The 57671-nt window shown below is 32.5% G+C and carries 45 protein-coding genes (2 of these 45 cut by a window edge); 34 read left to right on the top strand and 11 right to left on the bottom strand.

Features of this window, described 5'->3' with window-relative positions; translation table 11 throughout:
* Both ACQYZ7_RS13790 and cmk read right to left on the bottom strand, forming a co-directional pair.
* Positions 1 to 1031 carry the 5' portion of an NAD(P)H-hydrate dehydratase gene (locus tag ACQYZ7_RS13790; RefSeq protein ID WP_430730305.1) on the bottom strand. Its footprint begins 457 nt before the window's first position, so only the first 1031 of its 1488 coding nucleotides appear in the window; it begins with the start codon at positions 1029 to 1031; the stop codon falls past the left edge of the window.
* Between the two features lie 89 nt (positions 1032 to 1120).
* Positions 1121 to 1810, bottom strand: coding sequence for a (d)CMP kinase (gene cmk, locus ACQYZ7_RS13785; RefSeq protein WP_430730304.1), 690 nt, complete (start codon positions 1808 to 1810; stop codon positions 1121 to 1123).
* Positions 1811 to 2079: 269 nt separating this feature from the next.
* Here cmk and ACQYZ7_RS13780 point away from each other — a divergent pair, with 269 nt between their 5' ends.
* From ACQYZ7_RS13780 to ACQYZ7_RS13710, 15 genes are all read left to right on the top strand, one after another.
* The gene (locus ACQYZ7_RS13780; protein WP_430730303.1) at positions 2080 to 4329 is read left to right on the top strand and encodes a gliding motility-associated C-terminal domain-containing protein; all 2250 of its coding nucleotides are present in this window, start codon (positions 2080 to 2082) and stop codon (positions 4327 to 4329) included.
* Positions 4330 to 4336: 7 nt separating this feature from the next.
* The gene (locus tag ACQYZ7_RS13775; RefSeq protein ID WP_430730302.1) at positions 4337 to 6166 is read left to right on the top strand and encodes a PorP/SprF family type IX secretion system membrane protein; all 1830 of its coding nucleotides are present in this window, start codon (positions 4337 to 4339) and stop codon (positions 6164 to 6166) included.
* A 47-nt stretch (positions 6167 to 6213) separates the two neighbouring features.
* Entirely contained in the window at positions 6214 to 20220 is a 14007-nt protein-coding gene (locus ACQYZ7_RS13770; protein WP_430730301.1) for a T9SS type B sorting domain-containing protein, read from the top strand.
* Positions 20221 to 20228: 8 nt separating this feature from the next.
* Entirely contained in the window at positions 20229 to 21176 is a 948-nt protein-coding gene (locus ACQYZ7_RS13765) for a PorP/SprF family type IX secretion system membrane protein (RefSeq protein WP_430730300.1), read from the top strand.
* A 159-nt stretch (positions 21177 to 21335) separates the two neighbouring features.
* Positions 21336 to 22166: a 23S rRNA pseudouridine(2604) synthase RluF gene (rluF, locus tag ACQYZ7_RS13760; protein WP_430730299.1), complete on the top strand. Its 831-nt coding sequence runs from the start codon at positions 21336 to 21338 to the stop codon at positions 22164 to 22166.
* A gap of 69 nt (positions 22167 to 22235) precedes the next feature.
* Positions 22236 to 23366 (top strand): tRNA guanosine(34) transglycosylase Tgt, encoded by a 1131-nt coding sequence (gene tgt, locus ACQYZ7_RS13755; protein ID WP_430730298.1) that lies wholly within the window; start codon positions 22236 to 22238, stop codon positions 23364 to 23366.
* Between the two features lies 1 nt (position 23367).
* On the top strand, positions 23368 to 24453 hold the full coding sequence (locus ACQYZ7_RS13750; protein ID WP_430730297.1) for an LptF/LptG family permease: 1086 nt from the start codon (positions 23368 to 23370) through the stop codon (positions 24451 to 24453).
* Positions 24440 to 25339: a DMT family transporter gene (locus ACQYZ7_RS13745; RefSeq protein ID WP_430730296.1), complete on the top strand. Its 900-nt coding sequence runs from the start codon at positions 24440 to 24442 to the stop codon at positions 25337 to 25339. The genes ACQYZ7_RS13750 and ACQYZ7_RS13745 overlap by 14 nt, the downstream gene beginning before the upstream one ends.
* A 106-nt stretch (positions 25340 to 25445) precedes the next feature.
* Positions 25446 to 26399: an acetyl-CoA carboxylase carboxyltransferase subunit alpha gene (locus ACQYZ7_RS13740; protein ID WP_430730295.1), complete on the top strand. Its 954-nt coding sequence runs from the start codon at positions 25446 to 25448 to the stop codon at positions 26397 to 26399.
* A gap of 62 nt (positions 26400 to 26461) precedes the next feature.
* Positions 26462 to 27043, top strand: a complete 582-nt coding sequence (locus tag ACQYZ7_RS13735) for a hypothetical protein (RefSeq protein ID WP_115900794.1) — start codon at positions 26462 to 26464, stop codon at positions 27041 to 27043.
* A 115-nt stretch (positions 27044 to 27158) separates the two neighbouring features.
* The gene (locus ACQYZ7_RS13730; RefSeq protein ID WP_430730294.1) at positions 27159 to 27578 is read left to right on the top strand and encodes a hypothetical protein; all 420 of its coding nucleotides are present in this window, start codon (positions 27159 to 27161) and stop codon (positions 27576 to 27578) included.
* Positions 27579 to 27721: 143 nt separating this feature from the next.
* The gene (locus ACQYZ7_RS13725; protein WP_430730293.1) at positions 27722 to 28804 is read left to right on the top strand and encodes an efflux RND transporter periplasmic adaptor subunit; all 1083 of its coding nucleotides are present in this window, start codon (positions 27722 to 27724) and stop codon (positions 28802 to 28804) included.
* A 24-nt stretch (positions 28805 to 28828) separates the two neighbouring features.
* Entirely contained in the window at positions 28829 to 32077 is a 3249-nt protein-coding gene (locus ACQYZ7_RS13720) for an efflux RND transporter permease subunit (protein ID WP_430730292.1), read from the top strand.
* Complete coding sequence (locus ACQYZ7_RS13715) at positions 32067 to 33518, top strand: TolC family protein (RefSeq protein ID WP_430730291.1); 1452 nt, start codon at positions 32067 to 32069, stop codon at positions 33516 to 33518. The genes ACQYZ7_RS13720 and ACQYZ7_RS13715 overlap by 11 nt, the downstream gene beginning before the upstream one ends.
* 154 nt (positions 33519 to 33672) lie before the next feature.
* Entirely contained in the window at positions 33673 to 34545 is an 873-nt protein-coding gene (locus ACQYZ7_RS13710; protein WP_430730290.1) for a cation diffusion facilitator family transporter, read from the top strand.
* Between the two features lie 30 nt (positions 34546 to 34575).
* Here the strand turns inward: ACQYZ7_RS13710 and ACQYZ7_RS13705 are convergent, their stop codons facing one another.
* On the bottom strand, positions 34576 to 35208 hold the full coding sequence (locus ACQYZ7_RS13705; protein ID WP_430730289.1) for a 7-carboxy-7-deazaguanine synthase QueE: 633 nt from the start codon (positions 35206 to 35208) through the stop codon (positions 34576 to 34578).
* 86 nt (positions 35209 to 35294) lie between these two features.
* Here ACQYZ7_RS13705 and ACQYZ7_RS13700 point away from each other — a divergent pair, with 86 nt between their 5' ends.
* The 4 genes from ACQYZ7_RS13700 (at position 35295) to ACQYZ7_RS13685 (ending at position 38796) form a co-directional block, all read left to right on the top strand.
* On the top strand, positions 35295 to 36815 hold the full coding sequence (locus tag ACQYZ7_RS13700) for a helicase HerA-like domain-containing protein (RefSeq protein WP_430730288.1): 1521 nt from the start codon (positions 35295 to 35297) through the stop codon (positions 36813 to 36815).
* 41 nt (positions 36816 to 36856) lie between these two features.
* Positions 36857 to 37417, top strand: coding sequence for a hypothetical protein (locus ACQYZ7_RS13695; RefSeq protein ID WP_430730287.1), 561 nt, complete (start codon positions 36857 to 36859; stop codon positions 37415 to 37417).
* Positions 37418 to 37481: 64 nt separating this feature from the next.
* Entirely contained in the window at positions 37482 to 38024 is a 543-nt protein-coding gene (locus ACQYZ7_RS13690) for a hypothetical protein (RefSeq protein WP_430730286.1), read from the top strand.
* 403 nt (positions 38025 to 38427) lie between these two features.
* On the top strand, positions 38428 to 38796 hold the full coding sequence (locus tag ACQYZ7_RS13685; protein WP_121147479.1) for a cupin domain-containing protein: 369 nt from the start codon (positions 38428 to 38430) through the stop codon (positions 38794 to 38796).
* Here ACQYZ7_RS13685 and ACQYZ7_RS13680 read toward each other — a convergent pair.
* Together ACQYZ7_RS13680 and ACQYZ7_RS13675 are read right to left on the bottom strand one after the other, a co-directional pair.
* Entirely contained in the window at positions 38764 to 39453 is a 690-nt protein-coding gene (locus ACQYZ7_RS13680) for a ZIP family metal transporter (RefSeq protein ID WP_320244369.1), read from the bottom strand. The genes ACQYZ7_RS13685 and ACQYZ7_RS13680 overlap by 33 nt on opposite strands.
* The gene (locus ACQYZ7_RS13675) at positions 39450 to 40178 is read right to left on the bottom strand and encodes a class I SAM-dependent methyltransferase (RefSeq protein ID WP_430730285.1); all 729 of its coding nucleotides are present in this window, start codon (positions 40176 to 40178) and stop codon (positions 39450 to 39452) included. The genes ACQYZ7_RS13680 and ACQYZ7_RS13675 overlap by 4 nt, the downstream gene beginning before the upstream one ends.
* Positions 40179 to 40291: 113 nt before the next feature.
* Between ACQYZ7_RS13675 and ACQYZ7_RS13670 the strand changes: the two genes are divergently transcribed.
* Positions 40292 to 41473 carry a THUMP domain-containing class I SAM-dependent RNA methyltransferase gene (locus tag ACQYZ7_RS13670; RefSeq protein WP_430730284.1) on the top strand — a complete coding sequence of 394 codons (1182 nt, stop codon included), beginning with the start codon at positions 40292 to 40294 and terminating at the stop codon, positions 41471 to 41473.
* Between the two features lie 36 nt (positions 41474 to 41509).
* On the opposite strand, the gene ACQYZ7_RS13665 is transcribed toward ACQYZ7_RS13670, so the two are convergent.
* The 5 genes from ACQYZ7_RS13665 to ACQYZ7_RS13645 form a co-directional block, all read right to left on the bottom strand.
* Complete coding sequence (locus tag ACQYZ7_RS13665; RefSeq protein WP_430730283.1) at positions 41510 to 42946, bottom strand: serine hydrolase; 1437 nt, start codon at positions 42944 to 42946, stop codon at positions 41510 to 41512.
* Positions 42947 to 43036: 90 nt separating this feature from the next.
* Complete coding sequence (locus ACQYZ7_RS13660) at positions 43037 to 44338, bottom strand: serine hydrolase (protein ID WP_430730282.1); 1302 nt, start codon at positions 44336 to 44338, stop codon at positions 43037 to 43039.
* Positions 44339 to 44348: 10 nt separating this feature from the next.
* Complete coding sequence (locus tag ACQYZ7_RS13655; RefSeq protein WP_430730281.1) at positions 44349 to 45776, bottom strand: serine hydrolase; 1428 nt, start codon at positions 45774 to 45776, stop codon at positions 44349 to 44351.
* 1 nt (position 45777) lies between these two features.
* Complete coding sequence (locus ACQYZ7_RS13650) at positions 45778 to 46212, bottom strand: MarR family winged helix-turn-helix transcriptional regulator (protein ID WP_430730280.1); 435 nt, start codon at positions 46210 to 46212, stop codon at positions 45778 to 45780.
* Between the two features lie 233 nt (positions 46213 to 46445).
* Entirely contained in the window at positions 46446 to 46718 is a 273-nt protein-coding gene (locus ACQYZ7_RS13645; RefSeq protein WP_430730279.1) for a DUF4242 domain-containing protein, read from the bottom strand.
* A gap of 244 nt (positions 46719 to 46962) precedes the next feature.
* On the opposite strand from ACQYZ7_RS13645, the gene ACQYZ7_RS13640 reads away from it, so the two are divergent.
* Positions 46963 to 47352, top strand: a complete 390-nt coding sequence (locus ACQYZ7_RS13640) for a hypothetical protein (protein ID WP_430730278.1) — start codon at positions 46963 to 46965, stop codon at positions 47350 to 47352.
* A gap of 65 nt (positions 47353 to 47417) precedes the next feature.
* Here the strand turns inward: ACQYZ7_RS13640 and ACQYZ7_RS13635 are convergent, their stop codons facing one another.
* Complete coding sequence (locus ACQYZ7_RS13635; protein ID WP_430730277.1) at positions 47418 to 48164, bottom strand: hypothetical protein; 747 nt, start codon at positions 48162 to 48164, stop codon at positions 47418 to 47420.
* A gap of 373 nt (positions 48165 to 48537) precedes the next feature.
* Here ACQYZ7_RS13635 and ACQYZ7_RS13630 point away from each other — a divergent pair, with 373 nt between their 5' ends.
* From ACQYZ7_RS13630 to ACQYZ7_RS13570, 13 genes are all read left to right on the top strand, one after another.
* A complete protein-coding gene (locus ACQYZ7_RS13630) occupies positions 48538 to 48717 on the top strand; it encodes a hypothetical protein (RefSeq protein WP_430730276.1) in 180 nt (59 codons plus the stop codon).
* 75 nt (positions 48718 to 48792) lie between these two features.
* The gene (locus ACQYZ7_RS13625; protein ID WP_430730275.1) at positions 48793 to 49101 is read left to right on the top strand and encodes a hypothetical protein; all 309 of its coding nucleotides are present in this window, start codon (positions 48793 to 48795) and stop codon (positions 49099 to 49101) included.
* A 218-nt stretch (positions 49102 to 49319) separates the two neighbouring features.
* Positions 49320 to 50690: a sensor histidine kinase gene (locus ACQYZ7_RS13620; protein WP_430730274.1), complete on the top strand. Its 1371-nt coding sequence runs from the start codon at positions 49320 to 49322 to the stop codon at positions 50688 to 50690.
* Positions 50691 to 50692: 2 nt separating this feature from the next.
* Entirely contained in the window at positions 50693 to 51358 is a 666-nt protein-coding gene (locus ACQYZ7_RS13615; protein ID WP_430730273.1) for a response regulator, read from the top strand.
* Between the two features lie 1043 nt (positions 51359 to 52401).
* Complete coding sequence (locus ACQYZ7_RS13610; protein WP_430730272.1) at positions 52402 to 52608, top strand: hypothetical protein; 207 nt, start codon at positions 52402 to 52404, stop codon at positions 52606 to 52608.
* A 10-nt stretch (positions 52609 to 52618) separates the two neighbouring features.
* Positions 52619 to 52852 carry a hypothetical protein gene (locus ACQYZ7_RS13605; protein WP_099216602.1) on the top strand — a complete coding sequence of 78 codons (234 nt, stop codon included), beginning with the start codon at positions 52619 to 52621 and terminating at the stop codon, positions 52850 to 52852.
* Complete coding sequence (gene yidD, locus ACQYZ7_RS13600; RefSeq protein ID WP_430730271.1) at positions 52852 to 53133, top strand: membrane protein insertion efficiency factor YidD; 282 nt, start codon at positions 52852 to 52854, stop codon at positions 53131 to 53133. The genes ACQYZ7_RS13605 and yidD overlap by 1 nt, the downstream gene beginning before the upstream one ends.
* Before the next feature lie 80 nt (positions 53134 to 53213).
* Positions 53214 to 53771 (top strand): SH3 domain-containing protein, encoded by a 558-nt coding sequence (locus tag ACQYZ7_RS13595; protein WP_430730270.1) that lies wholly within the window; start codon positions 53214 to 53216, stop codon positions 53769 to 53771.
* 102 nt (positions 53772 to 53873) lie between these two features.
* Positions 53874 to 54164 (top strand): TM2 domain-containing protein, encoded by a 291-nt coding sequence (locus ACQYZ7_RS13590; RefSeq protein WP_430730269.1) that lies wholly within the window; start codon positions 53874 to 53876, stop codon positions 54162 to 54164.
* A gap of 11 nt (positions 54165 to 54175) precedes the next feature.
* Complete coding sequence (locus ACQYZ7_RS13585) at positions 54176 to 55252, top strand: type I restriction endonuclease (protein ID WP_430730268.1); 1077 nt, start codon at positions 54176 to 54178, stop codon at positions 55250 to 55252.
* Positions 55253 to 55294: 42 nt separating this feature from the next.
* Positions 55295 to 55765, top strand: a complete 471-nt coding sequence (locus ACQYZ7_RS13580) for a thermonuclease family protein (protein ID WP_430730267.1) — start codon at positions 55295 to 55297, stop codon at positions 55763 to 55765.
* Positions 55766 to 55773: 8 nt separating this feature from the next.
* Positions 55774 to 56010, top strand: coding sequence for a hypothetical protein (locus tag ACQYZ7_RS13575; RefSeq protein ID WP_115901044.1), 237 nt, complete (start codon positions 55774 to 55776; stop codon positions 56008 to 56010).
* A gap of 92 nt (positions 56011 to 56102) precedes the next feature.
* Positions 56103 to 57671, top strand: the 5' portion of a protein-coding gene (locus ACQYZ7_RS13570) for a DNA topoisomerase IV subunit B (RefSeq protein ID WP_430730266.1). It continues 288 nt past the right edge of the window; only the first 1569 of its 1857 coding nucleotides appear in the window; the start codon lies at positions 56103 to 56105; its stop codon lies off the right edge, out of view.

Raw genomic sequence — 57671 nt, 5'->3', positions numbered from 1 at the left:
AACGGACTATTACTTTCCGATACTAATTTTTTAACAAGTTGTGTCGTTTTTTCGTTAACACCTATTCCAGGACCTATCCCGAGAATGTTGTATTTGAAAATTTCTGGGAGTTGGGTCACGAATTCTTCATTCTCATCAGTTAGGCACATAGCCTCTGGAATGGAAGATTGCATAATTTGATATCCACATTTTGGTACATAACTAGTTAATAACCCTACACCACTTCGTAAGCAAGCTTTAGAAGATAATACGGCAGCTCCCATTTTTCCGTAAGAACCAGCAATTAATAATGCATGCCCGTAACTTCCTTTGTGTGATTGACGTGGTCTTGATATTAAAATATCAGTAATTTGTTCATTTAAAATGTAGTAGTTGCTTTCTTGTTGCTGAATAAATTCTTCATCTAAACCAATAGCAACCGTTATCCAGTTTTTTACATAATTTCCGTTTTCAGGAAAAAAGAACGAAAGTTTTGGTCGTTGAAAACTTACTGCTAGGTCTGCTTGTACAACAGTATCGGAATCAGGTAACTTATCGCAATACAATCCAGAAGGAACATCAACGGCATACACAGTTTTTTTAGCATTATTAATGCTTTCAATAACATGTTTTATAAAACCAGTAATAGGTTTGGAAAGGCCAAAACCAAAAATAGCATCAATAATTACATCATATTCAGAGAAGTCAGGAACTTTACTAGTTGATTTTATAATGATAGTATCATCAAGTTTTTGAAAATTAATATCACAATCTGAGCTAAGTGTATCTTTAAATTGAACTAAAAAAGGTTGTACGGTGTATTTTTTACTTTTTAAAATTCTAGCAATAGCAAATCCGTCACCTCCATTATTGCCTACTCCACTAACAATGGCAATTTTTAGAGAGCGATTTAATAAAGGCTCAATAGCTTTTACAAACGCTAAAGATGCTTGTCCCATCAAAGCAAAAGAGGTAATCCCTTTTTTAGTAATAGTATGCTCGTCAGCTTTTCGTATTTGGGTAACGTTGATTATTTTTTGAAGATTTTCCATGTAAGGAATTTACAACTTTACACAAAGTATTCAAAAAGAAACTACAAGAACTTTGTAGGTTTTAATATAACGATGGTTGAAGCTTATTCTTACTGGACTTTAAGATTAACCAGACTCATAATACGTTCAAATTGTTCTTTGAGTCCCATGTCTGAGTTATCAAACTCAATAGCGTCATCTGCCATCACTAAAGGAGAATCTTTTCGGGTAGAATCTATTCTGTCGCGTTCTTGTACATTTTGTAAGATTTCTTCATAGTTAACCTTGTCACCACGGTCAATTAATTCTTTATAACGGCGAGTAGCACGTTTGTCGGCAGAAGCAGTCATAAATAATTTTAGTTCAGCATTAGGAAAAACTACGGTTCCAATATCACGACCATCCATAACAATACCTTTGTTTTTACCCATTTCCTGCTGCTCACGAACTAACTTTTTTCTAACTTCAGAAATTTCAGCAACTTTACTTACCAATTTAGAAACTTCAATGGTTCTAATTTCTCTTTCAACATTGGTTCCGTTTAAAAGCATTTCAGCAAAACCAAGTTGTTCATTAAAAGCAAAAGACAAAGAAATGTTAGGTAAATCAGCAATTAAATCTTCAGAGTTAAAATGACTTTCAGAAATATAGTTTTGCTGCATAGCATACAAAGTAACAGCTCTATACATTGCTCCGGTATCAACATATATATAGGTCAATTCTTTGGCTAATTGCTTAGCAATAGTACTCTTTCCTGTAGATGAAAAACCGTCAATGGCTATAGTTATTTTTTTGCTCATAATATGAAGAATAGACAGCAAATATACGGTAGAATTTTAATATGTATGAAGGGTTTTATCGTCTGAAAAGAAAGCAGTAATAGAAGTGGTTTTAAGGTGTTGGTTACTATAGTTTTAAAGTAAAAAGGCAGCTTAGGTTAGGCAAGAGAGAAACTTTAGTTGCCTGTTAAAAATAGATTTTATATATTTCGGCGTTAAATTTTGTTAATTTTAGTACCGTTTTTGTTAAGAAAAACTATAAATTTGACACCCCTTAAAGGATCCCTTAGATGAAAAACTACACTAAAAGCATATTATTACTTTTAGCATCATTTCTACTGTGTATAAATTCAAGCGCTCAAGTGCTTGAAAGTGTCGTTGTTAACGATTTAGTAGGTGTGAGTAATAGAGCTCTTTGTGATCAAGTAGGAGGGACAGACTATTCTTTAGATATAAGTTTTACTGGTATTTTTGAAGATGCTAATACTTTTACAATAGAACTTTCCGATGAAAATGGATCTTTTTCAGATCCTGCTAAAGTAAAAACGTTAAGAACACTTATCAGTACGGCCGCAAACGACTATAACAAAGGTCAAGGTATGGATAATATCAGTTTTCAGTTACAAGAAGGGACTTATGGTAAGAACTACGTAATACGAGTAACTACAAGTCAGCTACCTGTTCAGACAGTGCAAACAGCTTCGTTTGAAGCGTATTATGATATGTTCGCAGAAGGAGAATTATCTATAAATGATGGTAATGCTTTTACATTATGTAATGGTGAATCAAGAGAAGTTTTTTTAGATACTGATGTAAATAGAGAGTATTTATGGTATAGAAGAGTTGATGGCACAGATGAGTTGGTAGCAACTACTCAAGAGCCTAAATATACAATAACAGAAACTGGGGTGTATTATGTTGTGATTGATTATGGTTTGTGTGGAGGTCCAAAGTCAAGGTTTTTAACCGTTGATGGTCTTAGCGGGGCAGATACGCAAATTAAAGGGGCATCAACTATTGAAATTTGTGGAGACCAATCTCATACATTTGAAGCGAATGTAACAAATACATCTTATACGTATAATTGGTATTTAGATGGTGAATTAAAACAATCTTCAAACAACCCAACATATACCACACCAACTGTAGGGCAATTTGGGACATATCGTTTAGAGATAGAAGCAGGAACATGTACAACAGTTTCAAATGATGTATTACTACAACAACAAACAGATGCAGGATATACGGTAACCAATGAAGGTGCTCTGAAAAGAATTATATTATTTGGAGAAACAAAACAGCTGTGTATAAGTCATGATGCTACACCTGTTGAAGATGTAACTGTTGATTGGTTTAGAAACGGGGGGACAATGGGAACAGCTGTGCGAAATCAATTATGTATTAGTGCAACAACAGCAGGGGCTTACTTTGCAAGAGTTACAAAAAGTACAGGTTCTGCTTGTGATGCTGTAGTTGATTCAGAAGAGTTCGTGCTATTAGCTGTAGATTCATTTAATGTAGTAATTAGAACTGCTACTGATTACGAAGAGTGTAATTCAGCTACTACAAAGTTAAGTATGGTAGGTGTAAAAGCGATAGCAGAAGATGGAAACGAATATGATTTAACCTCCGACCAAATAGCAATGTTGAACTTTGACTGGAAAAAAGATGGAGTTTCTATTGGAGCAACAAGTGATGAGTATACTGTCAATTCATATGCTGATAATGGCTCATATACATTAACAGTAAGTACAAATACTGGAAAGACTGGTGATTCTAATGCTATTGATGTAAAGCTAGTAGAGGTTCCTCAGGTGTCTTCTACATCAACTTCAAATTCTTTATGTGCAGGTTCTTCTATTATTTACACAATAGATAACTTCAATACGAGTTATACTTATCAATGGATAAAAGATGGTGATGAAGATGTAACGCCTACAGACCCTCAAACATTGGTGGTGATTGAAGTAGGAAATTATGTGTTGCGATATTCAGGTTTTGGGTGTAATGATAAAGAGTTAGCCCCTATTACAGTAGTACCTTTTGATGATTCGGCAATAACTGTTACACCGTCTGAAATTGTTGTAATGGAAGAAGGAGGTTCTGCTACAGTTGTGGCAGCAGGAGGAGAAACTTATGAATGGTATCAAGGAGAAGATGTATCAGGAACATTGTTGTCAACAACAGAGCAGTTAGAGGTAACTGAATTAGGTTTTTATACTGTGCAAGTAAAAGTAGGTAGCTGTACGTTATACAAAACAATAGAAGTAGTAGAGCCTGATGGACAAATCATAGTACCTAATATTGTGTCACCCAACCAAGATGGAATTAACGATACTTGGAAGTTGTCAAATTCATATGCATACCAACCAAGTGTGGAGGTAATATTATATAATTCAGGTGGAAGAGAAATTTTAAAAACAACCGATTACAAAAATGATTGGCCTATAGAAAGTTTAGGCAATCAAAAAATATTTTATTATAAGATTATTAGAGAAGGTAGGCTAATTAAAGCAGGAACGATATCCGTAATAGATTAAATTTTAGATGATTAGAAAAATTACTTTACTTATTATTATAGTATTAAATGTGTTTGTGGTACAAGCGCAATTTTCTGGTGGTGAACAACAGTATAATAGCTTTAGTTCGCGTAACTTCATGAAGTTTAATCGTTTTTTAACCGTACCTACTTTTTCTGCCTTAAGAGAGAATAAAACTTCACTTTCTGCTATAGTTAGGAATAGTAATGTTGAGTTTGAAGATAACCCCAGATTATATTTGGCTACATATTCAGGGAAAATGCGGGAAAATGTAGGGGCTGGTTTAGCAATTTATCAACAAGAAGTTGGAGTTTTTAAAGATTTCGGTGCCTTAGCTAACTATGCGCACCGTTTGCAGTTAAATGAAACAATGGACTTGACCTTTGGATTTAACTTTTTATATAGTCGAAGAAGTGCAGATGGATTAAAAGTAAATTCAACAGAACCAGATCCTCAAATTTCAAATTACCAAGATCTTCCTATTGTAAATTTTCAGCCAGCTATAACATTATCTATAGGGAAGTTTGATGTGGGGGTGTTCTTAGAAAATTTAGTAGATTTTAACCTGAAAAAGAGTGAGATGGCTACTTCTTTCGGAGAAAAAACATTTTCAGGTCATTTAATGTATTCACACGAATTTACCTATGCAAAAGGACTTTTTGAAGGAGCTGATATACGAATGTTAGCAATGGCAAGAAAACCAGGGGATGGAGAAATTGGTTATGGAGCAAATGCCATTGTAGATTTGCCTAAAGCAGGTTGGGTAAAAGCAGGTTATGATAAAACTTATGGTATTTCAGCAGGTGTAGGAGTTAACTTATCAGATAAGTTAGCAATTGGCTTTACTTACGAAAAGAGCAGTTTTGCAGCAACTAATGAAATAGGATTGATTTATAATTTTGGTAAGAGATCATTCACAAGAGAGCGTCCTAAAAGAAGAACAGGTAACGTAAAAGTTAGTCTTCCAGAACGAGCTCCAAAGAAAGAAATTGAATATAAAAATCCAGAACACAACGATTTATCTGATGAAATTCAACAAGCGCAAGACTCTATTGATATCTTAAATAAAAAGGTTGATGAAGTGTTACGATTATTAAAAAATCAACCAGCGCCGAAAACAACTACAAATACAGTAATAATAAGAGATACGGTTCAGTCAAAAGATACTTCATTAAAAAGAAGGTCAAATAAACCATGGCGTAAGAGTACAATAACACGTTCAGGCGGTGGCGGTACTATGTATTATGTAGTTTCTGATCAGTTTAGAAGTAAAGAAAATGCAGAAGCATTAATAGATAAATGGTCTCGATTAGATATTGAAGCAAAATACGTATTCGAACCTAAGAAAAAACTATATTATGTATACCTTGATAGGTTTGCAAAAGAGAACGATGCTGAAGAAAAGGTAGATGACTTTAACGATAAAACTCGTTTGTTTGAAAAAAATGATGAGAAAAAAGACAATTCAACAATAAAGGTTAAAAAAACTACGAAAGACCCAGTATATGTGGTTAAAATTACTTTAGGAGGAGCAATAAGTAGTTATGAAGAGCCTAAAACACAACCACCTGCTAGAGTTTACCCTATGGATGCTGAAGGAGTAACCCCAGGATATTATTTAAGAGTATATGTTAACTCACAAAAAGCATTAGCTGATCGAAATGTTGATGAATTACGAGATGATGATATAGATGCAGATTATTTTGTGGATCCCAAAACAGGGTTCATGCATGTTTACATTTTTAAAACAACAGATAGAGAAGAAGCAATAAAGATGTATAATACAAATTTAAATGGAGCCTTTTACGATCGCAAAGCAATCGTACAGATTAAATAAAATATATAACAGAAGAACTTGATTAATTAATTCCCCCAATTGAAATTATGAAAAGAATAATTACTTTACTATTACTTGTATTACAAACCTTTTTTAGTTTTTCGCAGGAAAAACCAGAGCCATCATCAAAACCATCACAAGTAGTTTTAGATGAAACTGTAGGGTATGAAAAATTAATAGAAAAACTTTCTCAAGAGAAGGCGCTAAAACCCCCTTCAACACCTTACTTTGATCAGAGAACCGTTAAACCCGATGGAACTTCTGGAGGTATTAATATTAAAGGAGATATAACGTTTATTGCTAATAACGTTTTAAGTATTGACCAATCGGGGTATGATCCTGAAGATGCTTATGATGGTTCTAGTTCGAATGGTAGTGTTAACATGCAATATATTGATATTGATAATGATGCTTCAACATTCTCATCAAGTTCTGATGTATTAAATTTACCAACATGTTCTCGTGTTGTATATGCTGGATTATATTGGGCTGGAGTATACCCGTATGATACTTGGGGAGGTAGTGCACGATCTAATGACTTTAATAAAATAAAGTTTAAGTTACCCGGAGGTGCTTATCAAGATATTGAAGCCGATGCAAGTGACGTTACAAAAAGAGAGTTGATTTATGATAATGGAGTAGCTTATATTTGTTATAAAGACATAACAGCAGATATTCAAGGATTAGCAAGTGTGGATCCAGAAGGACATAATGGTACCTATGTAGCAGCAAATATTCGAGCAACAAGAGGTAATGACCCAGGAGGACTAGGAGGTGCTGGAGGTTGGACGATGGTAGTAATTTATGAAAACCAAACAGAGTCAAGTAAGAATATAGCTGTTTTTGATGGTTTTGCAGATGTACGTAGAGGTAATAATGTAGATTTATCTTATTCAGGTTTTATAACGGTTCCAGTTGGTCCTAATCCAACAAATCCTGCCCCAGTAAGAGCAAAGTTGTTGGCAGCAGCTTTGGAAGGAGATAGAAGTATAAACTGGGATAGTTTTCAAATTAATGATAGAGAGGATGGAACAGGAAATTATATAGATCAATATACTCCAAATGTAAATCCTAGAGCTTGGGATAATGGTGCTTGGGATTGGAGATACAATTTTTTTAATGGTTCTATAAGTAGATATGATGCATATGTAACAACACGTACTCCAAATAGTGAAAATACGTTAGGTTTTGATGTTGATTTATATCAATTAAGTAACCCTAATAATAGTGTTATAACAAATAATCAAACATCAGCACATGTAAGATTCACTTCAAATCAAGATACTTATTGGCCGTTTTTAAATGCTTTATCAGTAGAAATTATTGAGCCAGAGTTGCAAATGGTGAAATCTGTTTTAGATGCCGCAGGAAATGATATTCAGGGAACACCCGTAGGCTTAGGAAGTGAATTGTTTTACAATATAAGTTTTCAAAACGTAGGGACTGATGATGCTAAAAATACTGTAATTACTGATAGACTACCCAAGAATGTTGATTTATTAGAAACTTCTACAGGAGGAACTGTATATAATGGTATACGTTTTGATATCGATTTACCAGCAGGAGTAACAATAGTAGGTTATGAAGCACCTTCTGCAGCTAATGGTTTTAGAGCGCAGGTAGAGTTTGGTGTACCAGATAGTATGGTACTAGAGAATGGAGCAGAGTACAATATTCGTTTACATGTACAAGTAGTTTCCGACTGTAATGAGTTACGAGATGTATGTTCAAATGTAGTAGAAAACCAAGCTTTTGCAAGATATGAAGGAGTTAAAGGAGGAGTTGTAGTAGATAACGAGCCTAGTTATTCTGGTTTCGATAGTTGTGATTTTGGAATTGTAGGTTCTTCAAATTTCTTAGTTAACTTAGATGATTGTGATTTCAGAAGAGAAGAAGTACTTTGTGGTGGAAGTATTGAGTTAACTGCAGGTGATGGTTTTGATACGTATAGTTGGGTAGATGAAAACGGAAATCCTCTTGGTAACACACAGAGTATTACTGTTACCAGTGCTGGAGTATATACCGTTACAAAAACCACAACATTAGGTTGTATTACAAAACCAGAAATTATTGAAGTAATAAGTTTTGCAAATGTATCTAATCCATTAGCACCACCTTTTGCAGATAGATTCAATACTTCTTGTACTAGTAATACTACAGAGTTAGCTGAAATTTACCTATGTGGAAACACAACAGAAACTAGAGACATTACTTTACCTTTTGCAGGTTCAAATACAACTGTAGAATGGTTTAAATTAAATGGAGATGGAGGTTGTGGTTATAACTTTGAAACAGAAGATTGTGCACCTACATCTACTGGTTGCTCTTGGGGATCGTTAGGTACAGATTTAACTCAATCTTTCGGCGAAACAGGAGCTTATAAATTAGAAGTTTTATACGATGGTACATGCCCGCAAACATATTATTTTAATGTCTTCAGAAACTCATTAACTCCTACTGTAGTACCAACAGATATTTTATGTGGTACAGATGGAAGTATTGTAGTTAATGGAGTACCTGATGGATATGAGTATAGTTTATCTGGCAATGGTACAACGACTGGTTTTCAAACAAGTAATACTTTTTCTATAACTAACCCAGGAGATTATACGGTAACAATTCGTCAAGTTGGTTCTAACGGATCTTGTAATTATGTTACAGATAGTGTAAATATACAAAGCTTAGATATTGATTTAAATGTACTAACAAATATAGATACCTGTGGAGGTGAATCAGAGCTTACAGTACAAATAGGAAATGTGCCAGGTAAATATTCTTATGAAATAAGAAAGGATAATGTATACATGGCGGGCTCTAATGGTTTTATTGATAGTAATGACCAAAGATATACTATAACAGAGAGTGGTACGTATCAGATTTTTGTAACTACAGAAGGTGGCTGTTCGGATAATGAAACAAGAGTAATAACACTACCTGAGCCAATTACACTGTCAGCAATTACTACCAAAAACATTACTTGTGAAAATGGAAGTTCTCCAGGAATTATAACATTAACGCCAAGTGAGGGAACTTCACCATACGAATATGCTGTAATTTCTGTAAATGGAACTCCAGTAGCAGATGCTGATAAAGTGTTTTTTACTGACACAACCTACGAAGTTCCAATGGGAAGTGAAGGTACATATGTGTTTGAAGTAAGAGATGATAACAATTGTAGCGCAACAGCAGAGGCTACTGTTATAGTAGAGCCAGCATTACAGTTTACTGCAACACCAACACATATTGTGTGTAATGGAGATAATGATGGTACAATTGAAGTAAACTTAACAGGAGGAGATGCTACAGGGTATACTTTAGAGTATAGTAGAGATGGTTTTTCTACAACGAATAATACAGGTGTATTCTCAGGTTTATCAGCTGGTGCCTATACTATTGATATAAGAGCATCAAAAAATACGTACCAATGTACTTACCAAGTAAGTACTACAATTACAGAACCAGAAGCACTTAGTGCAGAAGTAATAAAAGAAAGAGACTACAACTGTGGAGCAGGAGGTAAAGTAAGATTTTTTAATGAGCAAGGAGGTACTGGAGCATACGAGTATGGTGTAGGTACTGTAGATGGTAGTGGAAATGTAACAAATATTGATTATTATTCTTTTGATGATAATGGATCAGCTGAAGCAGTATTTAATAGTTTACTTCCAGGAACTTACCGTTTTTATATACGAGATGAAAATGGTTGTGTATACGAAATACCAGGAGACATTATAATTGAAGACTCTCCTCAAGCACCACAATTAGTACCTAATATAACTTATAATTGTGACGGTACAGGAAATGTAGTATTAGGGCCACCTTCAGAAATAAAAAATAATTTTGATTATTCTCTAGATGGAGGATCAACGACTAATATTAATAATTTTCCAAACTTAACACCAGGTCCTCATGAGATCTTGGTATACTATAAAGGACAAGACTGTAGTACGTTAGTAGAGTTTGAAATAGAGCAGGGGCAGGAGTTTACTGCAAAGGTAGATTCTTGGGAAAATATAACATGTAACGGTGGAAGTGATGGAACAATCACTATTAGTGCAGAAAATTACGGAACTTCTTACCAATATTCGTTAAATGGAGGAACATGGAGTACAGCATTAACAACAAGTCCTCATACAATAATAGGTTTAACAAATGGAACATACTCTATCAGTGTACGCTCAAATGTAAACTCTATAGGAGATTGTCAAGTAGATATACCTGATAATGTAGTTTTAACTCAACCAGATGTAGTTACAGTAGCTGCTCAGGTAACAAAAGAAATAACTTGTGTACCAAATACAGGAGCTACTATTACAGTTACTGATACAGATGGAGGAAATGGAGCACCGTATACACATGAATTATTAGACAGCTCAGGAAATCCTGTTGCATTCACAAATGTTCCAGAAGGTTCTTATAACGTGGTTGCAACAGACAAAGATGGTTGTACATCTGCACCTTTTCCTATTACAGTTAATTCAAAAGAAGATTTAGACTTTACCGTTACACCAGTACAATGTTTTGATGGAAGTAACGGAACATTAACTGTAAATATAGGTACAGGAAATGGGGGGTATTCATATATGATTGATGGAGTAACTGGTTGGCAAAACTCTAATGTGTTTAACAATTTAACAGATGGGACATACAATGTTATTGTAAGAGATGGAAAAGGTTGTCAAGTAACAGAATCTGCAACAATTCTTCCACAAGTTACAGCAACGATAGTACCAGTGAGTGCAACTTGTGATCCAGGTCAAATACAGATAACTCCAAACGGAGGAGATGGAAATTATCAATTTGTTGTTGAAGATGCAGGAGGGAGTCAGAATACATATACATCAAGTCTAATCGATGTACCAGCAGGAACCTATACAGTATATGTAAGAGATAAAGATGGAGGAGCTAATTACTGTGAGTTTACAGACACAGTAACAGTAAATCAAATAGTGAATCCTACACATACAACAACACTTGTACGACCTGATTGTAATGGAGGAACAGGAACAATTAATGTCGTAGTTGAAAATGGTACAGCACCGTATACAGTAACTGTAACTAGTGGTCCTACATCTGTGCCAGCTCAAACAGGAAGTGGATTAAATTATTCTTTTTCTGGTCTAACAGCAGGAAGTTATGAAATTCAAGTTATAGATGGTAATAATTGTCCAACTGCATTAGAAACAAGAACAATACAAGCTCCAGATGCATTAGTTAGCGGAGGACCTACAACAGCAACTGATTTAATGTGTAGTCCTTCAGGAACAATTTTAGGAACAATTACGTTTCAAGTACCAACAGGAGGTACAACAGATTATTTGTATTTCTATAAATTAACAACAGATACCGATTATACACAAGCAGGTAGTACTACAGTAACTAATTTAGACGCAGGTGAGTATAATACAAAAGTACTAGATGCGAAAGGTTGTGAGTTGTTATTAAATAATGTAACGATTGCTCCTTTACCAGAGGTAACACTTACAGTTTCTCCAGTAACATATAATTGTGATGGAACAGGTAATTTTACAGTAACACCAAACCCAGCAGGTAGTTATACCTACACTTTAGGTGCAATATCAAATAACGATGGTGTATTTACAAATATTCCAGAAGGATCTCATATAGTTTCTGTAGCTATAGGAAGTAACTGTACTGTAGAAACAGACCAAATAATTGTTGCGCCAAACCAAGAGTTTACGGCAACTATTACAGATAGTTCAAAAACATGTATAGGAAGTAACGATGGTACCATTACTATTGAAGCTTATTTCCCAGCAGGTACGCCAACAGCTACGTTTGATTACTCTACAGATGGTGGAACTACTTGGACTAATGGAGTAGCGAACCCACATACCATTACAGGTTTACCTGTAGGATTAAATACGATTGAAGTTCGCCCTAACAATGCGTCACCAGCAGCCTGTGTAGTTACTTTACAAGAAACGTTGGTAGACCCAGAACCAATGGTATTAACATTGCCAATAACAAAAGAAGTTACTTGTAGTACACCTACAGGAGCTACCATTACACCTAATGTAACAGGAGGTTATGGAGGTGTAACATATAGTTATGAGTTATTTATAGCGCCAATGACACCAACGGGAACTACCACAACTACAGAATTTACAGATGTTGCACTAGGTGATTATGTTGTAGTAGCTACAGACCAAACTAATGGTTGTACTATATCTAACACAGTTACTGTAGCACCAGCAGAATCCGTAGCTTTTGATGCAGCAGCATTATGTTTTGATGGAACTAACGGACAGATAGAAATCAGTAATATTACCGGTAATGGTGACTATTCGTATAGTTTAAATGGAAGTAGCAACTTTATTCCTATAACTTCAGATCCGTTTACAATTTCAGGTTTATCTTCAGAAAGTTATACTGTTACAGTGAAAGATGGAAAAGGATGTTCTGAAGATGCAACGGTTGTAATCAACAATCTACTTTACGCAACAGCAACACCTACCAATGCTAGTTGTACACCACCAACAAACCCTACAGGAGAAATTTCAGTAACTGCAACAGGAGGTGATGGGGCGCATGAATTTGCTGTTATTGCAAACGGATCACCAGCACCAGCAGCAGGAGATTATAGTGGAACAAACCCTATTACAGGGTTAGCTCCAGGTACTTATGATGTATATGTGCGAGATGGTTCTAGCTGTTCTTATATTGTTGAAAACGTGGTAATAGGAACAACAACACCAGTAGATATAACAGTTGTAGATAATCAACCAACTTGTAATGGAGATACAGGTAGTGTTGATGGACAAATAGTGGCTAATACAGGACAAGCACCTTATACAATAGTAATTACTAATAGTTCAAGTACTGAAGTAGGTAGAATAGATAATTTTACAGGAACTAACTTTAGTTTTAATAGTTTAGTAGCTGATGCCTATGAAATTACAATTACTGATGCTTTAAATTGTACTGACACTGAAACAATAACTTTAGTAGATCCTCCTGCATTAATAGCAACAATAGTACATGAAAAGCCAGCTTGTGGTACTGAGTTTGTTGGAAATGAACATTTGTTTGGTTACGATTTTACAGGGTATCCTTCAGTAGCAGCAGGACAAAAATTACAATTTAGTGTTGATAATGGAGTTACATGGCAAGATAGTCCAATATTTAGAGGGACAGCAGGAAATAATGACTTTAACTTAGGGACAACGTCTTATCCAGTAATAAGGATTGTTGACGATTCAGCACCTTCACCAACAACAGATACAACTATAACAGTATACTGTTTAACAGATTTGGGTTCTTATACAATGCCTTTTGAAGTAAGCCCTTTAGTTGTAAATGTAACTACAGACTCAGCTGATTGTACAACAGGAGCAACTGCCTTAGTTGAGGTTGACTCTTCAACAGGGGTAGGACCATTTGAGTATACATATAATACAATACCAGTTCCTCCTGGACCAACAGGATGGGAACCAGTAGGAGGTACACCTAGTCGAAACTATACATTTACTGGTTTAATTCCAGGACGAACGTATTACTTTTTTGTAAGAGATTTAGGGGATGATAATTGTACACGATTAGATGATACTTATGTAGTAAATATTGATGTAGAAATAACACCAACAGTGTTAAATCAAACTTGTGATTCGGGGCTTGGTGGAGCTATACAGTTTGATATAGATGATTCTAAAGCAAATTTATTGAATGGAGGTACACCTCCGATAGACTGGGAGCTTTTCTCAATAGATGTAAATACAGGAGTTACAACATCAATTGAAACAGGAACTCAGAGTGACTTGAACCCTATTTTACCTACATCGAACGGTACTTTAGCATCAGGTACATATTATTTAATATTAAATAATGGTACATGTACTTTTGCCAGCCCTAATATTGAAGTTGTTCAAGGCACACCAATACAAGGTGATTTAACTAAGGTTAATGACATTACTTGTAGTACTGAAGGTTTAGTAAGAATCGAAAATGTAACAGGAGGTTTTCCTGGTTATACTTATAATGTAATAACAGCAGATAACACTAACTTAACGTTACCAATAACATTAACTAGTAATACTTTTGAGATAGAGCATACAAATGTATCAGATATTACACAACCTGTTGACATAGTTATTGAAGTTGTTGATACAAATGGTTGTACATTAACTTTAACAGAAACTTTAACAGTAAGTCAACCGCCTACACTTACTTTAGATAGTACAGCAAATTGTGATCCTTTAAAATCTATTACAGTTACAGGTTCAGGTGGTTTAGCTCCTTATCAATATAGTATTGATGGAGGTGCTTTTACAGCGCAAACTTCAGGTTCTCATACGTTTACTGGTTTAGCATCAGGAGATCATACAATAGTGGTAAGAGACGCTAATGGTTGTGAAGATACTTTGACAGGACCAACAGCTGTTTCTACTTATCCAGTATTAGATTTTAATTTAACAACAGTTCAAAATTTAAATTGTGCACCAGGACAAGCCGTTATAGGTATAGAAATTACTTCAGGAGCTGATTTAGGTTCTTCAGGAGATTTTACATATACAGTAACACCTGCCGCTACGGCAACACCAAATAATGGTACAATAACAGGAGTACAAACATCTCAAAATGTTACGGTAACAACAGCTGAAACGTATACAGTAACGGTAAATGACCTAACATCTGGATGTTCGGAAACAAAACAAATCCCTGTAGCACCTGCTGTTCATCCTGATTTCTCATATGAAGTAGAAAATAGTGTGTGTGCTGGCGATAACTCAGGAATCATTAGGTTAACTGCGGTTGATAATGGAATTTTACCATTAACGTATGAGATAAATCATGACTCAAGTACATCAACTCCAGCATATAATGCTACATTACCAGCAGGAGACTCAGTATTTACAGGGTTGGCCCCAGGTTTTTATTTAGTAACAGGTACTTCAGGAAATGGATGCGAGACAACAACTTCTTCTATAGAGATTAAAGAGTTTGAAGCTATAATATTAACACCGCCAACAGTTGATGGATTTAAGTGTAACGCAGGTACAAATACTGTAAATGTAGCTACGGTTACCGTACCAAATGGAGCAGGAGATATTTCAGGAGGTTCAGGAAACTATACGAGTGTATCATTTACCTATACGCCTAATACAGGAATACAAGAATCAAAAATAGGAAGCAGTTTTGAGTTTACAACAACAAACACTTCTGGTGGTACTGTAGATATTATAGTATATGATGATAAAGGATGTTTTGCTACTGTTGATGATGTAGTTATCCCTCCTTTTGAAGCAATGATAGGGGTAAGTGCAAATCAGGTTGTAGGAGGAGCTATTACTTGTACTACCTTAGAGAGTATTACTGTAGAAGCGAATCCAAATGTTGTAGGAATTGAATATAGAGTAGTAGGTCCAGGATATAATCAAGCAATAACAGGAACAGGAAGTCCTGTTACCTTTACAGGCTTAGATACAGGAGACTATACAGTTACCGCTACTCACCCAACAACAGGTTGTGTGGTAGAAACCTTCTATAAAGTTGGACCAGAACCTGTATATGATATTGTAGTATCTGATGTTCAAAATGAATCATGTAGAGATGCAAACGATGGAAGTGTACTTATAGATTTCAGACCAACAGGAGATTATGGAGATCAATACGACTTTGAATTATTTGATGCCAATACAGGAGCGTCTATAGATTTAAGTTCTAATCCAGGAGGTCTTAATATTCCACACCAAGGAGTAAATGCGCCTACACCTGTTCATAATTTACCAGCAGGTAATTATTACATAACAATTACAATGACTGCTAGTCCTAACTGTAAGGCTACTACTGAAATATTTACTATTTATGAGCCAACTCTGTTGGAGGTTAGGGCTAATGTAGATCCTGTAGTAAGCTGTACAAATGGTTCGGATGCAACAATAACAGCAACACCTAGTGGAGGTTGGGGTAATTACATATATCAATTAGAAGATACAAATACAGGTGCTATTATTGGAGGATATGATTTTGCTTCTAATGGAGGTAATAATATATTTACAAACTTAGCATCAGGTGAGTACAGAGTTCGAGTAAGAGATGGTAACGGTTGTACTATGTCAGATACAGTCACTATTGTAAATCCAGATCCAATAACATTCTCAGTAGTAGAAAATGATAATGCATGTAATACATCTGTTGGGGGTAGTATTACTGTTAATGCTGCAGGAGGTACAGATACTTATGTATATAGTATTTCAGGTACATTAGGATATACTGCTACCCAAACGTTAAATGCTGGTTCATATACATTTAGTAACTTACCAGCAGATACGTACACAGTAAATGTAGTAGACTCTAAAGGTTGTCCAGCAATGACAGCTCCAATAGACGTAACAATTAATCCAGATGTTAACTTCTCGTTAGTAGAAACCAAGAAGATTGATTGTTCACCAACACCAAACGGAGTTGTAACAGTTGATTTAGTAAATTGGACATCAGGAGTAAGTAATTACGAGTATGAAGTAGTAGGTTCTTCGAGTGGTCCATTAGTAAATGGATCAGTAACTAGCGATCCTTTTACAATATCAATTCCTAATGGAAACCCAACACCACAAGCGTATACGGTTACGGTACGTGATATGGATTCTCAGCCAAAACCAGAATGTGAGGTTTCGAGAGAAATTATAATCAACCCTAGAATAGACCCTGTGTTTAGAGCACAAGCTACGGTTGATAATATCTGTTCTGGAAGTTCAACAGGAGAAATAACAGTTTCGGAAACTGATAATGGTATTTCACCGTTAACATATAGAATTAATCCTCAGCCAACTGGATGGTCGTTTAATAACAACGTATTCTCTGGTTTACCAGCAGGTACATATACAATTACAGCTGAAGGAACAAACGATTGTATTACTTCAACTGATGTAACAATTAATGAAAATTTGGCAATTGATATTTCCAATGCAGTTACATTTACTCAGTTTAATTGTACAGTGGGTAATGAAACAAACAGTGCAACTATAGTGGTAGATAAATCAGCTATTACAGGAGGTACAGAAAATTACGTACGTGTAGAGTTTATAGATACGGCTACAGGAGCTGTTTTATACAACGGAAATAATTTCACTTATACTTCTACAGATGAAGCAGGAGGAACATATACGGTTAACGTATATGACGAAAACGAAGGTTGTTTTGCTACAGAAGATGTAACTATCAATCCGTTTGTGAAAATAACTGGTCTAACAGTTGATCCTCAAAGAAAAATTGATTGTAATGAAGGTGAAGATATTATTGCTACTTATACAACAAGTACAGGAAATCCGTTAGCTAATTTTGAGTTTAGGTTGTATGACAATGCAGCAGGACCAACAGCTTCACCTATAGAAACAAGAACAAATACGGATGGTGACTTTTCACAATTCTTAGCACCAGGTACCTATAGAATAGAGTTAGAAAACTTAAATACCTACTGTATTGAAACAGAATACTATGTAGTAGGACCGGTACCATCGTATGATGTGTTCTTAACAAATATTCAAAGAGCATGTTTCAATGGTACAGGAAGTGTAGATTTCTATTTTAGTCCTTCTACACCATATACAGATGCTTTTGATTACGAAGTAATTCCTGTAGGAGGTAGTACAGCTGTAGTTTCAGGAAATGTAGCGGCAGGAGCACCATCGCCTACTACGATTTCAGGTATAGCTCCAGGAGAGTATTATGTGCAAATTAGAATGACAGACTCTCCATTCTGTACACCTAGGTCAGTTGATTTTGAAATTTCTCAACCAGATAGCAATTTAACCTTAGCAAGTGATTTAACATACTTAAAGTGTACACCACCAAACTCAGGAGGTGTTAAGTTAAGTGCCAGCGGAGGTTGGGGAGCTTACCAGTATGAATTGGTAAACAACACTTCAGGTTCAACAATTCAATCATTTGATAACAATGCAATAATTACTGGTTTAACCGCAGGAGATTATACAGCAACTGTTAGAGATGTTAATGGATGTACTGAGACAACAACCTTTACATTAACACCTGGAACAACGATTACAGGAGACTTAAACGTTACTCCAAACCTTTGTGAAGGAGAATATACAGCAACTATTGAAGTAACTAATATAGCAGGAGGTCAAACACAAGATCCTAATTTAACATACAGTTATACATTAGTATACCCAGACGGAACAGAGAGTGCAAGTCAGTCATCACCAATCTTTACGAATTTACCAGCAGGCGTTGGATATTCAGTAAAAGTAGCAGATGGATATTCTTGTGATGGTCTTTTAGGTCCAGTAGATATCATTGATCCTATTGAAGTAGTTGCTTCAGCAGAAATTACAGTAGATATTACATGTAATACTCCTCAAGCAACAGTAGAAGTTACAGGAGCAGGAGGTACAGGTCCTTATATGTATAGTATGGACGGAGTTACTTTCGGAAACACAAATGTATTTAATGTAGATGCTGGAGTACATCAATTCTATGTTAGAGATAGTGAGTTATGTGTTTCTGAACCTGCAACAATAACAGTAGGAGCTTACGTAGATCTTAACGCTACTTTAAATATAGATTCAGCGTTTATTACCTGTAATGGAGATAGCAATGCAGTGTTGTCAGCTGACGTAGAAGGAGGTTTCGCAAACCATGAATACCAATTATTAGATGGAAACAATGCACCTTTAGGTAACTGGCAACCATCAAATATCTTTAGTGGTTTAGATGTTGGTACTTATAAAATTAACGTAAGAAGTACGAATAGATTTGGCGTTGAATGTTTTGCTATAACAGGTGAACACACAATATCTGAACCAGATGTGTTAGAAGCTGAAGCAACACCAACACCAGTTACATGTTTTGGAGGTAACGATGGTACAATTACGGTTAATCCACAAGGAGGTAATAATGATTACGAGTTTAATATCGCATCAGATCCAAGTAGTCCTGACTTCCCTGAAACTAAGTTTGTAAAAAACAATGTATTTGAAAATTTAAGCGCAGGTGTTTATTGGATTACTGTAAAAGACGTTGTAGGTTGTTATTTAGACCCTATAAGAGTTGAAGTAACACAACCAGAACAGTTTACAGTAGAGCTAGGACCAAATGGTGTAACTGAACAAGTATGTATTGATGATTCTACGCCAACAATCGAGTTAGATGTACAAGGTGGTACACAACCTTATTATGTAAGTATTAATAATACTCCACTTGGAACTCCATACACAACAAATACAATTGTATTAGGTGCAGCTGAAAACATACAAGGGGGCACATCGTACTTTATCACAGTTAGAGATGAAGCAGGTTGTAATGTAGCTGACCCAATAAGAGTAACTACTGGAGAACCGGTAGACTTACAATTAACAGTAGACTTTGAATATACTTGTCCAACAGGTAATATTGTCTTAGCAATAGTAGATGAAGCCTACAGAAATAGCATGTCGTATACATTATATGACGGAGTAAATACACAAGTAGCTACAAATACTACAGGAGAGTTTATTGATGTACCAGCAGGATCTGGATATTATGTTACAGCGACGCACACAATAAGTTCTTGTTCTCAAAGTTCTACTAGTAGTCCAATTGATATAGTGGATTATCAACCATTAACCTTAGAAATTGATGATTCAGTTAAGAATACATTAATTGCAAATGCTGACTTTGGTTTAGAACCATATGAATACAGTGTAGATGGAGGTGATTTTGGTCCAGATAATGAGTTCTTAGTTTTACAAACAAAAGATTATACCATCACGGTAAGAGATGCTAGAGGTTGTGAGGTTACACTAACTGTTAGAGGAGAGTATATTTCTATTTTTGTTCCAAACTTATTTACTCCAGATGGAGATGGAATAAATGATTACTGGTATCCTCGTGAAGTAGAAGATTATCATGACATCAAAGTGTTTATCTATGATAGATATGCACGAAATATTGCAGACTTTAAAGGTACTGTAGAAGGATGGGATGGTACTTACGAAGGTACACCACTACCATCAGGAGATTATTGGTATACAATCTACTTTAAAGAGCTATCTGGTCAAGAGAAGAAAATAATGGGACACTTTACACTATATAGATAAAAAGAGAAATGAGAAAAATATTAATAATTTTAAGTGTAGTATTTAGTAGTGTAAATCTTACTGCACAAGAAGTAGAATTACCACAATATGTGAGTCATTTAGCCGATAACCCGTTTTTAATATCTCCAACTTATGCAGGTATTGGTACTGGGTTACAGGTTAGATTAAATGGAGTAAGCCAGTGGATTGGAGTTAAAGATGCACCAGATACGCAATCGTTAACAGTTGAAGCTCGTATAGCAGACACTTTTGGTGGTGGTATTACGTTGTTTAATGATAAAAATGGAAATACAACTCATAAAGGAGCAAAATTATCGTTTGCAAGTCACTTAACATTAAGTGACTTTCACGATAGCTTTTTATCATTTGCATTAAGCTATAGTTTTATTCAGTTTGGTATTGATACTTCAGAAAATAATTCAGGACAAATAGTGCCAAACAAAACATTAAACAATTCAAATTTTGATGTTGGATTACTGTATCGTTACGAACGATTTAGTATAAGTCTTAACGCAATGAATATTCTAAATAAGGAAATTGAAAATTTTCAAACAGGCGAGCCAGAAGTATTGAGAAAGTATACTGTTTTTACTTCGTATACCTTTACAAGATTGAGCAGAAACTTTGAATTGGAACCTTCAATGTTAGTAGAGTATAGAGAAGCAGATAAACGATCTAGAACAGACATGAACGTTAAAGCCAGAAAAGGAATTAGAGACGGATATGTTTGGGCTGGTTTAAGTTATACGTTCTTAAATGATCAGTTTTTCCAACCAAATGCTATTGCACCATTGTTTGGTCTAAAAAAGAATAACTTATACATGTCGTATGGGTTTAGTATAAACATGAATAAAACACAAGAGTATAACTATGGTACGCACATGATTACACTTGGGTTTGATTATGAAAGAAGACCAAGTTTAGCACGTTGTACACAAAAAATGATCATGTTTTAATAAGAAAAACATATAAATTATAAAATCCTCAAGTGTTAGCTTGAGGATTTTCTTTTTCTTTGTAGTTGATTAGTTTTTAATATCTAAAAGTAATATAGTATAAATAAACTTAGTTATGTGTTACATTTGTTTGTGTAGCTATAACATAGATTCTATGTAATGGAAAAAAATAACGACACATCAATAAATCTTAATAAGTACATAAGTAGTACAGGTATTTGCTCACGTCGTGAAGCAGAACGCTTTATTACAGAAGGAAGAGTAACCATAAACGGCAAACCTACCCAGTTAGGAAACAGAGTTAATGAAGGAGATGTGGTGAAGATTGATGGAAAACCGTTAAAAGCAAAACCTGAAATCATATATATAGCGTTAAACAAACCAGTAGGTATTGTTTGTACTACAGATAGTAAAGAGCGGAAAAATATAGTAAAGTTTATAGGGCATCCGCAACGATTGTTTCCTATTGGGAGATTAGACAAACCATCAGAAGGATTAATATTTTTAACAAATGACGGAGATATCGTAAATAAAATTTTACGAGCAGGAAACAATCACGAAAAAGAATACATTGTTTCGGTTAACAAACCTTTTGATGAACGCTTTATAAAAAGAATGAGTAATGGAATTCCAATTTTAGGAACTGTTACAAAGAAATGTAAAGTAGAACGTGTAAATGATACTACATTTAAAATAACTTTAGTACAAGGATTGAACCGTCAAATAAGACGTATGTGTGAATACTTAGATTACGAAGTAAAAAAGTTAAAACGCACACGTATTATGAATGTTACTTTAGGAAACTTAAAAGTAGGAGAGTGGCGTGAATTATCATCTAAAGAAATGGATGAAATTAATAAACTTGTAGCTGGTTCATCAAAAACACACGAAGAAGCGGAAAAAAAGACTAAAACTACTTCTCCTCAAAAAACTAAACCAAAGAAAAAAATAGATTTTAAATCGAAGTTTGGTAGAAGAAGAAAGAATTAAAAATAGTAATAAGAAACTTTTAACTTTCTACTTTTAAACATTCAACTTACATGTGTATCTTTGCCACTTATGCAATTTGACTTAAAAATAACCGATCCTAAAAGTAAAGCACGAGCTGGTGTTATTACAACTGATCACGGAACTATAGAAACTCCAATATTTATGCCTGTAGGTACAGTAGCTACAGTAAAAGGAGTACATCAATCAGAATTAAAAGACGAAATCAATCCTGATATTATTTTAGGAAATACATATCATCTATACTTACGTCCAAAATTAGAAACTTTAGAAGCCGCAGGAGGTTTACATAAGTTTATGAATTGGGATCGTAATATTTTAACTGATAGTGGAGGCTATCAAGTATATTCTTTATCAGGAAGAAGAAAGATAAATGAAGAAGGAGTAAAGTTTAAAAGCCATATAGATGGATCTACGCATTTTTTCACACCAGAAAATGTAATGGAAACACAACGTACTATTGGAGCAGATATAATTATGGCTTTTGATGAATGTACACCATATCCTTGTGATTATAATTATGCAAAGCGATCTATGCACATGACACATCGTTGGTTAGATCGTTGTATAAAACACTTTGATAAAACACCTCCAAAATACGGATATAGTCAGTCTTTATTTCCAATTGTACAAGGAAGTACATACAAAGACCTACGTAAACAATCAGCAGAGTATATAGCAAATTCAGGGGCAGAAGGAAATGCTATTGGAGGGTTATCCGTAGGAGAACCAGCTGAAGAAATGTATGCAATGACCGAAGTAGTTACAGCAATACTACCGGAAGATAAGCCACGTTATTTAATGGGAGTTGGTACACCAATTAACATTTTAGAAAATATAGCCTTAGGAGTAGATATGTTTGATTGTGTAATGCCAACACGTAATGCCCGTAATGGAATGTTATTTACAGCACAAGGTAGCATTAACATTAAAAATAAAAAGTGGGAAAATGATTTTTCTCCAATTGATGAAATGGGGATTACTTGGGTAGACACTATGTATTCTAAAGCATATTTACGTCACCTTTTTGCTGCTAGAGAAATGCTAGGAAAACAAATAGCCTCTATTCACAATTTAGGATTTTATCTATGGTTAACCCGCGAAGCGCGTAAACACATTATAGCAGGAGATTTTGCTGAATGGAAAGACAAAATGGTAAAACAAATGGATAAACGTTTGTAATTTGAAAATACTAGATTGGTACATATTAAAACGTTACTTGGTAACTTTTTTGTTTACGCTACTTATTTTAATACCTATTGCGGTAGCTATTGATATTGCCGAGAAAGTAGATAAGTTTTTACGAGAAGAAAACTTAACACTGTTTGAAATAGTTAACGATTACTATAAAAACTTTATTATTTACTATGCTAATACGTTTATGCCATTAGCACTGTTTATTGCAGTTATTTTATTTACTTCTAAACTTGCAAGTAATACAGAAATTGTAGCAATTAATAGTTCTCAAGTATCATTTACACGATTTTTATACCCATATTTTATAGGTGCAACTATTGTTTGTGCAGTGGCGTTATCAATGAATCACTTCTTTGTACCTTCTAGTAGCAAAACAAGAAAAGCTTTTGAAAAAACATATTTAAAGAAAAAGAAGTATGCCGATACTTCTATTCGTGAATTTAGCTTGCAACTTAATGATAGTACCTATGTATATATCCAAAACTTTGATTTAAAACGAAATTCAGGATATAACTTTTCAGTAGATCTATATGATGGTATAAAGTTAAAAAGCAAGCTTACTGCAGATAATATTAATTGGAATGAAAAAGACAGTACATTTAAATTGTATACGTGGAAGACGCGAAAAATTTTCAAAGAAAGAGATAGTATTTTCTCAGGCAGAAGCTTAGATACCACATTTGCATTTACACCAGAAGATTTTAATTACAAGAATATTATGGCACAAGAAATGAGCTCTCCTGAATTGGTTAAGTTTATTGAGGTGTCTAGGAAAAGAGGTATAAAAAATTTAAACGCTTACTTAGTAGAATTATATAAAAGAACAAGCTTACCAATTGCCAGCTATATATTAACATTAATAGCAGTTGGATTAGCACACAGGAAAAGTAGAGGAGGTATAGGAGCGAATTTAGCTATAGGTATAACTGTAATGTTTATTTATGTTTTTTTTCTAAAAATAGCAGAAGTATTAGGAGCAGTAGCTGGAGCTAATGCATTATTAAATGTTTGGATACCTAATATAGTATTTGGTTTATACGCTGTTTATTTATATTTCAATGCAAGGAGATAAATTAAAGAACTACCTACTTTTACACTTAATTGTTTTTATTTGGGGGTTTACAGCAATATTAGGAGCATTAATATCAATTGATGCAGTTCCTTTAGTTTGGTATAGAATGTTATTAGCAGTAGTTTTTATTGCTTTGTATTTTGTAATAAAGAAGAAGTCATTTAAGGTAGAAAAAAAAGCATTAGTTAAGTTTGCTGTCTCAGGAGTAATTATAGCAGTACATTGGATAACCTTTTTCAAAGCAATAAAAGTATCAAATGTTTCGGTAGCTTTAGTAATGATGAGCACAGGAGCTTTTTTCGCTTCATTCATAGAACCTTTTTTCTTTAAAAGAAGAATAAAACTAATTGAAATAGTCTTAGGCTTGCTAGTAATTGTAGGTTTATACATTATTTTCAATTTTGAAAGTCAGTATACGCTTGGAATTATTTATGCGTTAATTTCAGCCTTTTTATCAGCATTATTTTCAGTATTAAACGGAGTGTTTATAAAAAAACATGAAGCCAATACTATTTCGTTTTACCAACTATTATTTGGAGTATTAGGGGTAACTATATACTTATTGTTTACACAGAAGTTTTCATTAGCGTTTTTCCAATTACAAGTAACTGATTGGGTATATTTATTAATTTTAAGTAGTGTTTGTACAGCCTATGCATTTATTGCATCTGTGAAGGTAATGAAGTATCTAACACCTTATACAGTAATGCTTACAATTAATTTAGAGCCTATATATGCTATTGTTTTAGCGTTACTAATATTTGGAGAGAAAGAACAAATGAATCCAGAGTTTTATTATGGAGCATGTATTGTCTTAATAGTAGTAGTACTCAACGGAGTGCTAAAAAATGCTTCTTCCATAAAAAAGAAAATTATAAAAAAATAGTATTTTAAGAAAAGCGATCAAGGTAAACTGTACAATTTTTTAGTATGTTTGCCTTTACAAACAACTAACTATAAAATTAGAAAATCAAACTATATACAAGAATACAATGGAATATTTAGATTTTGAAATGCCAATAAAAGAGCTAGAAGATCAGTTGGCAAAATGTTTTGATATAGGAAAAGAAAGCGATGTAGATGTAACAGCTACATGTAAGAAAATTGAAAAAAAATTAGAGAAAGCTAAAAAAGATATATACAAGAATTTAACTGCATGGCAACGAGTACAGTTGTCTCGTCATCCAAACCGTCCTTACACATTAGATTACATTAAAGCACTTTGTGGAGATACTTTTATGGAGTTACACGGAGATCGTAGCGTAAAAGACGATAAAGCCATGATTGGAGGTTTAGGTAAGATAGGAGATCAATCTTTTATGTTTATCGGGCAACAAAAAGGATACAATACCAAAACACGTCAGTATCGTAACTTTGGTATGGCAAATCCAGAAGGATACCGTAAAGCATTACGTTTAATGCGTATGGCTGAAAAATTTGGTATTCCTGTAGTAACTTTTGTAGATACTCCAGGAGCTTACCCAGGATTAGAAGCTGAAGAGCGTGGACAAGGAGAAGCGATTGCTCGTAATATTTTTGAAATGACTCGTTTAAAGACTCCAATTATTACAATAATTATAGGAGAAGGAGCTTCAGGAGGAGCTTTAGGAATAGGAGTAGGAGACAGAGTATATATGTTAGAAAACTCATGGTACTCAGTTATTTCACCAGAAAACTGTTCTTCAATATTATGGCGTAGCTGGTCAGAGAAAGAAAAAGCAGCTGAAGCATTAAAGTTAACAGCAGAAGATGGTATGAAACTAAAAATAGTAGACGATATCATCAAAGAACCATTAGGAGGTGCACATTCTGATCGTGAAGGAACTTTTAAAGCTGTGCAAGAACAAATCATAAAAGCTTACAAAGAACTTAAAGATATAAAAGAGAAAGACTTAATAGCTCAACGTATGGACAAATATGCCAATATGGGAGTTTATAAAGAATAAAATTTTTTACAAGAAAAAAACTACTCGCTTCATTAACTAATGAAGCGAGTTTTTTTATAAATATGAAAAAGATATTAATATTTATTGGATGTATAATCTTTACCAGTAATATAATTAGTCAAACTCAAAAGGCAAGTTTAATATTTTTAGATGGAGATGTATTAGAAGGTTATGGAGTTATTACTAAAGATAATAAAATTAAGTTTAGAATATCTTTAGATGAAAAACCAGATGTTTGGGATAACTTAATAGTTAGGGGTATTATATTTTATGGTTTTGAAAAAGAAGAAGAATATGAGTACATATATACCAAAATAAAGAAGGAACCAGAACTATTAAGAGTTGTTTTAAAAGGAAAGATTACTTTATATGAAAGAAAAAGGTTTTTTAAAGTTTATAGATTAAATAATTTGAACGATGAAGACTTTGGAAATAGTTTTCTAGGTGTTAGAGAAAATATAGATTTATTTATAAAAAGAGATAATGAAGAAATAGCAACTCTATACAACAGAACTATGAAAAGAAGTATTCAAAATTACTTTAAAGATTGTGATGTTATTTTTGATTTGATAGAGTCAAATGAATATAGAAAATATTCTAGAGAGAAACTAGTTAAAAACTACAATATATTTTGTGGAGATTAATGATAAAGTTATAGTATTAAAAACTCGCCATTTGGCGAGTTTTTTTGTTTTATAAATATTTTACAATATTATTTGTTTGTTAAATGAATTTATATATATAATTTTGCCGACCGAAATGAGTAATACATTTAACAAATATCTTTTTCTATTAATATTCTTATTAAAAGGATGGTCTACATCATATGCAGATCATAACAATTTTAATAAGAGTATATCAGTGCCTGTTTTAAATTCAGCCTGTATAGAGACCCAAATTGTTACTCAAAACACCATTAACTTAGCTTTTGATAAACAGCATCAAGATTCTGAAAGGGAGAATTATTTTGAAATCAGCGAGATTGAAGACAAAACCCAAGACGAAAATGAAGTAGATGAAAATTTATCAAAATTCGGAAGTTACTTATCAGCCATCTTACATGCGCAGTTTTTTGAGTGCCAGTTTTGTGTAGTAAAAGAAAAAGCACAACGCTTTAAAGAGTACACTTTTAGCGCTATAGTAAAACTCCATGTAAAATTTCAAGTTTTTATAATTTGATACCCTCTTCGGTAAAGTATGCCTAAACCTATCATTTAGCTTACTTTATTTATTCACGCATAAGAATTTAATTAAATTTTTAGAATGACCATTGGTTTTCAATGGTTAAACACTCAATCTAACTTTACAAATACATACAAAAAATGAAAAAAATCTTCATTTTCATGAGCCTATTTGCGCTATTAACTAACATTAGCTGCGAATCAAAAAAGGAATCTAAACATCCAGAAACAAAGTTCCTTGTAACCAATCCTATTAAAAAAGATACATCAATAACTAAAGATTATGTAAGTCAAATACATGCCATTCAACACATAGAACTTAGGGCACTAGAAAAAGGATATTTAAAGAAAGTATTTGTTGATGAAGGACAACATGTAAAAAAAGGACAAAACATGTTTCAAATATCAGCAAACGTTTATAAAGCAGATTTACAAAAAGCAAAAGCAGAAGCAAAAGCTGCTGAAATTGAATATAAAAACACGGAATTATTAGCAGATGGAAACGTAGTTTCTAAAAACGAATTAGCCTTAGCAAAAGCAAACTATGAAAAAGCAAAAGCTGAAGTAATGCTAGCACAAACACACCTAGGTTTTACAAGCATTAAGGCACCATTTAACGGTATAATGGACCACTTGCATGTTAGAAAAGGAAGTTTGTTAGATGAAGGAGAACTCCTAACAACACTATCAGACAACAGTAAAATGTGGGTATATTTTAATGTACCAGAAACAGAATATTTAGACTACATAATGAGTCAAGATAAAGACAAGAAAAAAGAAGTAACACTTTTAATGGCAAATAACAAACCATTCAATCAAAAAGGAATAGTAGAAACGATTGAAGGAGAGTTTAACAATGAAACAGGAAATATTGCCTTTAGAGCAACTTTCCCAAATCCAGATGGAATTTTAAGACACGGAGAAACAGGAAGTATTTTAATGGAAGTTCCATACGAAGGAGCCTTAATAATTCCACAAAAAGCTACTTTTGAAGTATTAGATAAAAAATATGTTTTTGTAGTAGATAAAAACAATACAGTAAAACAACAAGAAATTACTGTAGAAGCAGAATTACCACACTTATTTATAGTAGAAAAAGGACTTACAGAAAACGATAAAATATTGTTAGAAGGAATCCGTATGGTAAAAGACCAACAAAAGATACATGTTGAGTTTAAAGAGCCAAATGCTGTAATGTCTAGTTTAGACTTATATGCAGAGTAATCAAAAACTAAAATTCAACAAAACATGTTTAGTCAATTTATAAAAAGACCAGTACTAGCAATTGTTATTTCGATAATAGTTGTTTTTACGGGGTTGTTATCAATAAAACAACTCCCAATATCACAGTTTCCACAAATTGCACCAACCACGGTAAACATATTTATAGCATACCCAGGTTCAAGTGCAGATGTATTGGTAAACTCAACACTAATTCCTCTAGAAACAGCCATCAATGGAGTACAAGGAATGCGTTATATCGCTTCTGATGCTACAAGTGCAGGAGAAGGAACCTTACGTGTAATTTTTGAACCAGGTACAGATCCCAACCAAGCGGTAGTTAGGGTAAAAACAAGGGTAGATCAAGTAATGCCTTTATTACCTGAATTAGTACAGCGAGAAGGAGTAATTATAACCCCAGTACAACCAAGTATGTTAATGTATGTGAACCTTTTTAGTAAAGAAAAACATAATGACGAAAAGTTCCTATACAACTATGCGTACACCAAAATGATACCCGAGATTCAACGTATTAACGGTATTGCCAGTGCTAAAATTTTAGGAAGTAGAAAATATGCGATGAGAGTTTGGTTAAAACCAGACCGAATGAGAGCCTATAATATTTCTGCGGAAGAAATTTTAGAAGCGATGGAAGACCAAAGTATTTTGGCAAGACCCGGAAGACTGGGAAGAAGTTCAGGAATAAAATCTCAATCACTAGAATACGTACTTACCTATCAAAACAGGTATAACGAACCAGATCAGTATAAAAACATTATAATTCGAGCAAATAAAGAAGGAGAAATTTTAAAATTAAAAGATGTTGCCGAAGTAAAATTAGGGAGTGAATTCTTCGATATTTACTCAAATTTAGATGGACACCCATCAGCATCAATCGTTTTAAAACAAACTTTTGGAAGTAATGGTAGTGATGTAATAGCATCGGTAAAAGAAAAACTAAAAGAATTAAAAGAAGATTTACCTCCTGGTATTGATTTTAAAATTAGTTATGACGTTTCTAACTTCTTAGACGCCTCTATAGAACAAGTAATACATACACTTAGAGATGCCTTTATTTTAGTAGCAATTGTGGTATTCCTATTCTTGGGAGATTTACGATCGACCTTAATTCCAATTATAGCAGTACCAGTATCCTTAATCGGAGCTTTCTTTATAATGCAGCTTTTTGGACTTTCAATAAACTTAATTACCCTGTTTGCATTAGTGTTAGCGATTGGTATTGTAGTAGATGATGCTATTGTAGTTGTAGAAGCAGTCCATTTAAAAATGGAGAAAGAACATCTAACACCTTATCAAGCATCTAAAGCAGCATTAGGAGAAATAGGTGGTGCTATTTTAGCAATTACATTGGTTATGGTTTCTGTATTTGTGCCAATTTCATTTATGACAGGGCCGGTAGGAGTTTTCTACAGACAGTTCTCTATAACAATGGCGGGATCTATCATTATTTCAGCAGTGGTAGCATTAACATTAACACCAGTATTGTGTGCAATGATGTTGAAGAACAACCACGGAAAAGAAAGAAAAAAATCAATAGTAGATAAATTTATTGATTGGTTTAACAAAGGATTTGAAAAGCTTACAGGAAGATATGTAAAAGTGTTAAACAGAATCGTAGCACGAAGAATGTTAACCTTTGGAGTATTACTAGCTTTCTGTGCAGGAATATTTATTACCAATAAAACATTACCAGCAGGTTTTATTCCTAGTGAAGACCAAGGAATGATTTACGCAATCATTCAAACACCACCAGGTGCTACCTTAGAACGTACAAACGAAGTAGCAAGAAAACTACAACAAATTTGTGAAGAAACTGAGGGAGTAGAGTCAGTTTCATCTTTAGCAGGATATGAAATTATGACCGAGGGTAGAGGGTCAAACGCAGGAACTTGTTTAATTAACTTGAAACCATGGTCAGAACGTCATCATTCAGTTCACGAAATCATGGAAGAACTAGAAGAAGAAACCAAAGACTTAGGAGCGGTTATAGAATATTTTGAACCACCAGCAGTACCAGGTTTTGGATCTTCAGGAGGATTCTCAATGCGTTTATTAGATAAAACAAACTCAACAGACTACCACGAGTTTGAACGTATTAATAATAAGTTTATGGAATCGTTATCAAAACGAAAAGAGCTTACTGGGTTATTTACTTTTTACTCTGCAAACTATCCGCAGTACGAATTAAAAATCGACAATAAAAAAGCGATGCAAAAAGGAGTGACCATTGGTAAAGCCATGGAAAACCTAAACATTTTAATAGGTAGTACCTATGAACAAGGTTTTATTCGTTTTGGTAGATTCTTTAAAGTATATACACAAGCAGCGCCAGAATACAGAAGAATCCCTTCAGATTTAGAAAAGCTATATGTTAAAAATGAAGAGGGAGAAATGGTGCCTTATTCAGCTTTTATGAGTTTAGAGAAAAAACTGGGGCCTAATGAGATAACACGATACAATTTATATAATTCAGCAGCTATTAGAGGGTTACCAGCACTAGGATACACAAGTGGAGATGCTATTAACGCAATTAAAGAAGTAGCAGCAAAAGAATTACCAAGAGGTTATGATGTAGCTTGGGAAGGACTTACCTATGATGAAGCAAGAAGAGGTAATGAATCAGTATATATATTCATTATTGTTTTAGCCTTTGTATATTTTGTATTAGCAGCGCAGTACGAAAGTTTTATACTACCATTAGCTGTAATTTTATCGCTTCCAGTAGGAGTGTATGGTTCATTTACACTATTAAAATTAATGGGCTTAGCAAATGATGTATATGCACAAATAGGGATTATTATGTTGGTTGGTCTCTTAGGAAAAAATGCGGTGTTAATTGTAGAATTTGCGGTACTAAAACGAAGTCAAGGAGCTACAATTTTTGAAGCAGCTATTGAAGGAGCTAAAGAACGATTTAGACCAATTTTAATGACGTCATTTGCTTTTATAGCAGGATTAATACCGTTAGTTATAGCGCATGGAGCAGGAGCCATTGGTAATAGAACTATTGGAGGATCAGCTTTAGGAGGAATGTTAATAGGAACAATCTTCGGAGTTTTAATTATACCAGGTCTCTATTACATATTTGCTAAAATGAGTGATGGAAGAAGTCTAATTAAAGACGAAGCTAACGAACCAGTTTCTGAAGAGTTTATAAGAATAAATGAAGTTGAAGGAAGTAAAACAAAAGCTAAAATAGCAGAGCTTAAAAAACTTCTAAAGAAAATAATTAAAAGAGATAATAATGAAAACTAAACAAAGAAGTTTATTTATAGTAAAAAAAGCACACTTTTTAAGTGTGCTTATGCTCTTGTTTTTGTGTTCTTGTATACCAAATCAAGTATTAAAAGAGGAAAATAAAGCGGTACCAGAGAGTTTTAATAACGAACCTGTAGATTCGTTAAATACAGCCAATATTGAATGGCGTAACTTTTTTTCAGATTCACATTTGATTTCTCTGATAGATACAGCTTTATCAAAGAACCAAGAGTTGAACATAATGTTACAACAGGTAGCTATTTCAAAAAATAACATCAAAGCAAAGAAAGGAGAGTATTTACCGTTTGTAAATATGTATGCTGGTGCTGAAGTAGAGAAAGTTGGAAAGTATACAAGAAATGGAGCAGTAGAAGAGAACTTACATATTAGAGAAGGTGAAAAATTCCCAGAACCATTAACTGATTTTTCCATAGGACTTTCTGCTTCATGGGAATTAGATGTTTGGAAGAAATTACGTAATGAAAAGAAAGCTGCAGTACTTGAATACTTTGCTTCAGTTGAAGGAAAAAACTTCATGGTGACTAATTTAGTTTCAGAAATTGCAAATTCATATTATGAGTTGTTAGCGTTAGATAATGAGTTGTCAATGGTTTCACAGAACTTAGAAATTCAAAAAAATGCATTACAAATGGTAAAGCTTCAAAAGCAAGCAGCAAGAACTACCGAATTAGCAGTACGTAGGTTTGAAGCAAGTGTGCTTAAAAATCAGAGTCATTTGTATGAGCTTAAACAAGAGATAGTAGAGACTGAAAATAAAATTAATTTTTTAGTAGGAAGGTATCCGCAGCCTATAGAAAGAAATTCAGATAATTTTATTGATAAGTCCATAGAAGGAATTAAAGCAGGAATCCCTTCACAACTGTTACAAAACAGACCCGACTTAAGGAGAGCTGAATACGAATTAGCAGCAGCCAAGTTAAATACTAAAATAGCACGAGCTAATTTTTATCCATCAATCGGTATAAAAGCAGGAGTGGGGTTACAAGCATTTAAACCTAAGTTTTTAACATCAACACCAGAATCGTTAGTGTATTCTTTAGCAGGAGATATTGTAGGACCTTTAATCAATAGAAACGCTATAAAAGCAGCCTATAAAACAGCCAACAATAAACAATTACAAGCTGTTTACGAATACGAAAGAGCTATTTTAAATGCGTATTTAGAAGTAGCGAACGAGCTTTCGAAAATTGATAACTTAAAAAACAGTTATGATTTAAAAAAGCAACAAGTAGAAGCGTTAAACGAATCTATAGACCTTTCAATTCGTCTGTTTAAATCGGCAAGGGCTGAATATACAGAAGTGTTGTTAACGCAAAGAGAAGCATTAGAATCTAAAATTGAAATTATAGAAACTAAAAGAGATCAATTGTTGGCAAACGTAAAAGTATATAAAGCCTTAGGAGGAGGCTGGAACTAATTTTTTTCATTCGTTATTAATTATTAATTGTTGTTAAAGAGGTAGTTTTTATTAACTATCCAAAAGACTCGCTAACTGGCGAGTCTTTTTTATTCAATACTTTTCAAGTACCTTCGTGATACCTCATAAAAAGAGATTGTAATATCATAATTCAATGAGTAAAGAAGAGTTAGCTATAAAAACCACCTACTTTAGTATTCTAAGTAATACTAGTTTAGCAATTATTAAAGGATTAGCAGGTATTTTTGGAAACTCATACGCATTAATAGCAGATGCAATTGAATCTACTACCGATATTTTTTCTTCTATTTTAGTGTTGTTAGGATTAAAATATGCGAAAAGACCCGCAGATAAGAATCACCCGTATGGACATGGAAAAATAGAACCTTTAATTACTTTTGTCGTGGTAGCCTTTTTGGTAACTTCAGCTACAATTATAGCGTATGAAAGTATACAGAATATTCAAACACCTCATAAAGTACCAAAACCTTGGACTTTGCTCGTTTTAGGAGCAATTATAATTTGGAAAGAAGTATCTTTTCAAATAGTAATAAGAAAAAGTAAGGAAACCAATAGCTCTTCCTTAAAAGCAGATGCGTGGCACCATAGAAGTGATGCGATTACCTCAGTAATGGCTTTTATAGGAATTTCAATAGCGCTTATTTTTAAAGAAGGCTATGAGACAGCAGATGATTGGGCAGCTTTATTAGCCTCATTTTTTATTTTATACAATAGTTATTTAATTTTTAGACCAGCGCTGGGAGAGATAATGGATGAACATGTATACGATGATTTGATAGATGAAATAAGAGAAAAGTCTATGGAAGTAGTAGGTGTTTTAGGGACAGAAAAATGCTTTGTTCGTAAAGCAGGAATGAAGTATCATGTAGATTTACATGCCATTGTAGATAGTACAATTACAGTAAAAAAAGGACACGATATTGCACATAAATTAAAAGACTACTTAAGAGAAAAACTCCCAGATTTAGGACATGTTTTAATTCATATAGAACCAAGTGAATACTAAAAAAGCAACCTAATTAGGTTGCTTTTTTGTTTACGGTATATTTAAATATTTATGAGTTTGTAAGGAAATTTTCCATTGTGGATGTTCCATCACATAATCAATAATTTGCGGAGTCATTTTTTCCTTTTTACTCCATTCAGGTTGTAAAAACAACTTACACTTTTTACCAACTTTAGCAGCCTGTTCCTCAGCAAACTGAAAATCATTTTTATTATGAATAATCATTTTCAATTCATCAGCTTCTTGGTAAGCACGTTCCAAAGGTAATTTGTTCTTTTTAGGAGATAAGCAAAACCAATCCCAAACCCCTGAAAAATCATACGCTCCAGAAGTTTCAATATGTGTTTTAATACCTTTTTCTTGAAGTTGACCAGTAATATAATCTAAACTCCACATTAAAGGCTCTCCACCTGTAATAACTACAGTTTCGGCATATTTCTTTGCATTTTCAATAATGATATCCGTTTTTGTAGGTGGATGTAAATTAGCATCCCAGCTTTCTTTTACATCACACCAATGGCAACCAACATCGCAACCACCAATACGAATAAAATAAGCAGCAGTACCAGTGTGTGCTCCTTCTCCCTGAATCGTATAAAACTCTTCCATTAACGGAAGCATTTCTCCTGTATTAATTAACTCTTGTACTTCTTTTTTCAACATAAGGGTGCAAAGATAGGCAACATTAAAAATTAATGAATGATTTTTGTTACTTTTACGTGTTTTTATCACAAAAAAGGTCATAAATAATGAGTAAAACCGAAGAGTTTTTCAATTACATCAAAGAAGGCTATACACCAAAAGGAGAGTTTATTACACTAGGAGCAGGAATGTTAGGAGAAGAAACAGTAACTAATGCCCATGTAAATATTCCTTTAAAAACATTAAATCGTCATGGATTAATAGCTGGAGCAACAGGAACAGGAAAAACAAAAACCTTACAAGTACTGGCGGAGAACATGTCAGAAAAAGGAATTCCTGTATTATTGATGGATGTAAAAGGAGACTTAAGTGGATTGGCACAACCAAGTCCTGGACATGCAAAGATTGATGAACGTCATGAAAAAATCGGAATACCATTTACTCCAACAAAATTTCCAATAGAAATCTTATCAATTTCAGAACAAAATGGAGTGCGTTTGCGTGCTACCGTTTCTGAATTTGGGCCTGTATTATTATCGCGTATATTAGATTTGACTGAAACACAATCAGGAATTGTAGCGATTATTTTTAAATATTGTGATGATAATCAATTACCATTATTAGACTTAAAAGATTTCAAGAAAATTCTTCAATATATTACCAATGAAGGAAAGGAAGAAATTAAAAAAGAGTATGGACGAATCTCTACCGCAAGTACAGGAGCAATTCTTAGAAAAATTATTGAAATTGAGCAACAAGGAGGTGATTTATTCTTCGGAGAAAAATCGTTTGATGTTGACGATTTAACTCGAATAGATGAAAACGGACGTGGAGTTATTTCTGTACTACGTTTAACAGATATTCAAGATAAACCAAAACTGTTTTCAACCTTTATGTTACAATTACTAGCTGAGGTATATGAAACTTTCCCAGAGCAAGGAGATAGCGGTAGACCAGAATTGATAATTTTTATAGATGAAGCTCATTTAGTATTTGATGAAGCTTCAAAAGCGTTGTTAAGTCAGATTGAAAGTATCGTAAAGTTAATCCGTTCAAAAGGAATAGGATTGTATTTCGTTACACAAAATCCAAAAGATGTTCCAGAAGATGTATTGGCTCAGTTAGGAATGAAAGTTCAACATGCTTTACGTGCATTTACGGCAAAAGATAGAAAAGCAATTAAATTAGCCGCAGAAAATTATCCAGATTCTGAATATTACGATACTAAAGAAGTATTAACACAGTTAGGGATAGGAGAGGCATTGATTTCTGTTTTAAATGAAAAAGGAATTCCAACTCCGTTAGCGAGAACAATGTTACGTGCACCAATGAGTAAAATGGACGTATTAACAGAGAAGGAAATTAAGCAAGTTTTAGACAATTCGAGATTAATTCCGAAATACAACGATGAGGTAGACAGAGAGAGTGCATACGAAATGCTGAATGAGAAGATTGAAAAAATAAATGAAGAGAAAACCAAAGAAGCTCGTAAAGAGGAAGATGAAAGAACGAGAAGAAAATCTTCAACAGGTAGTAGAAGTACTCGTATGAACCCAGTAGTAAAAGTATTAACGAGTGCTACTTTTATTAGAGCAGCTTTTGGGATTTTGAAAAAAGTACTAAAATAACAAATAGAAGAAATAGACGTTTTAAATATAAAAGAAGACCAATGAGAACATTAATGAAACCTTTAGTTATCGCAGTAATATCAGTATTATTTATCCAATGTGGTAATAGTAAATTTGAAATTGCTAAAGGAAAAGTAGGTAAATTAACTACTAAAACAACTGTTAACGAGATTGAAAACGTATTTAAGCAAGACTCAGTAGTTAAAGTACTAAGTGAAGGGGCTAAAGGAAATAATCTTTTTCAAGAAGATGATAAGTATTTAGTATATGAAAAAGGAGGGAAGCATTTATTAACCATTACTCCAAAAGAACAATTAGATTCTATATCAACAATTAAAAGTATTGAGGTTTTTGACGATCGTTTTAAAACAAAATCAGGAATCAATATAAAATCTACTTTTCAAGAAATTAACGCAAATACTAAAGTAAGTAAAGTTGAATCATCGTTTTCATCAGCTACATTATTTATTGATGATTTAAACGCAACAATAACGATTGATAATGAAGATTTAGGTTTAAAAGAATTTAGTACTCAAAAAGTAACCAAAGAGCAAATTCCAGATTTAGCCAAAATTAAATCATTTACCATTTGGTTTAACTAAAATATTCGAAGCCGAAACAGATGTTTCGGCTTTTTAATTAATAATAGCTACGTAATTTTAAAAGATGGAAGTAATAAAAATAGTATTTTTTGTATTGGGAGTTTTCTTTGGAGAAAACAGTAGAATAGGAGCGGAGAAAACAACCGTTACGGTAAACCCAAAAGAGCAAACAGTGACCATTGTTCAAGAAAATATATTTGCACTTATAGTGAAAGAAGGAGATAGTTTACAGGTTAGCTCAGAACTAAAAAAAGTGATAGCAAGAAACTGGAGGAAAGAAATAGAAGGATACCCATCAAAATCATGTACTTTTTATGTTACAGATGACAGTAATTTGAACGCAAAAATTATATTGAATTATCCTTCGGAAAAAGATCTAAAAGATTTTGCGTTAGATTTTAACCATGAAACAAAAGAGTTCTCTTTAATAAACATTCCTGATTGGAATGTTGAAACAGAAGATGGAGCGTTAAAAGGAAATTATTGGAGGTTTAGGGCAGATAATAGCTTTACTTTTGTTGTTACTCCTTTTAAAAACATGCCAGATAAGTTTAAAAATGCTAAAAGGAGCCTTACACCAATTTGGAAAGCTGAAAAGGATAAATAAAAGAGACATCATAAAAAAGTCTTTTTATTTGCCTAATGCCTTGATATCAGTGATCTATATCCTGATATATAAAAGAAAAATTTATAAAGCATAGTTTTATTTGATAGCTTTTTGGAAGTCTTTTTTTTTCTAAGAATTACGTTTTTAAGTGAAGGATTTCTATTTATAATAATTGTAGTTTGATAATAAAATAATTTTATTAAGTTTGTGATCAATAATCACTAACCGAAGTGTACAGTATACCGCCGGGGGGCTAGTAACTGTACATGGAAAAGATTGAGCATCCATTTTTTTGGGTGCTCTTTTTTGTTTTTTTAATATTGGAATAATTTTTCGTCTATTTTAATTAAGTTCGTAAAACAAATTATAAGCTTAAAAATTCGAAAGAAATAAGTAAAATAATATGAGTAAAAAATATACCATTCAAAAAAGTCCGTTTGTAGTACCAACTACCGACGGAAAATTAATTGAAGAACATTTTGGAAATGCTACTGATGGAAACTCAAAAGTAAGTATTGCACATATGATAGCTCCTCCAGGTTGGAGTGAACCTTTTCAAAAACCAGAATTTGAAGAATATACCTACATAATTAAAGGGAAAAAGCAATTCAATATTGATGGTGAAATTGTAGTATTAGAAGCTGGACAATCTATTAAAATTGAAAAAAATACACGTATTCAATATTCCAACCCATTTACCGAGCCTTGTGAGTATTTAGCGGTGTGTTTACCTGCCTTCTCAATGGGGTTGGTGCATAGAGAAGATAGTTAATAACACTCCTAAAATAATAGCTGCAAATTTTTTGTAGTTGAATTTGTGGTTTTCAGTACTTTCAAAAAGAATAATGGTTGAAATGTGTAAAAACACACCAACTATTAAGGCTGTAATTTCTGTATGATATTGTTCTATTAAAGGGACTTTGTTAGATACTAAAATACCTAAAGGACTCATTAATGCAAATACTGTTAAAAAGAAAAATACTGCTTTTTTCGAATACTTTGCATGCAATAAAAAGGTAGTTAAAACAATAGCAATCGGAATTTTATGTACGATTATTGCCCATAACAAATTATCATCTGCGTGATGAATTGGCAATCCTTCTGAAAAAGCATGGATACATAAACTAATAAATAGTAACCAAGGAAATTCTGAAGAGTCAGAATGTAAATGGATATGTCCGTGTTCAGCACCTTTAGAAAAAGATTCCAATACTGATTGAATAATGATTCCTACTAAAATTAAGATACCAACTAAATTTGTGTTATCGGTATGGTGATATACTTCTGGCAATAAATGTAAAATGGTTACCGAAAGTAAATAAGCACCACTAAAGGCTAATAATAAGCGAACGAAGGTGTTACTAGGTTTTAGTGTAAATACAAATAAAACACCTACTAAAACAGAAACAATTAGCAATAAGTAACTCATTTTGCAACAATAATTAAACGGTCAGAAGATTGTGAATTAAAATCATTAAGGTTGTAATCGCCAAAAACATGTGTTACCTGTAGGCCAACACTATCAAAATACGATTGTAGTTTATCTAAAGTTAAAAACTTTACACGCTCAGTGTACGAGTGTGATTTTCCTTCAGCAGTAAAAGAAATATGCTTTAAGATAAATCCGTCTTTAATTTCTTTTTTAATATTGAATTCAATACTATCAATAGTTTTTATTTCCTCTTTTACTAAAGTGTTTCTTACTTTTTCAACATTTAAAAAGTCTAAGACAAACACTCCGTTTTCTTTTAACCCGTTTTTTATACTTCTTAAAACAGCAATATCTTCGTTATCATCTTCAAAATACCCAAAACTAGTAAAGAGATTAAACACAGCATCGTATTTACTTTCAATAGGCTTTCGCATGTCCCAAACCTCAAAATGAAGCGTATCATTTTCAAACTGTTTAGCATGTTCAATACTATTTTCGCTTAAATCACCTCCTACAACATTATAACCTAAGGAGTTTAAGTACACTGCATGACGCCCTTTACCACAAGGTAAATCAGCAATACGACTCAATTTAGGTAGTTGTAAAAAAGAAGTAATATTTCGCATAAAAAACTGCGCATCGGCATCGTTTCTATGCTTGTATAAAATATGATAGTATGGTGTGTTAAACCAAGAAGTAAACCAATCTGTTGTTGTATTCATAACTATAAAGGTCTGCAAAAATACGCAAAACTTACGTTTTTTATATTCAAAGTAGAAAAGATTCACAACAACCCAAAATTAGCTGTACTTTTGCAATGAAATTTTACAGTTACATGGAAAAAGATTTTAAAATGACTGCCGTAACGATGGCAGGTTTAGAAGGAGTTTTAGCTGACGAGTTACGTCAACTAGGAGCAATGGAAGTGAAAGAAGGAATACGAAGTGTTACTTTTAAGGGTGATAAAGGATTTATGTACAAAGCAAACATTGCTTTACGTACTGCTATTCGTATTTTAAAACCAATAAAACGTAGTAAAATTTTTGATGAAGAAGATTTATACGAAGCAATTCAGCGTGTAAAATGGGAACGTTTTTTAGATGTTGATGGAACGTTTGCAATTGGTTCTGTAGTAAATTCTAATAATTTCACGACCAATTCACATTACATTAGTTTAAAATCGAAGGATGCAATTGCAGATTATTTTATGCACAAGTATAAAAAACGTCCGAATGTAGATTTAAAGTATCCAGATGTAAAAGTTCATATTCACATTCATAAAGAATGGTTAACCATTTCGTTAGATTCATCAGGTGATTCATTACACAAACGTGGATATCGTAGTGCAACTAATATTGCACCAATTAATGAGGTGTTAGCAGCAGGATTAGTGTTGCTTTCTGGATATAAAGGAGAGGAGAATTTTATTGACCCGATGTGTGGTTCAGGAACTATTTTAATTGAAGCAGCAATGATTGCGAATCAAATTCCTGCAAACATTAATCGTAAGCATTTTGCATTTGAAAACTGGAAGGATTATGATGAAGAGTTATACTTTGTTATTCAAGACTCATTGTTGAAAAAAATACGAAGTTCACATTTTAAAATTATGGGCTTTGATAAGGCTCCGTCAGCAGTTAGAAAAGCACAACAGAATATTATCAATGCAAATTTAGAAGAGTTTATAGGTGTGCACCATGTAAACTTTTTTAACTCCAAGAAAGAGGTGTTTGGTAAAACAACAATTTTATTTAATCCGCCATATGGAGAACGTTTAAATATTGATGTAGAAGAATTTTATACAAAAATAGGAGATACTTTAAAGAATAACTATCCAAATTCAACAGCGTGGTTAATTACATCGGATATTCAAGCTTTAAAGCATGTAGGTTTACGAACGTCGAAAAGAATTCCGCTTAAGAATGCCGATTTAGATTGTCGTTTTGTAAAATACGAACTTTACGAAGGAAGTAAAAAAACAAAGAAGAATACTTCATTTAATGATGAAGAAGAATAATAAAAACTCCGCTGAAAAGCGGAGTTTTTGTTAGTGCTAATTATTTATAGCCAATAATTCGCGTAACTTCTCCTTTCCATTTAAGTTCTCAGGGTTTATTTCTAAACTCTTTTGATAATTTTTGATAGCTTTTTTTATCTGTCCGTCTTTCATGTAGGCTTCTCCTAAAGAATCGTATGCATTGTATGATTCAGGATGAGATAGTATTTCAAGTGTAAATAAGTCGATTGCTTTTTTATAAAAACCTTTTTTTATCATTTCGTAACCTTTCGTATTTAAGTCAATTTCTGAAATTTTAAATTTTGATTTTCGGATTAAAGCTTTTGCTTGTTCAATGTCTTCATTTAAACAGGTTTTTATGACTTCTTTGGTAAAAAAGTAATTGTTTAGTTTTGAAGTGTTTCCAGAAATAGTTTTTTGAATAAAGTAGCGAGCATCTAAAAAACCTTTATCAGCGTCTTTGTTTGTTAGAATTATAACTGAGTACCCTTTTTGTTTATAAACACGCCATTCGTTACCTACACCATAATGTCCTCCAGTATGTCCATATATAGTACCTTCTTTTGGGGTAGGAAATTGCATTCCATAACCATAGTAACTGTCTTTCTTTAAAGGAGTAGTGAATAGTTTAGTGTATTCTTTATTAAGTAGTTTATAGTTCTGTATAGCTTGGGAAAATTTATACAAATCATCTAAGGTGGTATATCCGCCTCCATGAGCACCGCCTCTTACAGGATACGTATGAATATTTATTTTAAGCTTATTCGGGTGGACTTCAGAAGTTGTATAACCCTCTGCGGCATTGTCAATAGGATGATCTAAGTCATAGTTTCCTGTATTTTTCATCGAAGCAATCGAATAAATATTGCTTTCTAAATAATTATTATAATTTGTACCAGATACAACTTCAATTATTTTTCCTAGTATCAGATAATTAGTGTTTCGGTAAGAAAATATTTTACCAGGTTTGGACTCCATTGGTTCATTTTCATAAAGAGAACTAAAGTCATTTGTAAATCTAAATAAATCTTTGGATCCTCTGATAAAGGATTCTCTGGCAAAAAAATGTGGCAGTCCACTTGTATGTGTTAAAAGGTGAGCTATTGTTACAGAATCTCTAACAGTTTTATTAGGGTAATTTGGAAGAAATTTTCCAATATTGTCTTGTAATGATAATTTACCTTTTTGTATTAACTGTAATATGGCTATAGCAGTAAATGACTTACCAATAGAACCTTGATTGAATTTTGTATCTGTTCTATTTTTAACTTTATGTCCTAAATGTGCATATCCATAAGCTTTCTTGAATAAGATGCTGTCATTTTTAGCAATTAAAACTGCTCCACTAAATCCATCTAAAGAGTCTAAGTAATTAGTAATTTTATTTACATTAGGATCTTTAATAGATGTAAGTTTTTTATTTGTACAAGAAAGTATGATTATAAGTAAAAGGGAATAAGTTATTTTTTTCATTTTTAGGGCTTATATTTTTTATCCATATTCTTAAAGAGCTAAAACGACTCTTTAAAATAATATTTATGACTTGGGTAGAGTACTATTTAATTAACTAGTTTTCTTTTTAATTTCAGCGACTCCAGCTTTTCTAACTATAATTTTGGTGACTTTACCTTTTTTGTTTTTAATAAATTCAATAGTCTTATTTTTTTTAGTAATAAAAAACTTGACATCAGATTCAGGTAATAATTCAGTATCATAATTAGAGTAGTATAGTTTTTTATTCCTTTTAAGAATTGTAACGCTTTCATATTTTCCAGTATACTCGTTATATAGTATAGGGTTTATTTTTACTAGTTGATGTTTGTACGGAAGCTCAACAGACTTTTTGAAAAGAATTGCAGCTAGTCCGTAAGCTATTAAATATGAAGGGGATTGATTGTTAGATAATACGGTAATAAATATATTATTATTGGTAAATTTATTAAACGAAGTCATGGCTCCATAAAATCCTCCATCGTGGGCTATTAATTCATGATTCTGATTATAAAAAGGGTTTATCATTAAACCAAGTCCAAAATTTTGGTCATTATATGAAGTAAACATCTTCTTTTTAGAGACTTTATTTAATAAAATAGTACTGTCAAATAGTGCTTTGTTCCATAGGTATAAATCATCTATGGTAGAGTAGACTCCATCGTGCCCAATATTAAAATTCCAGTTTATGTAAGGGTTTTTTATGAGCGTATTGTCTTTTTTATAATAGGTTTTAGCAGATTTTAAAACGATTGAATCATTGGTGCTTACACCTGTATTGTACATTTCAGCTTTATCAAATAGATTTACTTTAAGATATGTTGTATATGATTGATTAGAAACTTTTTCAATAATACGTGCAAGTAAATAATACCCAATATTGCTATATGCTGTGCTTGAACCTGGTTTAAACAACAAAGGTTTTTGCATAATATAGTTTGTGACTGAATCTTTATCTAATGATGTTTTAGCAAGATATAATTCGTCATAATCCATTTGGAACCCAGCATTATGGGTTAACATCATTTTAATAGTGATTTGTTCTCCTTTTGGAAAATTTGGGTAATATTTAATAAGTTTATCTTCGAGTGATATTTTTCCTTTTTCTATTAACTGCATGATAGCAACAGCTGTAAATTGTTTTGATATTGAAGCTAAACTAAATTTAGTGTCAATTGTATTTGGAATTTTCCACTCATAATCAGCAGTTCCATACGCTTTTTTTAATAAGATGGAGTCATTTTTAGTTACTAATACTGTTCCTGAAAAATGATTAATACTTTCTTGGGCATCCATGTAACTTTTTAATGTTGTCTCTTGTTGAGCAAAAGCTAATGGTGTAATTAGTATGAGTAGAATAGTGTAGTATTTCATTTAATTACAATTAAATAGATTTTAATTCTTTTAGCTTCTCTACAGCATTTGTATTATCAGGATTAAGCTTGAGGCTTTTTTGATAATTTTTGATAGCTTTTTTTATTTGACCATTTTTCATATAAGCCTCTCCTAAAGAATCATATGCATCATAAGACTCAGGAAAGGAGAATGTTTCAAGTATGAATAAATCAATAGCTTTTTTATAAAAATCTCTTTTTATCATTTCATAACCTTTGGCATTCAAGTCTATTTCAGAAAGTTTGAATTTTGAGTTTTTAATTTCTGTTTTAGCTTCTTCAATACCGTTATTCAAACAAGTTTTAATTATCTTTTTAGTAAAAAAGTAGTTGTCTAGTTTTGGTGTTGTACCAGAGATTGTTTTTTCTATAAAAAAACGAGCATCAAAAAAGCCTTGATCTAGATCTTTATTAGTTAAAAGTATTACGATGTAATTTTGTTTTTCAAAAACTCGCCATTCAGCACCAGTACCGAAATGTCCACCACTATGACCATAAATTCCTGAACCCTTAGCTCCTGCAAACTGCATTCCGTATCCGTACCAATCATTTTTTGGTTCCTTTTTCATAAGGTCGGTATAGGTTTTGTTTAAAAGTTTATTTTTTTTAAAAGCTACTGTAAAATTATATAAGTCATCTACATTTGTATATCCACCTCCTGCTGCAGTACCCTTAACGCCTCCCATAAATATTGTTTTTTGTAATTGGTTAGGGTAACTGTTTGAAAGAGTATAGTTTTCTGAAGCATTTTCAATAGTATGATCAATATCAAAATTACCTGTGTTTTGCATACCCGATATAGAGAATATATGCTCTTGTATGTATTTATTATAAGGCAACTTTGTAATGGCTTCTATAATTCTGCCTAGTACAATGTAGTTAGTGTTTCTATATGCAAATTGTTGGTTAGGTTTAAATTCTAAAGGCTCATTTTCATACAGATGTGAAAGTTGTTCCGTAGTTCTATACTTATCCTTTGAGGTATTCAAGAACTTTTCGGAATGAAAATAGTTAGGTAATCCACTTCTATGTTTCAGTAATAACTCTATAGTAACAGAGTCTTTAGCTTCTTTATTCTGATAGTTAGGAAGAAACTTACCGATATTATCTTGTAATGATAATTTTCCTTCTTGAATTAATTGAAATATAGCAACGGCTGTAAAAGATTTAGCTATTGAAGCGTACGAAAATTTAGTTTCTGTATTATTTTTAATTTTATGCCCTAAATGAGCATATCCATAAGCTTTCTTGAATAAAACACTATCATTTTTAGCAATTAAAACAGTACCACTAAACCCATCTAAAGAGTCTAAGTAATTAGAAATTTGATTTATCTTTTGATTTTTAATAGGAGTGGATTTCTCCTTTGTACAAGAAAAAGTGATTATAAGTACAAGTAAATAGGTTAATCTCTTCATTTTAAGAATTACAATTTTTAGTTATTTTTTTTAAAGTTTTGTATAGTTGCTCCAGTTCTTCATCTGAAACAGTATTTAAGGCAGTTTCTCTATTTTTTTGTATTACAGGCTTTAGTTTTTTTATAATCTCTTTTCCTTTTTTAGTTATTTCTAGTTTAGCTTTTCGTTTGTCTAGACTATCTGTTGTTTTAATCAGATAATCTTTGTTTATCATCAATTTCACAATACGTGTCATAGATGCGTAGTCTTTAAAAACTAAATTGGCAATTTCTGTTTGAGTTTTATCATTACTTTCAAGTATCAACAAAATTAGAGCCTGGTCTACAGTAATATCAGGAACAATTTGGGTAATATTATGTTGACTGATCTTACGATAAGCTTTTATAGTTTCCTCAATAGAGTAGAGAACAGTAGTTGTAGGTGTATTGAAATTCATTTTATTTGATATATCAAGCAAAAATAAAAATATATTTGATATATCAAATAGTAATTAAATGTAAAAGTACAAAAGATATTAAAAAAGACTGTTTTAGAGATAGTTGTGTATAGATGTTAAACTTAGAAGCTCTTTAGAAAAAAGTTAAGCTAAGTAAAAATATAAAGACCTCGTGATTTACGAGGTCTTTTGTTAATGGTTTAGTGAAATAAAAACTGTATAAATTGTTTTAATTACTCCGCAGTAACAGGATCAATAATGGTTGAAACTTTACTAATTTTATTTAAAGGAAATCCACCTTTTTCGGCATGTTCACGAATCTTTGATTCATTCGGAGCATTATAAATACAGTATATTTTATCTTCGGTTACATAGCTATGAACCCACTGTATTTTAGGTCCTATTTCACCCAAAACATCACAAGAAGTTTGTGAAATTTCTTTCAATTGCTCAGGGGTTAAGTCGCTAGCTCCTGCGAGCTCTCGTTCAATAACATATTTAGGCATGACATTAAATTTAATTCCTACTCGTTTGGTTTTTCGGATTTACCCCGTTTTTGAATGGTTTCTGGACTCCATTAGTAGTTGTAGGTTTTGAGGGTAAGTAATTGTATACTAAGTTAATATAATTAAAAATAAGAGTCAAGCTAATTTTTTAATCAGAATCTTAGTGTTATTGAAAACTCTATTAAGATTATTTTTTATTCTATAGTAAGGTCTTCTTTTTATATTAGCGGAAAAATTTATTTATATGAGAAAAGTAATTTTATCAGTAGCACTTTTATTAGCAAGTGGAGTTTTCACATCTTGTACAGACGTATCCGAAGATAATATTCAAGAAAAATTAGAAATTCAAAATACAGGAGGAGAGGAAGATCAAGATCCGCCAAAAGACCCTGATGAAGAAAACGAAATTTCAATTATCCAAGGACATCAAAGTACAGGAGGAGAAAATGATCATGATCCTGATGAAGAGGATGATGAAGTATTAATAAAAGGTACAAAAGAAAGCATTTACACGGGAGGAGAGGAAGATCAAGATCCTGATGAAGAAGATGAAGTACCCATAAAAAGTGGAAGAGATGAAAGTATTGACACTGGAGGTGAAGAAGACCCTATAGAGGAGGATGATGATCTATAACATCGGGAACTCAAAATAGAATATTTAAATAAAAACGCTGTTGAATTCAATTCAACAGCGTTTTTTTATTCATTTAACAAGCCTTCATCTTTCAGAATAGTTCTTGTTATGGGGTTTAACTCTTTCAATGTTTCAGGGTGAATGCCTCTAGCTGTAAAAAACTCTCTTTCTCCTTTTGTATTACTTCCATACCAAAAATTCTCCTTACCGTTTGTAAAAAACTCCATATCCTTGGTAAGTGTTACTTTTTTAAAGCGTTCAATATCTATATGGTAGGTTGTATTATCTATTGAATTAAGATAATAACAAGGGGCTTTTGTATAATGGTCTTTTTCCCAAACGATACAGTTACTTTTTTCAAATAAAATATCTTTATAAATAATAAATACAGAAACTAAAAGAATGACACCAATTAAAATAGGTGCTTTGTTTTTTAAGAAAGTAGTTGAACCCCCTAACTTGTTTTTTTCTTCCTCTTTTCTCTTAGTTAAGTTATTTTCTTCACTTATTGAAAAAGGCTTAAGAGGATCTAAACTAATATTTTCCTTATAGTTTTCAAAGTCCTCAAACCCCAAATATTCAGCCATTACATCTTTTACAAAAAGATCGGGAACTCCAACGGGGATATTTTCTTCTTTTTCTACATACTTTTTATGCAATCTACTAATTGTTTGTACACTCACATAATTAAATATATCATGTCTTCTTTCTAGTAGTTCTTCTACGAAAAACACAGCTTTTCCATTTCGACTATCAATTCCTTCATCTGTCTCAATCTTTTTAAAAAAATCAACAATTAGTTTTTCAATCATGGTTAATCAATTATTAGACAAGTTGCGGTCAAAAGTAAAGCTGTTGTACAAAAATTGATTACGGTTATCCATAAACTAGACAAAAACCGATTGATCAAGTTTTGATAAATGGTAAAACTTAGATTTTCAGAATCTTTGCAGTGGCACTGATCGAGAAATAAAAAAGAAAACAAATTGATTGGTTCTAATTAAAAGATGAAATATCGGTAGAATTTCTTAGGGGGAAGCTACTTAATAATACCGATGTTCATCTCTACTTCCCGCGAAAGAGGCGCGCGACTCTTTTAAAAATTCTACACCTAAACTCGGTGTAACTGTAGCTAAGCAAAGTGCTTGGACAGGATAAATATTATCAATTTTTAAAAGTAACAAAATGAACAAGGTTTTATTAATTATTACATTTTTAGTAACAAACGGATTATATACTATAAATACAAACTCAACGACTGTAGTAACACAAACAGACTCTACAGAGACAACAACAAGTGATACAGGTGGGGAGACTGATCAGGATCCAGATCCAGAAGAAGATCCAAATAATGGAGGTAGTTAACAGAAATTAAATCAGTTTAACAAAACGAAGGAGTAATTTGTAAATTACTCCTTTTTTTATTTATAAATTAGGGCTATGAAAAAAGATAAAATTTTAATTCTTATATGTGTAATTTTTATAACCTTGTTATCATGTTATGAAAAAAATGTAAAGGATAATGAAGGTTTTAAAGAGGAAGATATAGTAAAGAAGTTTACTTATAGAGAAAGGTTAGGTTATTATTTATCAAAAAAAGGAAATTTGGATGACTTCGTTGTTGTAAGAAATATAGCATATAGTTATAATAAACTAGGGCGACCAGATAGTTCAATATATTACATAAATAAGTTTTTCAAAAACTCAAAAGAAATATCTAATAAACAGAAATATCTAATAAACAATTAGGTATATTATTCTATAGGTTAGGAATTAACTATAAAAGAATAAATAAAATTGATGAAGCATATAAATATTTTGTCAAGTCTAAAGAGGAGTATTTAAAAGAAAGTGATAGTATTAAAATAGGGGAAAGATTATTTAGTATTGCTAAAATTGAATCAAAAAAGAAATTATACTATAAGAGTGATAAAACATGTATAGAAGCCCTTAATTACTTAAAACCAATGAATTCGTATTTACTACCGTCAATTTATAATTGTTTAGGTATTAATAATTATGAGCAAAGAAAATACGAGCACTCTAATAATTGGTATGAAAAAGCTATTAGATCAACTCGAGATAATGTAAATAAGATTAGATATTATAATAATATTTCGATTAACTACAGAAAATTAGGAGATTATAAGAAATCATTAAGTTATTATGAAAAAATTAAGTCAAATAAATATTTTGATAGTATTCCTTTAGATTTAAAAGCAAAAATAATTGATAATAATGCTTACGCAAAGTTTAAAGCAGGTTTAACAATTAATAATCAAGACTTTTACTTAGCTCAAAAACTTAAAAAAGAATTAAACGATAGTGTAGCTTTAATAGCGAATTATTATTATCTATCAGATTATTATTACAGTAATAAGAAAATTAATAAAGCTATTGATAATGCTAATAAAATGTATGAATTAGCACTTAAGTTAGATAAACCAGGTGATAGAATAGAAGCCTTAGATAAAAGAATTAAATTAGAAAAAAATAAAAAAGAAGCTTTATTTCTCGAAAGAATTAATTTAAGTGATAGCATTCAAAAAGCTAGAGAAAATTTAAAGATTCAATTTATAGCGTACATTTATAATTTTCAAGAAGAAAGAAGAGAAAAACTTAAAGTAAAAGCTAATTTGGCTGAATCAAACCTTAGTTTAGAACAAGAAAAATCGCAAAAACAACTCTGGATTTTTGCAGTAATTCTTACCATTCTATCCTCAATAGTCTATTTCTTTTATAAAAGAGAAAAAAATAAAAAAGAAAAAGCTATAGAAGTCTACAACACAGAAACCCGCTTAGCTAAAAAAATACACGATGAATTGGCAAACGATGTATACGCGGTAATGAGTACATTACAAAATACATCAATAACAGATGAAAGGTTGCTCACGAGAGTAGAGAAGATATATGCACAAACCAGAGATATATCTCACGAAAATAGTCCTGTGCTCACAGGTGAACACTTTGAGAATTTCTTAAAGCAACTGTTTTTAGACTTTACGAACGATCGTTGTAAAGTAATCCATAAAGGATTGCAAGAAGTAAACATAAACCAGTTAGCCAAAGAAAAACAAATAGTTGTGTATAGAGCCTTACAAGAGCTCTTGGTAAACATGAAAAAGTACAGCGAAGCAACGTTGGTACTCATAACTTTTTCAGAAGAAAAAAACAAACTATCAGTAGCATATCAAGACAACGGAATTGGTGTAGAAAACCTCTCTGAAAAAAATGGTTTGCAAAATATGGAAATCCGTATTAAATCAGTAGGAGGGTTTATTACTTTTGAATCAAAGCAAGAAAAAGGATTTCAAGCAAAGTTTCAATTTAAAAAGTAGTTATGTTCAAAAAAGTATTGATAGCAGAAGATGCTGATTTTATGTCAAGCGGAATAAAAGTAGCCTTAGAAAACATGCAAATTCCTAATGTTGAATATGCACAATATTGCGACGAGGCTTTTTTAAAGCTAAAAAAAGCATGGTTAGACCAAGAACCTTTCGATTTATTAGTGAGTGATTTATCGTTTAAAGACAACATAAATCCGCAACGATTAGAATCTGGAGAAGCACTTATAGCCGAAGCAAAAAAATTACAACCTAGTTTAAAAACGATAGTATTTTCTGTAGAAGACAAACCTTATCGAATTCAGCAACTATGTAATGAGTTAGAGGTAAATGCGTATGTATGGAAATCTAACCACGGACAAAGAGAGCTAAAAAAAGCAGTACAAAGTGTGTTTAATGGTGAGTTTTTTATCACTCCACAATTAGCACATGCGCTACGCGATAAAGAAGCCTTTGAAATTACAGATTACGATGTGTTTTTACTAAAATATTTAGCGGAAGGTTTAGATCAAAAAGAAATTAGCGAAGAGTTAAAAAGCAAAGACATGAAACCGAGTAGTGTTAGTTCAGTAGAAAAACGCTTAAAGCTATTAAAAGAAAATTTTAATGCCAATAACCCTACACAGCTTATAGCTATCACCAAAGACTTCGGACTCATTTAAAACTAATTTCATTCCGAGCGATAGAGAGGAATCTCAATATAAAGAGTAACAAATGCTCTTAAGATTTAGTTACGCTGAACCTTACGGTTTCTCCCTCCTGGTTGAAATGACGTTAACAATCAGTAAACCGTCATTCCGAACGGTAGTGAGGAATCTAACTTAAAAGAGTTACTCTTATTCTTTATTGTAATCACTGTCAGTTCGAGTAATTTTTATTGAGTGATAACGAAGTGAAAATTGTACTTTGGCTACGCTCAGCAGAGCTATCGAGAACTATTCGAAGACTTTTCGATACAATACTTGGAATTCCAAACGTAAAAGATTTCTCCCGCTGGTCGAAATGACACAAACTAACAGCAAGCAGTCATTCCGAACGAGGTACGAGGAGGAATCTCAACATAAAGAGTAACAAACATTCTTAAGATTTAGCTACGCTGAACCTTACGGTTTCTTCCTCTGGTCGAAATGACGCAAACTAATAGCAGGCAGTCATTCCGAACGGCAGAGAGGAATCTCACTCAAAAGGAGTTAAGGAGGATAGGACGAAGTAATCTGCTTAATAATAGCTCAGTTTATAAAGCACTATTAAACTTGATATGTATAATGGAAATGCCTTTTCGTACCTAATGGAAAAGACATTTAGTGCCTAGTGGAAGTGATATTTGATGCCTAATGGAAAAGTCTTAATAATAAAAAAAGCCTAATAAGTTTGTTGTATAACTTATCAGTTTTTAAGTAATTAACTTTTTATATTAAGCTACAGTAACCATAAAAGAGGAGTCAGAAACACGAATATCTTTTAAATAAATTTCAATGCTACTGGTTTGTAGGTAAGGTATGGAAATAGAAAACGCGGATTTCAAACGTATGGTTGTTACTCTTTTTTTAAGTTAAGAAAACCAATATAACATCTAGCAAAATTCTAATTATGGATGCCTTTTCTGTATAGGCTCTAACATAATAGCAAGCCCTACGGATTTCCGTAGGGTTTTGTGTTTTAAGGAGGGTAAATTTGTAGTGATATTAATCTTAAAAATATAGAAATGGCAAGATATTATGTAAACAAAAATGCACAAACAAATGGAGACCATGAGGTTCATAAGTTGGAGTGTACATGGATTCCAAATGTAGAAAACAGAATTTATTTAGGAGAGTTTGATAATTGTAAAGATGCAGTTAAAGAAGCTAAAAAGCACTACACAAAAGTAAATGGTTGCTATTACTGTAGTAGAGAATGTCACACAAGTTAATTTGAAAAACATGGAATACAAAGTAATACCCTTTACGCCTTCTATTGATAGAAATAAAGGAAACTCAGCAAAGGTAGCACAACAATTAGAAGCTATTATTAGTAATTACAACGACCAAGGTTGGCGATATGTTCGATTAGAAAGTGTAGAAACTCATGTTCTCCCTGATTCAGGTTGTTTTGGAATAGGTTCTCAACCAGGATATACAGCATACAGACAAATGATTGTTTTTAGTAAAGAATAATGAAACATTTGTTACTTCTTTCTATAAAGACGTATTGGAAGTTTAAACCAAAGGATAAGCCAGTATGCTGTATATTTAGAAAATCCTGTTCACATTACGTATATGAAGAAACAAAAAGAAAAGGACTGTTAGCAGGAGTAAAAGCATTAAAATATCGGTTTAACAACTGTACTTATGGTTATGAACTGTATTTAAACCCGATTAGTGAGAAAAAACAGATGCTGCTAAAGAATGGAGAAGTGCTAGAAGAAGAGGAAATAGCAAAACGACTATTATATTGATTAAACCCTACGGATTTCCGTAGGGTTTTCTGTTTTATAGAAATTAGATTTGATATAATAAACTTAATCCCTTCAATATTATGGATCAGAAATATGAAAAAGTATTACTAATTACATCATTATTAATAGTAATAGTTGCTACGGTAGTTGTAACGAAGAAAAACAATTCTAAAGAAAATTTATATAACAAAGCTTTAGTAGGCTGTTATGTTCCACCAGAAGCTAGGTGTACAGGTTCTGTTAACTGTAGAGCATGTAAAAACTGTAAGTATTGTAAATATTGTAACAGTGGAGGCTCTTGCGGTGTTTGCGGAAAGAGAAGTAGCACAAAAAGGTATACCAACTCTTATAAAAGCTACTCAAAGAAGCCACAAACCAAACAAACTATTTTTGACGGACGTAAGACCAATAGTACATTGTTAAAAGAAGAGCCATATTACCTAAAAACATTATTGGTAAACAAAAACCTTTTAAATTTAAGAAGTGGTCCAAGTACTTCTTATTATGTAATTCAACAATTAGACTTTGGAGAAAAACTAACCATATTAGCCACTCAAGCAAAATGGATTAAAGTGAGGGTAAAACGAACAAAAGTAATAGGGTTTGTTCATGTGAGCGGTGTACTTTTGGTGGAATAATAATATAATTTTTATAGTATGAATTTATAGCCTTACGGAAATCCGTAAGGTTTTGTTTCTTAGGGAGTTTAGCTTTGGTGTATATAACCAAAACAAAAAAAAATGAACAAACATTATTTACAATCAAAGGTGAAGTCAACAGGAACTGCATACATATTATTGCTTTTTTTAGGAGCTCATTATGCTTATTTAGGAAAATGGGGAGTACAATTTTTATACTGGTTTACACTAGGAGGACTAGGTATATGGGCATTGATAGACTTGTTTACAATGTCTAGTAAAGTAGAAAAGTATAACTCATTAATTTTTCAGCAAATAGAAGAAATAGATAAAAAAGAAAGAGAAGATGAGTGCGCTAGAAATATAGCAATGGTACAAGCGATGAAAGCCTAAAATAAAGAAATATGGAACTAGCCAACAAACTAAAAGAGTTATCACAGAAAATAATAACATTAAAAGAGCAAATAGAAACCGAAGAAGCTACTAAAACAGCTTTTGTATTGCCTTTTATAGACTTATTAGGATATGATATTTTTAATCCAACAGAAGTAATCCCAGAGTTTACAGCAGATATAGGGTTGAAAAAAGGAGAAAAAGTAGACTATGCTATAATTGAAAATAAGGTTCCTATTTTAATAATAGAATGTAAGCATTGGAAAGAAGATTTAAACACGCACAATTCACAGCTATTTAGATATTTTCATACATCAAAATCAAGATTTTCACTTCTAACTAATGGTATAGAATATAAGTTCTTCACCGATTTAGAAGAAACAAACAAAATGGATGAAAAACCATTTTTAGAGTTTGATATAACCAAACTAAAAGAGCCTGTAATTAATGAAGTTGTTAAATTTCATAAAACAAAGTTTGATGTCAATCAAATAGTTAATAATGCAAGCTCTTTAAAGTATTCAAAAGAAATAAAGAAGATATTTAATAGTCAATTAATTGAACCAGAAAATGATTTTGTTCGGTTCTTTTCTTCAAGAGTTTATTCAGGAAGACAAACAGAAAGAGTGTTAGAGCAGTTTAAAGAATTAGTGTCAAAATCCATTAATCAATTAATAAGTGAAAAAGTAAATGAAAGACTGCATAATGCTTTAAATAAAGAAGAAGAAAAGTTGGTAGAAGAAAGTATAGAGCACGAAGAAAAAAATGAAAATAAAATAGTAACTACAGAAGAAGAAATGGAAGCCTATAGGATTGTGGTGGCAATACTAAGAAAAAAAATACCTATAGAAAGAATTGCTTTTAGGGATACACAATCTTATTTCGGCGTTTTATTAGATGATAACAATCGTAAACCATTATGTAGGTTTCATTTTAATGGAAAAACCAAATATTTAGGGGTATTTGATGCTAATAAAAAAGAGATAAGGGAAAAAATAGCAACGATTGATGATGTCTATAAGTTTGATTCTTTGCTTTTAGAAACGATAAATTACTATGAAGAGATTGCGAAAGAAAAAACTAATTAGAAATATAATATTATCAACAGTTTTATTCATACTAACTAAACTATGTACCTAAAAACAATACTATTATTTTTATTAGTAACTTTAACAGGAGTAAAAGTACCAAAAGAATTTAGTGCAAGAGTGATTGGGGTAGTAGACGGAGATACAGTAAAGGTACTATATCAAAACAAACCAATACATATAAGGTTAGAGCATATTGATTGTCCTGAAAAAGGACAGCCTTTTAGCACGAAAGCAAAACAATTTGTTTCCAACAAAATCTTTGGAAAAACAGTTAAAATAATCAACAAAGGAAAATGGCACTGGAACCGTTTAATTGCTGAAATATATTTTGATAATCATAAAAATGTCAATAAAAGCTTAGTAAAAAAAGGATTGGCAATGCACTTTAAAAAATATTCAAAAAGTAAAGAATATGCCCTGTTAGAAAGGAAAGCAAAACAACTTAAAATAGGTATGTGGTCATTACCTAATGTAATCACACCATGGCAATATAGAAAACAACCAAAATAACCAAACAAATGAAAAAAGTCATAATAATGCTACTATCAGTAAGTGTATTGGTGGCATTTCAAAAAGTAGAAGACAAAAAAGTGTATATCTGTAGTAGTGTAGCAAGCACAAAATATCACTTCAAAAAAAATTGTAGAGGGTTATCTCAATGTAAAACAACTATTAAAGAAAGTACAGAGAAAAAAGTAAGGAAATATGGAAGATTGCTCTGTAAATGGGAGAAAAAAGCATTAAAAAAGAAATAAAACGAACTCTGTTGATAACTATATTAACAGAGTTTTTTATTTTTTCTGCCGAAGTACTATTTTAGCACAGACTTCAATTCACACGATTTTTTATGACGCAGGAAACACAATATACCGAAGACAATATACGCTCGCTCGATTGGAAAGAACATATCCGTATGCGACCAGGGATGTATATTGGTAAACTTGGAGATGGATCATCACCAGACGACGGAATTTACATTTTGGTTAAAGAGGTTTTAGATAACTCTATTGACGAATTTGTCATGGGAGGAGGTAAAACCATCGAAGTTTCTGTACAAGGAAATAAAGTAATTGTACGAGATTATGGGCGTGGTATTCCACTAGGAAAAGTAGTGGATGTAGTTTCGAAGATGAATACAGGAGGAAAATACGATTCCAAAGCCTTTAAAAAGTCCGTAGGATTAAACGGAGTTGGTACCAAAGCAGTAAATGCGTTATCAACCTATTTTAGAGTAGAATCTAACCGTGACGGTAAATCAGCCTCAGCAGAATTTGAAAAAGGAAACTTAACAAATCAAGAGTTATTAGATGAAACATCACGCCGTAAAGGTACTAAGGTGACTTTTATAGCTGATGAAACCATCTTTAAGAATTACATGTATCGTCCTGAATACATTTCTAAATTATTAAAAAACTATGTGTACCTAAACCCAGGATTAACTATAGTTTTTAATGGAGAGAAATTTTATTCAGAAAACGGATTAAAAGATTTATTGGAAGACAACAACAATCAAGACGATATGTTGTATCCAATTATTCACTTACGAGGCGATGATATTGAGGTAGCGATAACCCATAGTAAAACACAATATTCAGAAGAATATCATTCGTTTGTAAACGGACAAAATACCACACAAGGAGGTACGCACTTAAATGCATTTAGAGAAGCCATAGTAAAAACAGTACGCGAGTTTTTTGGAAAGAACTTTGATGCTTCCGATGTACGTAAATCAATTATCTCTGCGATATCTATCAAGGTGATGGAACCTGTTTTTGAAAGTCAAACAAAGACGAAGTTAGGGTCTACCGAAATGGGAGGAGACTTACCAACCGTTCGTACGTATATTAATGATTTTGTTAAAACACAGCTAGATAATTACTTACATAAGAACACTGAAGTAGCTGATAAGCTTCAAAAGAAGATATTGCAAGCTGAAAAAGAACGTAAGGAATTATCGGGTATACGTAAATTAGCAAGAGATAGAGCAAAGAAGGCAAGTTTACATAATAAAAAACTACGTGATTGTCGCATCCATTTTGGAGACACAAAAAAAGAAAAATATTTAGACACTACATTATTCATTACCGAGGGAGACTCGGCAAGTGGATCGATAACTAAATCAAGAGACGTAAACACACAAGCAGTATTTAGTTTAAAAGGGAAACCGTTAAACTCATACGGGTTGTCAAAAAAAATCGTTTACGAAAATGAAGAGTTTAACCTGTTGCAAGCTGCTTTAAATATAGAAGACGGATTAGAAGACTTACGATATAACAACATTGTAATTGCTACCGATGCCGATGTAGATGGGATGCATATTCGTTTGTTATTAATTACTTTTTTCTTACAATTCTTTCCTGAGGTTATAAAAGAAGGACATTTATATATATTAGATACTCCATTATTTAGAGTTCGA

The sequence above is a fragment of the Tenacibaculum sp. SDUM215027 genome (assembly GCF_050566205.1).
Lineage (GTDB): Bacteria > Bacteroidota > Bacteroidia > Flavobacteriales > Flavobacteriaceae > Polaribacter.
The sequence above is the reverse complement of the archived record's forward strand: the minus strand, read 5'-3'. Positions and strand labels throughout refer to the sequence as shown.

Coding starts and splice junctions, on each gene's coding strand:
- cmk (WP_430730304.1), bottom strand. CDS start 1,810: ATGAGCAAAAAAATAACTATAGCCATTGACGGTTTTTCATCTACAGGA.
- ACQYZ7_RS13780 (WP_430730303.1), top strand. CDS start 2,080: ATGAAAAACTACACTAAAAGCATATTATTACTTTTAGCATCATTTCTA.
- ACQYZ7_RS13775 (WP_430730302.1), top strand. CDS start 4,337: ATGATTAGAAAAATTACTTTACTTATTATTATAGTATTAAATGTGTTT.
- ACQYZ7_RS13770 (WP_430730301.1), top strand. CDS start 6,214: ATGAAAAGAATAATTACTTTACTATTACTTGTATTACAAACCTTTTTT.
- ACQYZ7_RS13765 (WP_430730300.1), top strand. CDS start 20,229: ATGAGAAAAATATTAATAATTTTAAGTGTAGTATTTAGTAGTGTAAAT.
- rluF (WP_430730299.1), top strand. CDS start 21,336: ATGGAAAAAAATAACGACACATCAATAAATCTTAATAAGTACATAAGT.
- tgt (WP_430730298.1), top strand. CDS start 22,236: ATGCAATTTGACTTAAAAATAACCGATCCTAAAAGTAAAGCACGAGCT.
- ACQYZ7_RS13745 (WP_430730296.1), top strand. CDS start 24,440: ATGCAAGGAGATAAATTAAAGAACTACCTACTTTTACACTTAATTGTT.
- ACQYZ7_RS13740 (WP_430730295.1), top strand. CDS start 25,446: ATGGAATATTTAGATTTTGAAATGCCAATAAAAGAGCTAGAAGATCAG.
- ACQYZ7_RS13735 (WP_115900794.1), top strand. CDS start 26,462: ATGAAAAAGATATTAATATTTATTGGATGTATAATCTTTACCAGTAAT.
- ACQYZ7_RS13730 (WP_430730294.1), top strand. CDS start 27,159: ATGAGTAATACATTTAACAAATATCTTTTTCTATTAATATTCTTATTA.
- ACQYZ7_RS13725 (WP_430730293.1), top strand. CDS start 27,722: ATGAAAAAAATCTTCATTTTCATGAGCCTATTTGCGCTATTAACTAAC.
- ACQYZ7_RS13720 (WP_430730292.1), top strand. CDS start 28,829: ATGTTTAGTCAATTTATAAAAAGACCAGTACTAGCAATTGTTATTTCG.
- ACQYZ7_RS13715 (WP_430730291.1), top strand. CDS start 32,067: ATGAAAACTAAACAAAGAAGTTTATTTATAGTAAAAAAAGCACACTTT.
- ACQYZ7_RS13710 (WP_430730290.1), top strand. CDS start 33,673: ATGAGTAAAGAAGAGTTAGCTATAAAAACCACCTACTTTAGTATTCTA.
- ACQYZ7_RS13705 (WP_430730289.1), bottom strand. CDS start 35,208: ATGTTGAAAAAAGAAGTACAAGAGTTAATTAATACAGGAGAAATGCTT.
- ACQYZ7_RS13700 (WP_430730288.1), top strand. CDS start 35,295: ATGAGTAAAACCGAAGAGTTTTTCAATTACATCAAAGAAGGCTATACA.
- ACQYZ7_RS13695 (WP_430730287.1), top strand. CDS start 36,857: ATGAGAACATTAATGAAACCTTTAGTTATCGCAGTAATATCAGTATTA.
- ACQYZ7_RS13690 (WP_430730286.1), top strand. CDS start 37,482: ATGGAAGTAATAAAAATAGTATTTTTTGTATTGGGAGTTTTCTTTGGA.
- ACQYZ7_RS13685 (WP_121147479.1), top strand. CDS start 38,428: ATGAGTAAAAAATATACCATTCAAAAAAGTCCGTTTGTAGTACCAACT.
- ACQYZ7_RS13680 (WP_320244369.1), bottom strand. CDS start 39,453: ATGAGTTACTTATTGCTAATTGTTTCTGTTTTAGTAGGTGTTTTATTT.
- ACQYZ7_RS13675 (WP_430730285.1), bottom strand. CDS start 40,178: ATGAATACAACAACAGATTGGTTTACTTCTTGGTTTAACACACCATAC.
- ACQYZ7_RS13670 (WP_430730284.1), top strand. CDS start 40,292: ATGGAAAAAGATTTTAAAATGACTGCCGTAACGATGGCAGGTTTAGAA.
- ACQYZ7_RS13665 (WP_430730283.1), bottom strand. CDS start 42,946: ATGAAAAAAATAACTTATTCCCTTTTACTTATAATCATACTTTCTTGT.
- ACQYZ7_RS13660 (WP_430730282.1), bottom strand. CDS start 44,338: ATGAAATACTACACTATTCTACTCATACTAATTACACCATTAGCTTTT.
- ACQYZ7_RS13655 (WP_430730281.1), bottom strand. CDS start 45,776: ATGAAGAGATTAACCTATTTACTTGTACTTATAATCACTTTTTCTTGT.
- ACQYZ7_RS13650 (WP_430730280.1), bottom strand. CDS start 46,212: ATGAATTTCAATACACCTACAACTACTGTTCTCTACTCTATTGAGGAA.
- ACQYZ7_RS13645 (WP_430730279.1), bottom strand. CDS start 46,718: ATGCCTAAATATGTTATTGAACGAGAGCTCGCAGGAGCTAGCGACTTA.
- ACQYZ7_RS13640 (WP_430730278.1), top strand. CDS start 46,963: ATGAGAAAAGTAATTTTATCAGTAGCACTTTTATTAGCAAGTGGAGTT.
- ACQYZ7_RS13635 (WP_430730277.1), bottom strand. CDS start 48,164: ATGATTGAAAAACTAATTGTTGATTTTTTTAAAAAGATTGAGACAGAT.
- ACQYZ7_RS13630 (WP_430730276.1), top strand. CDS start 48,538: ATGAACAAGGTTTTATTAATTATTACATTTTTAGTAACAAACGGATTA.
- ACQYZ7_RS13625 (WP_430730275.1), top strand. CDS start 48,793: ATGAAAAAAGATAAAATTTTAATTCTTATATGTGTAATTTTTATAACC.
- ACQYZ7_RS13620 (WP_430730274.1), top strand. CDS start 49,320: ATGAATTCGTATTTACTACCGTCAATTTATAATTGTTTAGGTATTAAT.
- ACQYZ7_RS13615 (WP_430730273.1), top strand. CDS start 50,693: ATGTTCAAAAAAGTATTGATAGCAGAAGATGCTGATTTTATGTCAAGC.
- ACQYZ7_RS13610 (WP_430730272.1), top strand. CDS start 52,402: ATGGCAAGATATTATGTAAACAAAAATGCACAAACAAATGGAGACCAT.
- ACQYZ7_RS13605 (WP_099216602.1), top strand. CDS start 52,619: ATGGAATACAAAGTAATACCCTTTACGCCTTCTATTGATAGAAATAAA.
- yidD (WP_430730271.1), top strand. CDS start 52,852: ATGAAACATTTGTTACTTCTTTCTATAAAGACGTATTGGAAGTTTAAA.
- ACQYZ7_RS13595 (WP_430730270.1), top strand. CDS start 53,214: ATGGATCAGAAATATGAAAAAGTATTACTAATTACATCATTATTAATA.
- ACQYZ7_RS13590 (WP_430730269.1), top strand. CDS start 53,874: ATGAACAAACATTATTTACAATCAAAGGTGAAGTCAACAGGAACTGCA.
- ACQYZ7_RS13585 (WP_430730268.1), top strand. CDS start 54,176: ATGGAACTAGCCAACAAACTAAAAGAGTTATCACAGAAAATAATAACA.
- ACQYZ7_RS13580 (WP_430730267.1), top strand. CDS start 55,295: ATGTACCTAAAAACAATACTATTATTTTTATTAGTAACTTTAACAGGA.
- ACQYZ7_RS13575 (WP_115901044.1), top strand. CDS start 55,774: ATGAAAAAAGTCATAATAATGCTACTATCAGTAAGTGTATTGGTGGCA.